At 72.8% G+C, this 55,857-nt stretch carries 52 protein-coding genes, 4 tRNA genes, 1 other RNA gene and 1 pseudogene (2 of these 58 only partly in view); 30 read left to right on the top strand and 28 right to left on the bottom strand.

The window, feature by feature from the left end; genetic code table 11:
- Positions 1-688 carry the 5' portion of an MFS transporter gene (locus ACZ7L0_RS14820; protein WP_471242837.1) on the bottom strand. 527 nt of this gene lie to the left of the window's left edge, so 688 of the gene's 1,215 nt are visible here — the first part of the coding sequence; the start codon lies at positions 686-688; the stop codon falls past the left edge of the window.
- Positions 689-827: 139 nt separating this feature from the next.
- Here ACZ7L0_RS14820 and ACZ7L0_RS14815 point away from each other — a divergent pair, with 139 nt between their 5' ends.
- Positions 828-1,406, top strand: coding sequence for a TetR/AcrR family transcriptional regulator (locus ACZ7L0_RS14815; RefSeq protein WP_471242836.1), 579 nt, complete (start codon positions 828-830; stop codon positions 1,404-1,406).
- A 33-nt stretch (positions 1,407-1,439) separates the two neighbouring features.
- On the opposite strand, the gene ACZ7L0_RS14810 is transcribed toward ACZ7L0_RS14815, so the two are convergent.
- The gene (locus tag ACZ7L0_RS14810; protein WP_471242835.1) at positions 1,440-5,813 is read right to left on the bottom strand and encodes a response regulator; all 4,374 of its coding nucleotides are present in this window, start codon (positions 5,811-5,813) and stop codon (positions 1,440-1,442) included.
- Between the two features lie 298 nt (positions 5,814-6,111).
- Complete coding sequence (locus tag ACZ7L0_RS14805; RefSeq protein ID WP_471242834.1) at positions 6,112-6,606, bottom strand: SSI family serine proteinase inhibitor; 495 nt, start codon at positions 6,604-6,606, stop codon at positions 6,112-6,114.
- A gap of 172 nt (positions 6,607-6,778) precedes the next feature.
- Between ACZ7L0_RS14805 and ACZ7L0_RS14800 the strand changes: the two genes are divergently transcribed.
- A tRNA-Ser gene (locus ACZ7L0_RS14800) sits at positions 6,779-6,869 on the top strand.
- 173 nt (positions 6,870-7,042) lie between these two features.
- A tRNA-Arg gene (locus ACZ7L0_RS14795) sits at positions 7,043-7,115 on the top strand.
- A 60-nt stretch (positions 7,116-7,175) separates the two neighbouring features.
- Here ACZ7L0_RS14795 and ACZ7L0_RS14790 read toward each other — a convergent pair.
- Positions 7,176-7,778, bottom strand: a complete 603-nt coding sequence (locus tag ACZ7L0_RS14790) for a hypothetical protein (RefSeq protein ID WP_471242833.1) — start codon at positions 7,776-7,778, stop codon at positions 7,176-7,178.
- A gap of 168 nt (positions 7,779-7,946) precedes the next feature.
- Between ACZ7L0_RS14790 and ACZ7L0_RS14785 the strand changes: the two genes are divergently transcribed.
- Positions 7,947-8,612, top strand: coding sequence for a signal protein (locus ACZ7L0_RS14785; protein WP_471242832.1), 666 nt, complete (start codon positions 7,947-7,949; stop codon positions 8,610-8,612).
- Between the two features lie 28 nt (positions 8,613-8,640).
- On the opposite strand, the gene ACZ7L0_RS14780 is transcribed toward ACZ7L0_RS14785, so the two are convergent.
- The gene (locus ACZ7L0_RS14780) at positions 8,641-9,135 is read right to left on the bottom strand and encodes a MarR family winged helix-turn-helix transcriptional regulator (RefSeq protein WP_471242831.1); all 495 of its coding nucleotides are present in this window, start codon (positions 9,133-9,135) and stop codon (positions 8,641-8,643) included.
- A gap of 132 nt (positions 9,136-9,267) precedes the next feature.
- On the opposite strand from ACZ7L0_RS14780, the gene ACZ7L0_RS14775 reads away from it, so the two are divergent.
- The 9 genes and pseudogenes from ACZ7L0_RS14775 (at position 9,268) to ACZ7L0_RS14735 (ending at position 19,687) form a co-directional block, all read left to right on the top strand.
- Positions 9,268-9,642, top strand: coding sequence for an HGxxPAAW family protein (locus ACZ7L0_RS14775; protein WP_471242830.1), 375 nt, complete (start codon positions 9,268-9,270; stop codon positions 9,640-9,642).
- Between the two features lie 93 nt (positions 9,643-9,735).
- Entirely contained in the window at positions 9,736-10,611 is an 876-nt protein-coding gene (locus ACZ7L0_RS14770; RefSeq protein ID WP_471242829.1) for a DUF2797 domain-containing protein, read from the top strand.
- Positions 10,612-10,693: 82 nt separating this feature from the next.
- Positions 10,694-11,068 (top strand): antibiotic biosynthesis monooxygenase family protein, encoded by a 375-nt coding sequence (locus tag ACZ7L0_RS14765; protein WP_471242828.1) that lies wholly within the window; start codon positions 10,694-10,696, stop codon positions 11,066-11,068.
- Positions 11,069-11,146: 78 nt separating this feature from the next.
- Positions 11,147-11,887, top strand: a complete 741-nt coding sequence (locus ACZ7L0_RS14760; RefSeq protein ID WP_471242827.1) for a response regulator transcription factor — start codon at positions 11,147-11,149, stop codon at positions 11,885-11,887.
- On the top strand, positions 11,884-13,551 hold the full coding sequence (locus ACZ7L0_RS14755; protein WP_471242826.1) for a sensor histidine kinase: 1,668 nt from the start codon (positions 11,884-11,886) through the stop codon (positions 13,549-13,551). The genes ACZ7L0_RS14760 and ACZ7L0_RS14755 overlap by 4 nt, the downstream gene beginning before the upstream one ends.
- Before the next feature lie 14 nt (positions 13,552-13,565).
- Complete coding sequence (locus ACZ7L0_RS14750) at positions 13,566-15,095, top strand: bifunctional glycosyltransferase family 2/GtrA family protein (RefSeq protein WP_471242825.1); 1,530 nt, start codon at positions 13,566-13,568, stop codon at positions 15,093-15,095.
- Complete coding sequence (locus tag ACZ7L0_RS14745; RefSeq protein ID WP_471242824.1) at positions 15,092-17,314, top strand: ArnT family glycosyltransferase; 2,223 nt, start codon at positions 15,092-15,094, stop codon at positions 17,312-17,314. The genes ACZ7L0_RS14750 and ACZ7L0_RS14745 overlap by 4 nt, the downstream gene beginning before the upstream one ends.
- 139 nt (positions 17,315-17,453) lie before the next feature.
- Positions 17,454-18,886: pseudogene (locus ACZ7L0_RS14740) on the top strand (MFS transporter).
- 42 nt (positions 18,887-18,928) lie between these two features.
- Positions 18,929-19,687, top strand: coding sequence for a TetR/AcrR family transcriptional regulator (locus ACZ7L0_RS14735; RefSeq protein ID WP_471242823.1), 759 nt, complete (start codon positions 18,929-18,931; stop codon positions 19,685-19,687).
- Positions 19,688-19,705: 18 nt separating this feature from the next.
- Here the strand turns inward: ACZ7L0_RS14735 and ACZ7L0_RS14730 are convergent, their stop codons facing one another.
- Together ACZ7L0_RS14730 and ACZ7L0_RS14725 are read right to left on the bottom strand one after the other, a co-directional pair.
- Entirely contained in the window at positions 19,706-20,176 is a 471-nt protein-coding gene (locus ACZ7L0_RS14730) for a PPOX class F420-dependent oxidoreductase (protein ID WP_471242822.1), read from the bottom strand.
- A 9-nt stretch (positions 20,177-20,185) separates the two neighbouring features.
- Positions 20,186-20,533, bottom strand: coding sequence for an STAS domain-containing protein (locus ACZ7L0_RS14725; protein ID WP_471242821.1), 348 nt, complete (start codon positions 20,531-20,533; stop codon positions 20,186-20,188).
- Between the two features lie 233 nt (positions 20,534-20,766).
- Between ACZ7L0_RS14725 and ACZ7L0_RS14720 the strand changes: the two genes are divergently transcribed.
- On the top strand, positions 20,767-21,486 hold the full coding sequence (locus ACZ7L0_RS14720; protein WP_471243215.1) for an ANTAR domain-containing protein: 720 nt from the start codon (positions 20,767-20,769) through the stop codon (positions 21,484-21,486).
- Positions 21,487-21,558: 72 nt separating this feature from the next.
- Positions 21,559-22,263 (top strand): GAF and ANTAR domain-containing protein, encoded by a 705-nt coding sequence (locus ACZ7L0_RS14715; protein WP_471242820.1) that lies wholly within the window; start codon positions 21,559-21,561, stop codon positions 22,261-22,263.
- Here ACZ7L0_RS14715 and ACZ7L0_RS14710 read toward each other — a convergent pair.
- The 3 genes from ACZ7L0_RS14710 to ACZ7L0_RS14700 form a co-directional block, all read right to left on the bottom strand.
- Entirely contained in the window at positions 22,249-23,070 is an 822-nt protein-coding gene (locus ACZ7L0_RS14710) for a YceI family protein (RefSeq protein ID WP_471242819.1), read from the bottom strand. The two genes, ACZ7L0_RS14715 and ACZ7L0_RS14710, sit on opposite strands and share 15 nt — an antisense overlap.
- A gap of 100 nt (positions 23,071-23,170) precedes the next feature.
- Positions 23,171-25,621 (bottom strand): MFS transporter, encoded by a 2,451-nt coding sequence (locus ACZ7L0_RS14705; protein ID WP_471243214.1) that lies wholly within the window; start codon positions 25,619-25,621, stop codon positions 23,171-23,173.
- Positions 25,622-25,706: 85 nt separating this feature from the next.
- The gene (locus ACZ7L0_RS14700) at positions 25,707-26,210 is read right to left on the bottom strand and encodes a MarR family winged helix-turn-helix transcriptional regulator (protein ID WP_471242818.1); all 504 of its coding nucleotides are present in this window, start codon (positions 26,208-26,210) and stop codon (positions 25,707-25,709) included.
- 193 nt (positions 26,211-26,403) lie between these two features.
- Here ACZ7L0_RS14700 and ACZ7L0_RS14695 point away from each other — a divergent pair, with 193 nt between their 5' ends.
- Positions 26,404-26,598, top strand: a complete 195-nt coding sequence (locus ACZ7L0_RS14695; protein ID WP_471242817.1) for a hypothetical protein — start codon at positions 26,404-26,406, stop codon at positions 26,596-26,598.
- 22 nt (positions 26,599-26,620) lie between these two features.
- Here ACZ7L0_RS14695 and ACZ7L0_RS14690 read toward each other — a convergent pair whose 3' ends face one another.
- The 9 genes from ACZ7L0_RS14690 to ACZ7L0_RS14650 all read right to left on the bottom strand — a co-directional run bounded on the left by ACZ7L0_RS14690 (position 26,621) and on the right by ACZ7L0_RS14650 (position 31,897).
- Positions 26,621-27,379: a hypothetical protein gene (locus ACZ7L0_RS14690; RefSeq protein ID WP_471242816.1), complete on the bottom strand. Its 759-nt coding sequence runs from the start codon at positions 27,377-27,379 to the stop codon at positions 26,621-26,623.
- Positions 27,380-27,449: 70 nt separating this feature from the next.
- Complete coding sequence (locus ACZ7L0_RS14685; RefSeq protein WP_471242815.1) at positions 27,450-28,352, bottom strand: RNA polymerase sigma factor SigF; 903 nt, start codon at positions 28,350-28,352, stop codon at positions 27,450-27,452.
- 338 nt (positions 28,353-28,690) lie between these two features.
- Positions 28,691-29,512 (bottom strand): RNA polymerase sigma factor SigF, encoded by an 822-nt coding sequence (locus tag ACZ7L0_RS14680; RefSeq protein ID WP_471243213.1) that lies wholly within the window; start codon positions 29,510-29,512, stop codon positions 28,691-28,693.
- Between the two features lie 184 nt (positions 29,513-29,696).
- Positions 29,697-29,990 (bottom strand): Dabb family protein, encoded by a 294-nt coding sequence (locus tag ACZ7L0_RS14675; RefSeq protein WP_471242814.1) that lies wholly within the window; start codon positions 29,988-29,990, stop codon positions 29,697-29,699.
- 5 nt (positions 29,991-29,995) lie between these two features.
- Positions 29,996-30,175, bottom strand: a complete 180-nt coding sequence (locus ACZ7L0_RS14670) for a hypothetical protein (protein WP_471242813.1) — start codon at positions 30,173-30,175, stop codon at positions 29,996-29,998.
- An 87-nt stretch (positions 30,176-30,262) separates the two neighbouring features.
- A tRNA-Ser gene (locus ACZ7L0_RS14665) sits at positions 30,263-30,347 on the bottom strand.
- Positions 30,348-30,392: 45 nt separating this feature from the next.
- Entirely contained in the window at positions 30,393-30,824 is a 432-nt protein-coding gene (tadA, locus tag ACZ7L0_RS14660) for a tRNA adenosine(34) deaminase TadA (protein ID WP_471243212.1), read from the bottom strand.
- Between the two features lie 38 nt (positions 30,825-30,862).
- Positions 30,863-31,390 (bottom strand): tRNA adenosine deaminase-associated protein, encoded by a 528-nt coding sequence (locus tag ACZ7L0_RS14655; RefSeq protein WP_471243211.1) that lies wholly within the window; start codon positions 31,388-31,390, stop codon positions 30,863-30,865.
- A 315-nt stretch (positions 31,391-31,705) separates the two neighbouring features.
- Positions 31,706-31,897 carry a hypothetical protein gene (locus ACZ7L0_RS14650; RefSeq protein WP_471243210.1) on the bottom strand — a complete coding sequence of 64 codons (192 nt, stop codon included), beginning with the start codon at positions 31,895-31,897 and terminating at the stop codon, positions 31,706-31,708.
- A 124-nt stretch (positions 31,898-32,021) separates the two neighbouring features.
- Between ACZ7L0_RS14650 and upp the strand changes: the two genes are divergently transcribed.
- On the top strand, positions 32,022-32,657 hold the full coding sequence (upp, locus tag ACZ7L0_RS14645) for a uracil phosphoribosyltransferase (RefSeq protein WP_471242812.1): 636 nt from the start codon (positions 32,022-32,024) through the stop codon (positions 32,655-32,657).
- Between the two features lie 60 nt (positions 32,658-32,717).
- On the opposite strand, the gene ACZ7L0_RS14640 is transcribed toward upp, so the two are convergent.
- The 6 genes from ACZ7L0_RS14640 to ACZ7L0_RS14615 all read right to left on the bottom strand — a co-directional run bounded on the left by ACZ7L0_RS14640 (position 32,718) and on the right by ACZ7L0_RS14615 (position 36,308).
- A complete protein-coding gene (locus tag ACZ7L0_RS14640) occupies positions 32,718-33,341 on the bottom strand; it encodes a LytR C-terminal domain-containing protein (protein WP_471243209.1) in 624 nt (207 codons plus the stop codon).
- A 121-nt stretch (positions 33,342-33,462) separates the two neighbouring features.
- Entirely contained in the window at positions 33,463-33,759 is a 297-nt protein-coding gene (locus ACZ7L0_RS14635) for a type II toxin-antitoxin system VapB family antitoxin (protein WP_003999914.1), read from the bottom strand.
- A 166-nt stretch (positions 33,760-33,925) separates the two neighbouring features.
- Positions 33,926-34,048 (bottom strand): hypothetical protein, encoded by a 123-nt coding sequence (locus ACZ7L0_RS14630; RefSeq protein WP_471242811.1) that lies wholly within the window; start codon positions 34,046-34,048, stop codon positions 33,926-33,928.
- A gap of 55 nt (positions 34,049-34,103) precedes the next feature.
- Complete coding sequence (locus tag ACZ7L0_RS14625; protein WP_471242810.1) at positions 34,104-34,421, bottom strand: hypothetical protein; 318 nt, start codon at positions 34,419-34,421, stop codon at positions 34,104-34,106.
- Positions 34,418-35,089 carry an HdeD family acid-resistance protein gene (locus tag ACZ7L0_RS14620; protein WP_471242809.1) on the bottom strand — a complete coding sequence of 224 codons (672 nt, stop codon included), beginning with the start codon at positions 35,087-35,089 and terminating at the stop codon, positions 34,418-34,420. The genes ACZ7L0_RS14625 and ACZ7L0_RS14620 overlap by 4 nt, the downstream gene beginning before the upstream one ends.
- Before the next feature lie 634 nt (positions 35,090-35,723).
- On the bottom strand, positions 35,724-36,308 hold the full coding sequence (locus ACZ7L0_RS14615; RefSeq protein WP_471242808.1) for an HhH-GPD-type base excision DNA repair protein: 585 nt from the start codon (positions 36,306-36,308) through the stop codon (positions 35,724-35,726).
- Positions 36,309-36,448: 140 nt separating this feature from the next.
- Between ACZ7L0_RS14615 and ACZ7L0_RS14610 the strand changes: the two genes are divergently transcribed.
- From ACZ7L0_RS14610 to ACZ7L0_RS14590, 5 genes are all read left to right on the top strand, one after another.
- Complete coding sequence (locus tag ACZ7L0_RS14610; protein ID WP_471242807.1) at positions 36,449-38,539, top strand: penicillin acylase family protein; 2,091 nt, start codon at positions 36,449-36,451, stop codon at positions 38,537-38,539.
- Entirely contained in the window at positions 38,532-39,152 is a 621-nt protein-coding gene (locus ACZ7L0_RS14605) for a GNAT family N-acetyltransferase (protein WP_471242806.1), read from the top strand. Before ACZ7L0_RS14610 ends, ACZ7L0_RS14605 begins: the two co-directional genes overlap by 8 nt.
- A 7-nt stretch (positions 39,153-39,159) precedes the next feature.
- Positions 39,160-39,633, top strand: coding sequence for a cupin domain-containing protein (locus ACZ7L0_RS14600; protein WP_471243208.1), 474 nt, complete (start codon positions 39,160-39,162; stop codon positions 39,631-39,633).
- Complete coding sequence (locus ACZ7L0_RS14595) at positions 39,630-40,391, top strand: SDR family NAD(P)-dependent oxidoreductase (RefSeq protein WP_471242805.1); 762 nt, start codon at positions 39,630-39,632, stop codon at positions 40,389-40,391. Before ACZ7L0_RS14600 ends, ACZ7L0_RS14595 begins: the two co-directional genes overlap by 4 nt.
- Positions 40,392-40,532: 141 nt before the next feature.
- Entirely contained in the window at positions 40,533-42,335 is a 1,803-nt protein-coding gene (locus tag ACZ7L0_RS14590; protein ID WP_471242804.1) for a copper resistance CopC/CopD family protein, read from the top strand.
- A 22-nt stretch (positions 42,336-42,357) separates the two neighbouring features.
- On the opposite strand, the gene ACZ7L0_RS14585 is transcribed toward ACZ7L0_RS14590, so the two are convergent.
- Positions 42,358-45,165: a SpoIIE family protein phosphatase gene (locus tag ACZ7L0_RS14585; RefSeq protein WP_471242803.1), complete on the bottom strand. Its 2,808-nt coding sequence runs from the start codon at positions 45,163-45,165 to the stop codon at positions 42,358-42,360.
- A gap of 161 nt (positions 45,166-45,326) precedes the next feature.
- On the opposite strand from ACZ7L0_RS14585, the gene ACZ7L0_RS14580 reads away from it, so the two are divergent.
- The gene (locus ACZ7L0_RS14580; protein WP_471242802.1) at positions 45,327-46,115 is read left to right on the top strand and encodes an Fpg/Nei family DNA glycosylase; all 789 of its coding nucleotides are present in this window, start codon (positions 45,327-45,329) and stop codon (positions 46,113-46,115) included.
- A 9-nt stretch (positions 46,116-46,124) separates the two neighbouring features.
- Here the strand turns inward: ACZ7L0_RS14580 and ACZ7L0_RS14575 are convergent, their stop codons facing one another.
- Entirely contained in the window at positions 46,125-46,982 is an 858-nt protein-coding gene (locus tag ACZ7L0_RS14575; protein ID WP_471242801.1) for an aldo/keto reductase, read from the bottom strand.
- 73 nt (positions 46,983-47,055) lie between these two features.
- On the opposite strand from ACZ7L0_RS14575, the gene ACZ7L0_RS14570 reads away from it, so the two are divergent.
- A complete protein-coding gene (locus ACZ7L0_RS14570) occupies positions 47,056-47,709 on the top strand; it encodes a DNA-binding response regulator (protein WP_471242800.1) in 654 nt (217 codons plus the stop codon).
- Positions 47,710-47,775: 66 nt separating this feature from the next.
- Here ACZ7L0_RS14570 and ACZ7L0_RS14565 read toward each other — a convergent pair.
- Positions 47,776-47,863: transfer RNA gene (locus tag ACZ7L0_RS14565), tRNA-Ser, on the bottom strand.
- 73 nt (positions 47,864-47,936) lie between these two features.
- Between ACZ7L0_RS14565 and ffs the strand changes: the two genes are divergently transcribed.
- The 6 genes from ffs to ACZ7L0_RS14535 all read left to right on the top strand — a co-directional run.
- Positions 47,937-48,031: signal recognition particle sRNA small type (gene ffs, locus ACZ7L0_RS14560), an RNA gene on the top strand.
- 66 nt (positions 48,032-48,097) lie between these two features.
- Positions 48,098-50,365, top strand: coding sequence for a DNA polymerase III subunit gamma and tau (locus ACZ7L0_RS14555; RefSeq protein WP_471242799.1), 2,268 nt, complete (start codon positions 48,098-48,100; stop codon positions 50,363-50,365).
- 100 nt (positions 50,366-50,465) lie between these two features.
- Complete coding sequence (gene purD, locus ACZ7L0_RS14550; RefSeq protein ID WP_471242798.1) at positions 50,466-51,746, top strand: phosphoribosylamine--glycine ligase; 1,281 nt, start codon at positions 50,466-50,468, stop codon at positions 51,744-51,746.
- A 275-nt stretch (positions 51,747-52,021) separates the two neighbouring features.
- Positions 52,022-53,860 (top strand): M48 family metalloprotease, encoded by a 1,839-nt coding sequence (locus ACZ7L0_RS14545; protein ID WP_471242797.1) that lies wholly within the window; start codon positions 52,022-52,024, stop codon positions 53,858-53,860.
- Positions 53,861-54,053: 193 nt separating this feature from the next.
- Positions 54,054-55,559 carry a N,N-dimethylformamidase beta subunit family domain-containing protein gene (locus ACZ7L0_RS14540; protein WP_471242796.1) on the top strand — a complete coding sequence of 502 codons (1,506 nt, stop codon included), beginning with the start codon at positions 54,054-54,056 and terminating at the stop codon, positions 55,557-55,559.
- A 68-nt stretch (positions 55,560-55,627) separates the two neighbouring features.
- Positions 55,628-55,857: the 5' portion of a phosphoribosylaminoimidazolesuccinocarboxamide synthase gene (locus ACZ7L0_RS14535; protein WP_471242795.1), read on the top strand. 670 nt of this gene lie beyond the right edge of the window; 230 of the gene's 900 nt are visible here — the first part of the coding sequence; the start codon lies at positions 55,628-55,630; its stop codon lies beyond the right edge, outside the window.

Genomic DNA, 55,857 nt, shown 5'->3' with positions numbered 1-55,857 from the left:
CGGGCGAGCGGCGGACCAGGCCGGGCAGGGCGGTCAGCCCGGCGAACAGCGGACCGGTGCGGCGGCGGTGCTCCCCGGGCAGGGCGAGGGCGGTGGCGAGGCCCAGCAGAAGGGTCAGCGCGCCCGCGCCGGCGAACACCCACCGCCAGCCGAAGGCCTGACCGGCCAGAGCGCCGAGGACCCGGGCCGCGACGATGCCTGTGAACAGGCCCGCGATGACGGCCGCGACATGGCGGGCGCGGTGGTGCGCGGGAGCGCGTTCGGCGACCAGGGGGACCAGCAGCTGCGGGACGACGGTCGCCGCGGACGCCATGAAGACGGCGGCGGCGAGGGCGGCGGTCCCGGACGCGGCGGCGGCGAGCGTCAGCGCGGCCGTCGTGGCCACCGACAGGAGGGCCACCAGCGGGCGCCGGTTGACGCGGTCGCCGAGCGGGGCGAAGAAGAGCAGCCCGGCCGCGTAGCCGAACTGGGCGACCGAGGCGATCCAGGCCACCGCCGACGGCGTCGACCCGAAGTCGCGGGCGATGAGGGGGAGCAGCGGTGCGGCGAGGTAGATGTTGGCGGCCGTGACGGCGGTGCAGACGGCGATGAGGACGAGGAGGAGCCGCCCGGAGGCGGTCCGTTCGCGGGCGGGGGCCGGGACCTCGCGCGTCCCGCGTGTCTCGTCGGTGATGGTCGCTGATCGCATGAGCGGAGGCACTCCTTGGAGTCGACCCGTGGAGACCGACTCTTACAACTAACTGGTTGGTTGGAAGCCTCAACAGCGTGCCCCGCCCCCGCATTCCCTGTCAACCAAACGGTTGGTTACCTGCCGCTACCCTGTGGGCATGGCAGTCAGAGACCCCGAGGCCACCAAGGCCCGGATCTTCCAGGCGGCGGTCGCCGAGTTCGCCCGGTACGGCATCGCGGGCGCCCGCATCGACCGCATCGCGAGCGAGGCCAAGGCCAACAAGCAGCTGATCTACGCCTACTTCGGCAACAAGGCGGAGCTGTTCACGCAGGTCCTCGGCATCTGCATGGTCGACCTCGCCGCCGCCGTCCCCGTCGACCCGGACGACGTCGAGGGCTGGATCGACCGCCTGCTCGACTACCACGCCGCCCATCCCGAGCTGCTGCGCCTGCTGTTCTGGGAGGGCATCGAGTACGGCACCGCCGAGCTGCCCGACGAGACCGCCCGCCAGGACCACTACGCCCGCAAGGTCGCCGCCCTCGCGGACGGCCAGGCCAGGGGCGTCATCACGGACGCCATCCCGGCCGGCGACCTGCTGGTCCTGCTGACCGCGCTGGCCAACTGGTTCGCGGTCGTACCGCAGATGAGCCGCATCCTCGCGGGCGGCGAGGACACCGACCGCGAGCGCCTGCGGGCCTCCATCAAGGAGGCGGCCCGCAGGCTGGTGGCCCGCTAGTCACAGGTACCGGGCGGCACGCGGACGCAGTGACTAGTTGGTGCCGATCCGGGCCAGCAGGTCCACGATCCGGGTCTGCACCTCGGCGCTGGTGGACCGCTCCGCCAGGAACAGCACCGTCTCGCCCGAGGCCAGCCGGGGCAGTTCGTCCTGGTCGACGGCGGCCGTGTAGACGACGAGCGGGGTGCGGGTGAGCTGTCCGTTCGCCCGCAGCCAGTCCACGATCCCGGCCCGGCGCCGGTGCACCTGCATCAGGTCCATCACCACCAGGTTCGGCCTGAGCTGCCCGGCCAGCGTCACCGCGTCCGCGTCACTCGCGGCCCGCGCCACCTGCATCCCGCGCCGCTCCAGCGTCGCCGTCAGCGCCAGCGCGATCTCCGCGTGCTCCTCGACCAGCAGCACCCGCGGCGGGTGCTGCTCGCTGTCGCGCGGGGCCAGCGCCTTCAGCAGGACGGCGGGATCGGCACCGTACGCCGCCTCGCGCGTCGCCTGCCCGAGCCCGGCCGTGACCAGCACCGGGACCTCGGCCGCGACCGCCGCCTGCCGCAGCGACTGGAGCGCGGTACGGGTGATCGGCCCGGTCAGCGGGTCCACGAACAGCGCGGCGGGGAAGGCCGCGATCTGCGCGTCGACCTCCTCGCGCGAGTGCACGATCACCGGCCGGTAGCCGCGGTCGCTGAGCGCCTGCTGGGTCGTCACGTCCGGCGCGGGCCACACCAGCAGCCGACGCGGGTTGTCCAGCGGCTCCGGCGGCAGCTCGTCGTCCATCCGCTGCGGGAGCGGCGGGTCCGCGACCTCGATCGCGCCGCCCGGACCGTCCAGCGGCTCGGGCCCCTCGGCGGCGTTCACGTCCGGGGCGCCTATGGCGTATGACCGTCCGGCCCCCTCGGTGGCTGGGGCGAGCCGCGACTGCCCGGCCAGCGACGGCTGCGCGACCGGCTGCACCGGCGCCTGTTCGGCGGCGGTCGGATGCGGGCGGGCCCCCTGCTCCGGACGCTGCTCCGGGCGCGCGGCCGGGTCGGGCGGCGTGCCCAGCTTGCGGCGCCGTCCGGAACCGCCCGGCTGGTTCGGGGGCGGCGTGGCCGTCGGCTGCTGTACCTGCGCGGCCTGCCTGCTGAACGGCACGCCCTGCCCCAGCGTCCGCACGCTGAAGGCCTGCCCCTGCGTCGAGTTCGGGTCGACCGGCACCCCACCCGCCTCGGCGGGCAACGGCTGGGCGGCCCGGGGCCGCGCGGCGGCGTGCTCCGGCGGGAGGGGGGTGGCGGGGGCCGGGGTCGCGGTGCCGTTCGGGGGTACGGCCACGCCCGCGCCGGAGGTGTCGTCGGCACCGGGCCAGGGCTGCGCGGCGGGGGTCCCCGCAGCGGGGGTGGGCGTCTCCGCGGGCAGCGGCTGGGCGGCGGCGGGCTGCCCGGCGTTCTGCGCCGGGACCGACGCGGCGGCGGGCCCGGCCTGCTGCGGCTGCGGCGGGACCGGCTGGGCCACCGGTGCCTGGGCGGCCTCCGGTGTCTGACCGGGCGTGACCTGCGGCGGGACCGTCTGGGCCAGGGCCGCCGGAACCGCGACCGGCTGACCGGGGGCGACCTGGACCGAGCTCCCCGGCGCGGGTGCGGCGACACCGGGCTGGGCCTGCTGACCGGGCACGGCCTGGGCCGGAACCTGCGCGGCCGTCCCGACCGCCTCCGCCGCCTGCCGCGGCTGCGGGGCCACGGCGCGCCGGCGGCGGCCCGTCGGCGCGCTGGTGGGGTGCGGCTGGGGCGGGGTGTGGTCCTCGGCCGGGTCGTGCGCGACGGCGTCGTGCCGACCGTCATCGACCGGCGCGGCGGCCGGAACGGGAGCCGTGGCGGGAGCCTGGGCAGCCACGCCGGGCGCCCGCATCTGCCCCGGCACCTGCACCTGATCCGCGACCTGCGCCTGGCCCGGGGCGGGGGCCTGCGCCTGGCCCGGAACCGGCATCTCTTCCGGCACCGGCCTCTGTCCCGGCACCGGCGTCTGTCCCGGCCCCTGTGCCTGCCCCACGGCCTGCGCCTGCCCCGGAACCGGCGCCAACCCCTGGCCCTCCGGCCCACCGGCCGGGCGGTCCGCCTCGGCGGGCGGCAGGGCGAAGACCGTACGGGCACCCGCCTCCTGCGCGGCGGCACGCTCCGCCGCGGCGGCCAGGGCACGCCGGCGGCGCCCGGTCGGCTGCGCGGCCTCGACCGCCGGGACGGACCCGGGGGCGGGCTGGGCACCGGCCGCGGGCAGGGCGGGCGGCAGGGCCTGCCGCTCCCCGTCGTCGAGCCGGGCGCGCCGTCCGCCGGACACGGGCACGCCCTGCGGCGGAACCGTCCCACCGAGGCCCGTGTTCGAGGCGGCGGCCCCCGCGGCATGCTCGGCCGCCGTCACGACGGCTCCCTCGGCCACGCCCTGGTCGCCACCACCGGCACCGGCGTCCTCGGCGGGCCGCCCACGGCGCCGCCCGGTGCCGCCGGAGCCCTCCGGGCCCTCGGTCACCGCCTGCGACTGCTCCTGCGCCGCCTCCTCGACCGCACGCCTGCGGCGCCGCCCGGTCGGCACGGAGGCCTCGGCCTCACCGCCCCCGGACTCGCCCGGTACGTCGCTCCCCAGGAAGGCGTCCGTGGAGCCCCGCCGGGCCCGCCGCCGGCCGCCCCCGGAGGTGTGCTCCGCGGCGGCCTCCTCGTCGGCGGCCGAAGAGCCCACCAGGGCCACCTCGGCACCCGGACCCGGAGGCTGAGCCGGAACGGCCCCGGCCCCGCCGCCGATCGGCACCTCCAGCACGTACGCGCTGCCGCTCATGCCCGGCACCTCGTGCGTCTGCAGCACACCACCGTGCGCCCGCACGATCCCGCGGACGATCGGCTCGTGCACCGGGTCGCCCCCGGCGTACGGCCCGCGCACCTCGATCCGTACGACCTCACCGCGCTGCGCGGCGGCCACGACGACGGTGTTGTCCATGTAACCGCCCGTCGAGACAGGCGTGTTGCCGGTCGCGTCGACGCCGGCGACGTCCGCGACGAGATGCGCGAGCGCGGTCGCGAGCCGCTGCGGGTCGACCTCGGCCTCGATCGGCGGCGCGTGCACGGCGAACTGCACCCGCCCCGGCCCGATCAGCTCGACGGCCCCGTCGACGCCGGCGGCGACGACCGAGTCGAGCATCACCTTCGTACGGGTCACGTCCTCCATGCCCGTGTCGAGCCGCTGGTAGCCGAGGACGTTGTCGATGAGCTGGGTGATGCGGGAGTAACCCGCCGACAGATGGTGGAGCACCTGGTTGGCCTCGGGCCACAGCTGCCCGGCGTCGTCCGCGGCGAGCGCGGCCAGTTCGCGGCGCAGCTCGTCCAGCGGCCCGCGCAGCGAGCGCCCGAGCAGGGTGAGCAGCTGCTCGTGCCGCCCGGCCAGGGCCTCGTAGCGGTCCTTCTCCCGCTCGGCGAGCGCGGCGTACCGGTCCTCGCCGGCCGCCAGCTCCTCCGCGTGCCGCTCGCTCAGCTCCTCGAGCTCGGTCACATGCTCCTGGCGCAGCGCGGTCAGGTCGGAGGCGTGCTCCTCGGAGAGCCGCTCCACCTCGTCCGCGTGCGTCTTCTCCAGGGCCGCCTTCTCCTCGGCGAGCGCGTCGTACGGACGCCGGTCGGCGAAGGTCATCACGGCGCCGACCAGCTGGTCGCCGTCGCGTACGGGCGCGGTGGTGAGGTCGACCGAGACCTTGTCCCCGCTCTTGGACCACAGCACCTGCCCGCGTACCCGGTGCTTGCGACCGGAGCGCAGGGTGTCGGCGAGCGGCGACTCGTCGTACGGGAAGGGCGAGCCGTCGGCGCGGGAGTGCACCACGAGGGTGTGCAGCTCCTTGCCGCCGAGCTCGCTCGCCCGGTAGCCCAGGATCTGGGCGGCGGCGGGGTTGACGAGCACGATCCGCCCGTCGGTGTCCGTCCCTACTACGCCCTCGGACGCGGCCCGCAGGATCATCTCGGTCTGCCGCTGCGAGCGGGCCAGCTCCGCCTCGGTGTCGACGGTGCCGGACAGATCGCGCACGACGAGCATCAGCAGTTCGTCGCCGGTGTATCCGTAACCGTCGTAGGCCTGCTGCCCGTTCTCCAGATTCGCGCTGGTGACCTCGACCGGGAACTCGTTCCCGTCCGTGCGCCGCGCGATCATCCGCGTCGGCTTGGTCCGCCCGCGCGGGTCCATGTGGTCGGGCCGCCGCATGGAGCCCGGAATGAGCCTGGAGTCGAACTCCGGCAGCAGATCCAGCAGCCCGCGCCCCACCAGCGCGGTCCCCGGGGCCTCGAAGGCCTCGAGCGCGATGGTGTTGGCGTTGACGACGGTCCCATTGGCGTTGACCAGCACCAACGCGTCGGGCAGCGCGTCCAGTATGGCTGCGAGGCGAGCAGCGCCTCGGGATGGCCTGCTGCTCACGAGACGCTTCCTCCCTGTTACCGCACCTTGCCGACCGCTCGGGCCATATTGCCAACCGGCCCGCGACGTGTCACGCGAGGGAGTCTAAGGGCAGCGGTTGCGCTCGCGACGCCGGATGAGAGGGAGGTCGCACGAGGAAGTGACGGGGAACATGTGACCGCCCGCTCCGACTCCGCTCCGCCTCGCGTCTGCCTCGCGCTTTCGTGAACGAGTCCGTGCGCGAGCCGTTGGCGAGACTTTCGCAGGACCTTTACGGGACCGGGGATTCCGCCATGAAACGCCTGTGGTCGGGGCGCCGCTAAGCGTTCCGGGGCCGCGCCCGCAGGTCGGGCAGCAACGGCACGAGCCGGTCCCACCGCTCGATCTCGCACCCGTTGCTCCGGTCGTACGCCGCGTCCACCGGCCGCCCGGCCCAGGTCCCCGTCACACGGGCGGTGGCCGGACCGCCGTACATCATCGTGCACACGCCGCGCGGCGCGACCGGCGCGAAGGTGTCCCGCCCCCACACCGTGTTGCGGTCCAGCACCCGGCAGGCACCGCCCACGTCCGGGTGGCTGCCGGCGCCCGGATGACAGGACAGCTCGTACGTCCCGTCCCCGCCGCGGCCCGCGTGGCGGACGGTGACGGTGAGGTGGTCGCTCAGCCCGCCGGCCCGGTCCTCGGCGCGTACGGGCGGGGGCGCGGCGGGGTGGGCGGGCCCGGCGGCGGCGGAGACGGCCGAGAGGGAGGCGACAGCGGCGGTGACGGCGGCGGCGACGCCCGCCGCACCCGCCCGCGAGATGACGATCGACATGCCCTACCAACGCCCCGCCCGCCAGGATGTTGCGCCCCCGGCCCGGACGGGCACTAAGGGCTTTGCCCTGCGGCCCGACTGCCTAGTACCGTAGAGGTCGATTGGTGACACCGCGCTCGACTGTGTCATCATCTGCACGCACCACTCACGCGCTCGCGAGAGAGGTTGTGCTGGAGGCGTCGCCTAGTCCGGTCTATGGCGCCGCACTGCTAATGCGGTTTGGGCCTTAAAGCCCATCGAGGGTTCAAATCCCTCCGCCTCCGCCCCTGATCACCGAAGCCCCGGTCCTCACAGACCGGGGCTTCGGTGTTTTCGCAGGTCACAAGGGGTGCGGGGAACGGATTTCACATGACGGCGGCAGTCATGTAATGTTCTTCCTGTCGCCGCGAGCGGGCCGGAAGGGCCGGGAGCGGGAGACAAGAAAACAAAAGAACAAGCACTCGTAGCTTAACGGATAGAGCATCTGACTACGGATCAGAAGGTTGCAGGTTCGAATCCTGCCGAGTGCACACAGGACAGAGGCCCCGGAGAGATCCGGGGCTTCTGTCGTTTTGGTCGAGTCGTCGGTGTCAGAGGGAACGGGAGGCGCTGCCGTCCGGCATGCGGATGCTGGTGAGCAGCTGCTGATGCTGTTTCTCCATGGACTTCCTGTCCTTCTTGTAGTCGATGGTCACCATCTGGATGATGTGGTCACCGTCGTCGATCATGCGGCAGGAACCGACGGTGCCGTCGCGCGCGGAGAGGCGCGCGTCGAAGGTGGTGCGGCCGTTCACCGTGGACTGGTGGCCGTCGCTCATGGCGAGCTTGCTGTTCGCGCTCGGGGTGACTTCGTTCCAGCCGACCACGAAGCTCTGCAGGGAGTCCTTGAGGAGCCCCGCGGGATGGGCGGAAGCGGGAACGTCGACGACCGCGAGGCCGGTGACCCCGGATTCGCTCTTCACGAAGTAGGTGCGGGCTTCGACACCGCGCTCGTTGATCTTCTGGACCTCTGGCTTGCCGGGAAGTTTGACCTTGATGCCGCTCGGTGCGTCGGTGGTCTCCACCCACCGCGCGGAGGGGGCGGCGGGGGCAGCCGGGGCGGCGTTCGCGCTCCCGGAGGCGAGCGTGGTTCCGGCGATCGCGGCGGCCGAGGCGGCGAGTACCAGGTGCTGGAATCGGAAATGGCGGATCATGGCAGTTCACATCCTGTGGAAGTGGGGGTCGTGGAGTACTTGCTTGCTTCCATTACGCCTGGTCACAGGCCTGCTGTCGTGTCCCTGGATCGCGTGACAGGGGAACTCGGGGCTTGACCGACGGCGATGCACCGTGCTCAGGATGCGGGCCGGCCGACAGGGGGATTCATGGGGAGCGGGAAGAGCAGATCCGGGCGAGGGGCGGCGGGTGCCGTGCTCGCGGTGGGGGTCCTGGTGGGATGCGGGAGCGGGACGGACGGGGGAGGAGACAGGGAGACGTCGCGCCCGCCCGCCGCGGCATCCGCGCCCGCCGCCTCCCGGGCGCCCGCCCGCCTCTCCCCCGCCGCGCTGCAGAGCCGCTGGTGGACCTGGGCCGCCTCGGAGCCCGACGCGACGAACCCCGTCGCCGACGAGGACGGCAGTGACTGCGCGCGCAACCAGCCGGCGGACGTCTGGTTCCTCGCGGGCACCTTCGGGACGACGGGGAGCAGGCGGACGTGCTCCGTACCGGCCGGTGTCCCGCTGGCCTTTCCGCTGGTCAACCTGTTCGGCACCCGGCAGGACTGCGCGGACTTCGTCGGCGCGGCCGGGGGTTCGGCGGTGCTGGACGGCAAGAAGGTCGCGGCGGACACCCGCCGGGGGGACGCGATCACGGTCACCGCGGCGGAGGGCAACCCCGTGACCGGGTCGGGCGGGACCTTCCCGGCCACCGGATGCGGACTGTGGGTCCAGGTGGCGGCGCCGAAGCCCGGCCGGCACACACTGGCGATCCGGGGGCGGTCGGGGGACTTCGCGGTCGGCGTGGACTACGTCCTCACCGTGCGCGCCTCCTGAGCGCCGCTCCCGGCCTCGCTTCCCGGGCTCAGCACTCGCCGTCGCCCGGCTCCCCCTTGTTCAGCTTTTCGAGGTACTCGTGGGCGAGTGCCGTCGCGCGCGTGAACCAGTCGGTGACGACAGCGAGTTCGTCGGACGAGTAGTCGGCGAACAGGGCGTTGAGCCGGGCGTAGTGGCCCGCGTAGACGGCAGTGACGCGCTCGACGGCCTCCGGCCGGGCGGCCACCCGGACACGGCGGCGGTCCGCGGGGTCGGGCCGGCGCGTGACGTAACCGGCGCGCTCCAGGCGATTGAGGATCCCGGTGACCGCGCCGGTGGTGACATGGGCCCGGGCCGCCAGGTCGCCGGCCGTGAGGAGGTCGTCGCCGGCCTCCAGGACGAAGCCGAAACAGGTCAGGTCGGTGACGTTCAGGCCCAGCCGCCGGGCCAGTTCCTGCTGGCCGATCAGGTGGGCCGCGATGAGGTGGTCCATCGCGGACAGCGCCTGGGCCGGGGTGGCGGGCGGGCGCGGCGTGCCGTGCATCCTTCGATTTCCCTTAGCTCGTAAGAGGTTTAGGTGCTAAATTTCTTATGCGGTGAGGGGTCTCCAGTGTCCCCCATGGGCGGGGCGATGTCCGCTGCCCACGCATGGCCCCGGGGAGAGGGAGATGGGTACGTGAGCGCACATCTGTACGACGAGGGTCACACGATCGCCGGCTGGACCGGCTTCGGCATCGCCACCGTCGGAAGCGGTCTGGTGGGGCTGGGGGTGTGCACGGGCTCGGTCGCGGCCGTGGGCGGCGGGCTCGCGGTCGTCGCCGTCAGCGCCCTCGTCACCTGGGCCCTCCACCTCTCCGGCTGGGGCAAGCCGCCCGGGGTACGGCCCCGGGAGCAGTGGGGGATGCGGGTGCGGGATCCGGGGGCACGGGAGGGGCACGCCGGGTGCGTGGGCTGCCGGCTGGCGGGGCGGGGGGTCGCCGGAGCGGGGCGGGAGGCCGAGGCGGCGGGCGGCAGGTTGGCGGAAACGGCACCTCTGTCGCCTTTCGAGTGAACGTGCGGCATCCGAAGGGGAGTTGGCCGCAGGGCTCCGGGCTCCCGGCTTCCGATATGAGGTTGTCAGTGGTGCCTCCTACTCTCGTGAGTGATGGCACAGACGTGGAAGTGCTCGGGGCTGCGGTGGTCGGCGGACGGTCCCGTGCTGGTGTGGGGCGGCGGCCGGAGCAGCGCGCTGCCGTGGGGGAAGCGGGTGGCCTTCGGCGTCGCTGAAGGGGGAGTGCGGGGATGTGTGGGAGCGCGGGGGCATCCCTGTCCGGTGCGGGCGGTGGTGCCGGGGCGGAGTACGGGCGCGCGGTGCGAGGAGTGCGCCCGGCTGGACCGCGCGCACTCCGTGGCCGCGGACACGATCGCGGACGATCCTCGGCCCTACCACGTATATCTGGCGTGGTTCGGGCCCGGCATGGTCAAGGTCGGGATCACCGCCGTGGAGCGCGGGCCGGCGCGGCTGCTGGAGCAGGGGGCCGTCTGTTTCAGCTGGCTGGGTGCCGGTCCGCTGATGGCGGCGCGCCGCACCGAGGAGTTGCTGCGCGCCGCGCTCGGGGTGCCGGACCGGATCCCGTACGCCGAGAAACGGGCGGTGCGCTCCGCGCTGCCCGCGTCGGTTCAGCAGCGGACGGCCGAGATCGAGACGCTGCACGCCAGGGCCGTGGCGCTGGCCGGCTGGCCCGAGTCGCTCACCCGTGCGCCGTACCAACCGGTCGACCATGTCAGCGCGTTCGGGCTGGAGGGGCTTCCGCCCGCCCTCGGGGCGGTGGCCGAGCTCGTCGCGGGCGGGTCGCTCGGCGGTGAGCTGGTGGCGGCGGCCGGACCCGATCTGCATCTGGCGACCGGACGCGGAGTCGTCGTCCTCGACACCCGGTTGATGGCGGGCTGGGAGCTGGTTCCCGCCGGGAGTGCGGACGGACTCGCCCTGCCGGTACGGGAGTTCAAGGAGAAGAGGGGGACGCAGGAGGGTCTGTTCTGAAGGTCAAGACTTGGATCCCTTACGGATCCCTTTGGGCAAGGTCCGTGGACACCGGCGGGTGCGGCGGCCGATCGTTGATGACATGAGCGATCAACGCATTGCACCTGTCGCCGCCCATGAACCCCCCTACTTCGCCGTCGTCTTCACCTCCGTGCGCACGGACGAGGACCCCGACGGATACGGCCGGACCGCCGAGCGGCTCGGCGAGTCGGTGAAGGACATCCCCGGCTACCTCGGCGAGGACTCGGCCCGCACGCCCGGCGGACTCGCGATCTCCGTGGCCTACTTCCGGGACCTGGCCGGTATCGAGGAGTGGCGGCGGCACCCCGAGCATCAGGCGGCCAAGCGGCACGGCCGGGAACACTGGTACGAGCGGTACTCGATCCACATCGCCCGGGTCGACCACAGCCACGAGTTCACCGGGCGGCCAGGTAAGGGGTTCCCAGGCGTTTCCTGAGAGGCGCCTGTGTGTTTCTCAGGAAAATCACAGGGTTTAGAAAGCGTGTTCTCAGAGGGTCCGGTCAAGGTGTCCACCATGACCACGACCTCGCCCCAGGGGCGCACCGAACTGCTGAGGCCGGACGGGAGCCCCGTCCGAGTGCTTGTGGTGGACGACGAACTGTCGATCACCGAACTGCTGAGCATGGCTCTTCGTTACGAAGGCTGGCAGATCAGGAGCGCGGGTGACGGGCAGGGGGCCATCCAGACGGCCCGTGAGTTCCGGCCCGACGCCGTCGTCCTGGACATGATGCTGCCGGACATGGACGGGCTGACCGTCCTGGGCCGGCTGCGGCGGGAACTGCCCGATGTGCCGGTGCTGTTCCTGACGGCCAAGGACGCGGTGGAGGACCGGATCGCCGGGCTCACCGCCGGGGGCGACGACTACGTCACCAAGCCGTTCAGCCTGGAGGAGGTCGTGGCCCGGCTGCGCGGGCTCATCCGGCGCTCCGGTGCCGCCGACCGGCGGTCCGACTCCGTGCTGGTGGTCGGGGACCTGACCCTCGACGAGGACAGCCACGAGGTGTCGCGGGCCGGGGAGAACATCCACCTGACCGCCACCGAGTTCGAGCTGCTGCGGTTCCTGATGCGCAATCCGCGCCGTGTGCTGAGCAAGGCGCAGATCCTGGACCGCGTGTGGTCGTACGACTTCGGCGGGCAGGCCAACGTGGTCGAGCTCTACATCTCGTACCTGCGCCGGAAGATAGACGCCGGACGCGAACCCATGATCCACACACGGCGTGGGGCCGGCTACCTGATCAAGCCCGCCGCGTCATGAGCGGGCGACGACGGCCACGTGCGCAGAAGCGAGCAGGTAAGCCGCGTACCCTGCGTACGCGGCTCGTCGTCTCGACGGTGACGCTGATCGCCGTGGTGTGCGCCGTGATCGGTACGGTGACGACCCTCGCGCTGAAGCAGCACCTTTACGATCAGCTGAACGGCAAGGTGCACGAGACCGCCATGCGTGCCGGGGGCGGCCACATGCTGCCCAAGAACCCGGGCGCGCAGAACCCGAACGCGCAGAACCCCGCCGACCCAGGCGACCCGGGCGCCGTGCAGAACGCCGACATCTCGGCCAGCGCCAAGGTGCAGAACCTCGTCAAGAACGGTCCCACGCAGGAAAAGACCATCGCCGCCTATGTGAAGAACGGTAAGGTCACCAGCGCGGCGATCGCCAAGCGGAAGAACGACAGCGACGGCTTCTTCCAGCAGATGAACGCCGGCTCCCTCAACGCGGCGCAGATGGCGGCCCTCAACTCGGTGCCGAAGGACGGCAAGGCGCACTCCGTGGAGATCCCCGGTCTGGAGGAGTACCGCGTCGAATACGTCGCGAGCCGCGAGAGTGGTGACGCCTACTACGTCGCCCTGCCGACGGCCGACGTCGAGGGCACCATCAACACCCTGATCCTCGTCGAGATCAGCGTCACCGCCGCCGGCCTCGCCGCCGCCGTGATCGCCGGTTACGTGCTCGTCGGCGTGGCCACCCGACCCCTCCGCAAGGTCGCCGCCACCGCCACCCGGGTCTCCGAACTCCCGCTGCACACCGGCGAGGTGAACCTCAGCGAGCGCGTGCCCGAGTCCGAGACCGATCCGCACACCGAGGTCGGCCAGGTCGGTGCGGCCCTCAACCGGATGCTCAACCATGTGCACGGCGCGCTGCACGCCCGTCAGCAGAGCGAGATGCGGGTACGGCAGTTCGTGGCGGACGCCAGTCATGAGCTCAGGACGCCCCTCGCCTCCATCCGCGGATACGCCGAGCTCACGAGACGCGGACGGGAGCAGGTCGGGCCCGACACCCGGCACGCCCTCGGCCGTATCGAGTCCGAGGCCGGGCGGATGACCCTCCTCGTGGAGGACCTGCTCCTGCTCGCCCGTCTCGACGCCGGACGTCCGCTCCAGTTCGAGCAGACCGACCTGATCCCGCTGGTCGTCGACACGATCAGCGACTCCCGCGCGGCGGGCATGGACCACAACTGGCGGCTCGACCTGCCCGACGAACCGGCCCTGGTGTCGGCGGACGCGGCACGGATCCAGCAGGTGCTGGTCAACCTGCTGGGCAACGCCCGCAAGCACACCCCGGCCGGTACGACCATCACCGCACGCGTGCAGCGGCGCGGCCCGTGGATGTGCGTGGACGTGGAGGACAACGGCCAGGGCATCCAGCCCGACCTGCTGCCGCACGTCTTCGAGCGGTTCGCGCGGGGCGACTCGGCGCGGTCCAGGGCGACCGGGTCGACCGGCCTCGGGCTCGCCATCGTGCAGGCGGTCGCGACCGCGCACGGCGGTGCCGTGACCGTGGACAGTGTGCCGGGGCGGACCGTGTTCACCGTGCACCTGCCCGCACTGGGCCCGGCGGTGCCGCGTCCGGCGCCCGAAACGAACTGGCAATCGCACTCACAGGCACAGCACAGTGCCACCACATGGGTGCAACAGGGCGCTTGACCAGAGTCGTTGCCATGCGAACCGACTCTTCTCCCGGCACCCTGCCGGCGCGGGAGCACCTCCCGGCCGGAAACGCCGGTACGCCTGTCCTGGACGTAGTGATCCCCGTCTACAACGAGGAGAAGGACCTCCAGCCATGCGTGCTCAGACTGCACGAGCACCTCACGCGGACCTTCCCGTACGCGTTCCGCATCACGATCGCGGACAACGCGTCCACGGACACCACCCCCCAGATGGCGGCGCGGCTGGAGGCGGAGATCCCGGAGGTCACCAACTTCCGCCTGGAGCAGAAGGGCCGGGGCCGTGCCCTGCGGACCGTGTGGTCCGCGTCTCAGGCCCCGATCCTCGCCTATATGGACGTCGACCTGTCCACCGACCTCAACGCGCTGCTGCCGCTGGTGGCGCCGCTGATCTCGGGCCACTCCGACCTGGCGATCGGCTCCCGGCTGGCCCGCTCCTCGCGTGTGGTGCGCGGTCCGAAGCGGGAGTTCATCAGCCGGGCCTACAACCTGATCCTGCGCGGCTCTCTCCAGGCGCGCTTCTCGGACGCGCAGTGCGGGTTCAAGGCGATCCGGCGTGACGTCGCCCAGGTGCTGCTGCCGCTGGTGGAGGACACCGGCTGGTTCTTCGACACCGAGATGCTGGTCCTCGCCGAGCGCGCGGGGCTCAGGATCCACGAGGTGCCGGTCGACTGGGTCGACGACCCGGACTCGACCGTGCACATCGTGAAGACGGCGACCGAGGACCTCAAGGGGGTGTGGCGGGTGGGCAGGGCCCTGGCCACCGGTTCGCTGTCGCTGGACCGGCTGGCCCGGCCGTTCGGTGACGACCCGCGCGACCGCGAGATCCAGGACGTACCGACGGGGCTGGCTCGCCAGCTCGTCGGGTTCTGCGTGGTCGGCGGTCTGTCGACCCTCTTCTACCTGGCCCTGTACAGCCTCTTCCGGCAGTTCTCCGGCTCGCAGATCGCCAACGCGCTGGCCCTGCTGGTCTCGGCCGTGGCCAACACGGCGGCCAACCGGCGGCTCACCTTCGGGGTGCGCGGCCGGGGCGGGGCCGTCCGGCACCAGGCGCAGGGCCTGGTCGTCTTCGGTATCGGTCTCGCACTGACCAGCGGCTCGCTCGCCGCCCTGAACGCGGCCACCTCCGAGCCCGCGCACTCCACCGAACTGGCGGTGCTGATCGCCGCCAACCTCGCGGCGACGGTGCTGCGCTTCCTGCTCTTCCGCGCGTGGGTGTTCCCGGACCGCGGCGACCCGGCCCAGGAGCCGGCGGCCGAGGCCGAGCACCGTACGTCCTCGCCGGCCTACGGCACGACGATCCCGCGGCAGCCCAGCGGTCCGTACGCCCCGCTGCCCCAGCGCCCGGCGGACCACCAGCACGACCCCGCGCACGAGACCACGTACGACACGAGGTTCGGCGCGACGTACGACTCGACGACCCAGTTCCGCGCCGGTGAAGCCGCGGACGGCACCTGGCGGGACGCGACGATGCAGCTGATGCCCGTCCGTCCCCACGACACCGACCCGAGGGACGCCCGATGACCACCCACACCGATCAGACGACGCATCCGGGGGGTACGGGTCCCTCCGGCTGGGGCCCGCCCCAGGCCGCCGCTCCCCCGGCCGCCCCCCAGGAGCGGGAGCCGTCCGCGGCCCCGGCGCCCGGAGCGGATGAGCCGCAGCAGCCCTTCCCGCGGAGACTGTGGCGCGGCCGGCCCGAGGACCCCCGCTGGGTGCGCCCGGCCTTCCTCGGCCTGCTGGCCGCGACCTTCCTGCTCTACCTGTACAACCTGAGCGCCTCCGGCTACGCCAACTCCTTCTACTCGGCGGCCGTGCAGGCGGGCAGCGAGTCCTGGAAGGCGATGTTCTTCGGCTCGCTGGACGCGGGCAACGCCATCACCGTGGACAAGCCCCCGGCCTCGCTGTGGCCGATGGCGCTGTCGGTCAGGATCTTCGGGCTCAACTCCTGGGCGATCCTCGTCCCCGAGGTCATCATGGGCGTCCTCACGGTCGCCGTGGTGTACGCGGGCGTGCGTCGCCGGTTCAGCCCTGTGGCCGGTCTGGTCGCGGGCGCGGTGCTCGCGCTCACCCCCGTCGCGGCGCTGATGTTCCGGTTCAACAACCCGGACGCGATGCTGGCGCTGCTGATGGCGGCGGCCTGCTACCTGGTGGTGCGGGCCCTGGAGGACGGCCGTACCAAGTGGCTGGTCTGGGCGGGCGTGGCGATCGGCTTCGCGTTCCTCGCCAAGACCCTGCAGGCCTTCCTGATCCTGCCGCCGCTGGCGATCGTCTACGCGGTGTGCGCGCCGGTGTCGCTGAAGAAGCGGTTCGGGCAGCTGGCCGCGGCGGCGGCCGCGCTGGTCGTCTCCGGCGGCTGGTGGGTCGCGATCGTCGAGCTGTGGCCGGCCTCGTCCCGCCCGTACATCGGCGGTTCGCAGAACAACTCCTTCCTGGAGCTGACGTTCGGCTACAACGGCCTCGGCCGGCTCAACGGCGACGAGACCGGCAGTGTCGGCGGCGGTGGCGGGGGCGGCGGCAACAGCGGCCAGTGGGGCGAGACCGGCTGGGACCGGATGTTCAACTCCGAGATCGGCGGCCAGATCTCCTGGCTGCTGCCCGCCGCGCTGATCCTGCTCGTCGCGGGCCTGGTGGCCACCCGCAAGCTCAGGCGGACGTCGGTCACCCGCGGCTCGTTCCTGGTCTGGGGCGGCTCGCTGCTGATCACCATGGTCGTCTTCAGCTACATGGCGGGCATCTTCCACCAGTACTACACGGTGGCCCTCGCCCCCTACATCGCGGCCGTCGTCGGCATGGGCGCCGGACTGCTGTGGGAGAAGCGGCAGGAGCTCTGGGCGTCCATCACCCTCGCCGCGTCCGTGGTGGCGGCCGTGGCCTGGGGGTACGTGCTGCTCAACCGGACCCCCGACTACCTGCCCTGGCTGAAGTGGCTGGTTCTGGTCGGCGGCCTGGTCGCCGCGCTCGGCCTGGTCTTCGCGGGCCGGATGACCCGTCAGCTGGCCCTCGGAGCGGCGGCGGTGGGCCTGGTGACCGCGCTGGCCGGTCCGACCGCGTACACCCTCAGCACCCTCCAGGAGGGCCACACCGGTTCCATCGTCACGGCGGGTCCGGCCGGCGCGAGCATGATGGGCGGCGGCCGTGGCGGTCCCGGCGGCGGTGGCGGTATGCGCGGCGGCTTCGGCGGCGGCATGCCCGGCCAGAACCAGCAGGGCCAGCAGGGCCGGCAGAACGGCAACGGGAATACCCAGGGCCAGGGCCAGGGCCAGCCGGGCAACGGCACCGGTGGCTTCCCCGGCGGCGTGCCGGGCCAGAACCAGCAGGGCGGCATGCCCGGCGGGCAGACGGGTGACGGCGGCGGCATGGGCGGTGGCGGCGTCGGTGGCCTCCTCAACGGCGCCAGTGTCACCTCCGAGGCCAAGAAGCTGCTGGAGGCCGACGCGGGCAAGTACACCTGGGCCGCCGCGTCCATCGGCTCCCAGAACGCGGCGAGCTACCAACTGGCCACCGGCGAACCGGTGATGGCGATCGGCGGCTTCAACGGCACCGACCCGTCCCCGACTCTCGCCCAGTTCAAGAAGTACGTGGAGGACGGAAAGATCCACTACTTCATCGCGGGCGGCGGCATGGGCGGCGGCAACAGCGGTACGGCGTCGCAGATCAGCTCGTGGGTCCAGAGCAACTTCAAGAAGGTCACGGTCGGTTCGGCCACCTTCTACGACCTGACGCAGAAGACGAGCGGCTGACGGTTCACGCGCAGAGAGCGCGCAGAGAGCGCACCGAGAGGGGCGGTGGCTGGAAGCCACCGCCCCTCTCGGTGCGTCCGCGCCCCACCGCAGATATCTCCGTTGTACGGCGTAAGGGAGCGCCTATACGGTGTAGAACATATCGACGACGACCCCTCAGGGGCACCCCCGGCGCCGGCTGATCCTCGGCGTCATCTGTCTGGCCCACCTCACCGTGCTGCTCGACAACACCGTGCTGAACGTGGCCATCCCCTCCCTCACCCGGGACCTGCACGCGACCACGTCCGACATCCAGTGGATGATCAACGCCTACTCGCTGGTGCAGTCCGGCCTGCTGCTCACCGCGGGCAGCGCGGCCGACCTCCCCCACGCCTGAAGGGCGCGGGGGGACCCCCATCGGCCGCAAGAAGATGCTGGTCGCGGGACTGGCCCTGTTCGGCGTCGGGTCACTGGTCGCCGGACTGGCGGACTCCACGGCCCAACTGATCGCCGCCCGGGCGGGCATGGGCGTCGGTGGCGCGCTGCTGCTGACCACCACCCTCGCCGTGGTCATGCAGATCTTCACCCCCGACGAGCACCCCAGGGCCATCGGCATCTGGAGCGCGGTCGCCGCCCTGGGCTTCGCGGTCGGCCCGCTGATCGGCGGCCTGCTGCTGAACCACTTCTGGTGGGGCGCGATCTTCCTGGTCAACCTCCCCGTCGCGGCACTCGGCCTGGTGGCGGCCGTGGCCCTCGTACCGGAGTCCAAGAACCCGCGCGGCGACCGGCCCGACCTGCTCGGCGCGCTGCTGTCCACCATCGGCATGGCCGCGCTGGTGTACGCGATCATCTCCGGCCCCGGCCACGGCCGGACCTCGGCGCGGGTACTGGCCACGGCGGCCGTCGCGGTCACGGTGCTGGCGCTGTTCGCGTACTGGGAGAGCCGCATCCCCGACCCCATGCTCGACCCGCACTTCTTCCGCGACCGCCGGTTCACCGGCGCGGTGGCCGGAGCGGTGCTGATCACCTTCGGGATGGGCGGGGCGCTGTTCCTGCTCACCCAGCATCTGCAGTTCGTGCTCGGGTACGGGCCCCTGGAGGCCGGGCTGCGCACCGCGCCGCTCGCCCTGTCGGTCGTGGCGCTGAACTTCTCCGGGCTGTCCGCCAAGTGGTCGGCGAAGCTGGGCATCGTGGTGTCGATCGCGCTCGGCATGGTGCTGATGTCCCTGGGGCTGGTCTCGATCGCGGTGCTGGACGCCCACGGCTACGGCGGCACCCTGCTGGGGCTGCGGCTCATCGGCGCGGGGTGCGCCGTCGCCAACCCGGCCATGGCGCACGCCATCATGAGCGCGATCCCTCCGGAGAAGGCGGGGGTGGGCGCGGGGATCAACGGGACGCCGGCGGAGTTCGGCAACGGGCTGGGGGGCCGTGCTCAGTTCCTCCGGCAGCCTGGCCCGGGGGCTGGAGGCGGGGCAGCTGGTGGGGGCGGCGGCCGTACTGCTCGGCGGGTTCGTGGCGGCGGGGCCTGCGCAGGGCGGGGGCCGGGATCGCCTGAGAGGCCGGGGGCGCCCCCGCGGCACGCGGCGGCTCTAGCATCTTGAGGAGTGGCCCAATGGTTCTCTGGAAGGTGCGCCGATGGTGAAGGCAGCCGAGCGGTCGGCACGGTCCAGTGTCTGGCTGGAGGGGAAGGCCCGCCGGGGTGGGCGCGGGGGCGGGCAGCCGTCCGGGCTGGACCGGGAGCGGATCACCGAGGTGACCGTGCGGCTGCTGGACGCGGAGGGGCTGGCCAGGTTCTCCATGCGGCGGCTGGCCGGCGAGCTGAACGTCACCGCGATGTCCGTCTACTGGTACGTCGACACCAAGGACGAGCTGCTCGAACTCGCCCTGGACGCGGCCTTCGGCGAGCTGCGGCTGCCCGACCCGGACAGCGGCGCCGACTGGCGGGAGCAGCTGCGGGCGCTGGCCACCGAGTACCGGGGGCTGCTGGTGCGCCATCCCTGGCTGTCGCCGCTGGCCGGCCAGTACCTCAACATCGGCCCCCACGCGCTCGCCTTCGCCCGCAGCGTGCAGCGGGCCATCCGCCGCACCGGGCTGCCGGCGCAGCGCATGACCAGCGCCATCTCGGCCGTCTTCCAGTTCGTGTACGGGTACGGCACGATCGAGGCCCAGTTCCTGACCCGGATCGCGGGCTCGGGCCTGACCCCGGACGACTACTACCGGCAGGTCATGAGCGAGACCCAGCGGCACCCGGAGGCGGCGGACTTCATCCAGGAGTCCAAGGAGATCATGGACGCCCGGGGTGGCGACACGGTCCAGGAGATGCTGGACCGGGACTTCACCTTCGCGCTGGACCTGCTGGTCGCCGGGATCGAGGCGATGGTCGACCGGGGCTGACCGGTCGGACCGGACTGACTACTGGTCGGACGCCAGCCGCGCCGGGAAGCCGCCGGTGGCGACCGGGCCCCAGCGCTCCGGGGTGATCCGGATGATCGACTTGCCCTGCTTGAGCATGGCCGCCCGGTACTCGTCCCAGTCCGGGTGCTCGCCGGCGATGTTGCGGTAGTACTCCACCAGCGGCTCCACGGAGTCGGGCGTGTCGATGACCTCGGCGGTCCCGTCGATCTGCACCCACGGCCCGTTCCAGTCGTCGCTGAGCACGATGAGGCTGACCCGCTCGTCCCGCTTGGCGTTGCGGGTCTTGGCGCGCTCGGGGTAGGTGGAGACCACGATCCGGCCCGAGTCGTCCACCCCACAGGTCAGCGGCGACCCCTGGGGCCCACCGTCGGCCCGCCGGGTCAGCAGGATGGCGTGGTGGCGGGGACGTACGAAGTCCAGCAACTCGTCGAGGGACACGGCGGTGTTGGTCGCGATGTTCGGTGCCATGCGTCCAGCCTAGGCCGTGAGCGCCTCGGTCAGGTCGTCGTACACCGGGACGTCGCGGCGCAGGCCGGTCAGTTCCAGGACGCGGCTCGGGAGCTCGTGGGGGCGGGCCGCCACGCGTACCTCGGTGTGCGGGGGCAGATGCCGGCGTATGTCGTGGATGAGGCGGACGCCCTGGGAGTCGAGGAAGCCCGTGTCCGTGAGGTCCAGGACGAGCACGCGCAGCCGGCGGGCGCGGGTGACGGACAGGACGTGAGTGAGCAGGGCATCGGCGTTGCTGAGGTCGATTTCCGGGGGGAGCGTGAGCAGGGTGCGGCCGGGCAGGCCGCGCTGATCGCGGGGGCGCGGAAAGGGGGTCACGGCACTCACCTGACGCAGACGGGTCGTCCGGATTCCTGAGGGGGGAGAAGGGGGCCGCTTCCTGACCTGTCGCCCATTGCATCATGCCCCGCGCGGGCAGGGAAGCGTGCCGCCGCCGGGTCGTCGGGCGAAGGTCACCTTGACGCAACGGAGCAGCTAGAGTGCTGTCCGTCCTGTGCTCGCAGTCGGGAATGTGCTGCGGAGCTCTCCTGCGCATGGCCACGTGGCCGTGCATGCCGAAGAGGTTCGTGGTGGCTGCGTCCGACTTTCCCGATGTGCCCGGTTTTCCGGTTGGCTTCGAGCTGGCCGAGGCGCTCACGGTGGCGGCTCAGCAACTGCATGAGACCACCACCCCGCACAGCACCCTGCGCACCGCGGTCAAGCTGGCCGTGCACCTGCTGCCCGGCGCCGAGCACGCCGGGATCTCCGAGATCGAGCGCGGCGACCTGCGCCGCACCATCGCCTGGACCGACGAGGTGGTGCGCACCGCGGAGGCCCCCGACGGCGACGAAGGCGCCCCGCACTGGGACCGGCTGTGGACCGCGCCGGTGGCGCGGATAGAGGACAGCGGCACCGACGGCGGCCTGGGTGCGCTCTCCGACCTGGGCCTGCGCTCGGTGCTCTCCCTGCGGCTGCGCGCCGACCGCCGCCGGCTCACCGTGCTCACCGCCTACTCCCGCAAGCCGCGCGCCTTCGACGAGACCACCACCCGGGTCGGCCGGCTGTTCACCGCGCATGTCAGCCTGGCCCTGCAGTCGGTGACGGTCCGCGAGCAGCTCACCGAGGCCATGCGCACCCGGGACCTGATCGGCCAGGCCACAGGCATCCTGATGGAGCGCCTGGACATCGACGCGGCGGACGCCTTCGACAGTCTGGTGCGCACCTCGCAGCGCGAGAACGTCAAGCTCCGCGACCTGGCCCGCCGCATCGTGGGCACCAAGGAAGGCGGGTAACGGCGCGCCGACAGCGGGTGACCGAGGCCACACCCCTGCTTCAGCGGCCCATCACGGGATATCCGATAAGCCATGACAGCTGAGATCCCCGACACGCTGGACCGGGCCATGGCGCGCAGCGGTGGTCTCGACACCCTGCTGCGCGATCTGGCGGACCGGGCGGTGCAGGCGGTGCCCGGCGCGGTGGCGTGCAGTGTGACCGTGCGCCGCGCCGACCGGCTGCTCACCCTGGCGGGCAGCAGCGGGATCCCCAGTGGGCTCGACCAGCGGCAGTACGAGAACGGCTCCGGCCCCTGTGTCGACGCGGCGGCGACCGGGCAGGAGCAGTACGCGCCCGATCTGGCCCGGGAGACGCGCTGGCCCGCGTACCGGGCGTACGCGCTCTCCGCGGGCGTCCGCTGTGTGCTGGCGCTGCCGCTCGCCGTCGAGGGCGAGACGGGCGCCGCCCTCAACCTCTACGGCGGCGAGCCCGGCTCGCTGGGCCCCGGCCGGGAGACGGCCCGGGACTTCGCGGCGCGGGCGGCGGACGCGGTCAACGTCGCCCTGCACATCGAGCGCGAGCAGGAGTCCGCCGCCGACGTACGCGCCGCCCTGCTCTCCCGCAGCGTCATCGACCAGGCCATCGGCATCCTGATGGCCCGTGAGCGCATCGACGCCCGGATCGCCATGGAGCGGCTGCGCCGCGTCTCGCAGGACCGCAACGTCAAACTCCGTGACCTGTGCACCGACCTGGTGACCCGGGTGGGCGGCACCCGGCCGCCCTCAGCCGAGCGGTAGCGACTCGCCCTGCACGGCCTGGATGTCCAGCTCCACCTTCAGCGTCGTGCCGATGGCCGCGATGCCCGCCTGGAGGACCTGGTTGTAGTTCATGGCGAAGTCCTCGCGGTGCAGCTGGGCCGTCGCCCGGAAGGCCGCGCGGGTGCCGCCCCACGGGTCGGCGCCGGTGCCGAGGTACACGAGGTCGAGGTCGACCGGGCGGACGACGCCGTGCATCGCCAGCTCGCCGTGCACCGTCCAGCGGTCGGAACCGGCCGCCCTCAGAGCGTTGGACTTGTAGGTGATCTCGGGGTGCCGTTCGACGTCCAGGAAGTCGGCCGAGCGCAGGTGGGTGTCGCGGGTGCCGTTGCCGGTGTCGACGGAGGCGGCCCGGATGACCGCCTCGACGCGGGACTTGGTGACGTCGTCGGGCGCGATCTCGATCGAGCCCGCGAAGTCCGTGAACCGGCCGTGCACGCTGGAGATCCCCAGGTGCTGGGCGACGGCGGACACCGAGGAGTGCGCCGGGTCGATGGTCCACGGGCCGGGCGGGGGCAGTTCGGTGCCGCCCTGCCGGGCCAGCGTCACCGTGCCGACCTCGGCCCGCCCACTGGCGGTGACGAGCGCGCTGGCGGCGGCGGGCGCGTACCCGACGGCCGTGACGATCACCGTGTACGCCCCGGGCGCCAGCTCGCCGGAGTCCCGTACCGCTCCCTCGGCGTCGGCCTCGGCGCGCAGCACCTGGGTGCCCCGCGTGTCGGTCAGTGTGACGACCGCGTGCGACACGGCCCATCCGTCCCGGGTGCGGATCCTCGCGGTCAGTCCCATCCCGTTCTCTCCCTGGAAAGCCTGGTGAATTGCGCGTGATGAAACCGGCCCGTGGCGAGCGCGTCCTGGTGGGCGCGCCTGCCACGGGCCGGGGGGTGAACTACTCGCCGGGGTGGGCGAGTGCGATGTCGTGGCCGTCGACTCCGGAGCCGGCGACCGTGAGGGCCGTCGCCACCGGCGGGTAGCCCGTCGCGATGACGGTGTACTCGCCGCCGTCCAGGTCGGCGAAGGCGTACGCCCCGTCCGTCCCGGTGGTGGCCGTGCCGACCACGTTGCCCGCCGCGTCCACCAGCGTCACGCGGGCGTCGGCCAGCGGGCCGTGCGGGGCCCGTACGACGCCCTGGAGCTGGGCTCCGGCGTCGAGGTCGACCTCGATCCGGGTGACGCCGGTGGCGCCGACCTCGACGGGCAGGGCGCGCGGCCGGAACCCGGTCGCGTTGACGGCGACGGTCACCACGCCCGGCACCAGCTCGGTGAACGCGAACTCGCCCTGCTCACCGGTGTTCCCGGTGGCCAGCAGATCGCCGCGCACATCGGTGACGATCACCATCGCGTCCTTGACCGGCAGCGCGTTCCCGGCCGCCCGGACCACACCGCTCAGTCCGCTGGTGCCGCTGAGCAGGATGTCGTACGCCACCGGGTCCTCGCCCACCACGACGGTGGACGCCTGCGGCTGGTAGCCGTCGGCGGAGGCGATCAGGACGTACGAACCCGTGCCCGGCGCTTCCAGCGCGTAGGAACCGTCGGTCTGCGCGACCGACCGGCCCAGCTGGCGGCCGGAGAGGGAGATCAGGGTGACCGCGGCCTGCGGGACCGGGGCGCTCTCGGCGCCGCGGACGAAGCCGTGCACGGGGGTGCCGCCGCTTCCCGCGGGGTCGGGCCCGGCCACCGTGGCGACGGCGGTGAACTGCGGTGCGGCCTCGGTGGCGGTCTCCGTGTCGGAGGTGGCGGTGGCCCAGCTGGGCACCCGCTCCTCGGCGGTCTCGGAGACCTCGGCGACGTGGGCCTGGGCCTCGGCCGGGGCCTCGCCCGCGGCGGCCTGCGCCAGCGCGCCCTTCGTCTTCAGCGGGACCTCCTTGATGAACAGCGTGATCAGGAAGGCGACGGCCGCCAGGCAGCCGGCGATGAAGAAGACGTCGGCGATGCCGTGGCCGTAGGCGCTCTCCAGGAGCGTGCGCAGCGGCGCGGGCAGCTTGTCCAGGTCCGGGATGCTGTCCGTGGAGCCCGATCCGGCCAGGGCGGCGCGGTACTTGGGGCTCAGGGCGGAGGCGCCGTCCGTGACGTAGTGCGTGATCCGGTGCGACATCACCGCGCCGAGGGCGGAGACGCCGACCGCACCACCGAGGGAGCGGAAGAAGGTGACCGTGGAGCTGGCGGAGCCGAGGTCGGAGGGAGCCACCTGGTTCTGCGTGGCGAGCACCAGGTTCTGCATCATCATGCCGATGCCGAGACCCAGCAGCGCCATGAAGACGGCCATCTTCCAGTACTCGGTGTCGTACCGGATGCCGCCCAGCAGGCACAGGCCGGCCGTCACCAGGACGCCACCGCTGACCAGCCAGGCCTTCCAGCGGCCGGTGCGGGTGATGAACTGACCCGAGACGGTGGAGGAGACGAACAGGCCGCCGATCATCGGGATGGTCATGACGCCGGACATCGTCGGGGACTTGTCGCGGGCCAGCTGGAAGTACTGGCTGAAGAACACCGTGCCGGTGAACATCGCGATGCCGACGAAGAGCGAGGCGAGGGACGCCAGGGTGATGGTGCGGTTGCGGAACAGGCGCAGCGGGATGATCGGCTCGCTCGCCTTGGACTCCACCAGCACGAACAGCGCGCCCAGGGCGATCGAACCGCCGACCATCGCGTACGTCTGCCAGGACACCCAGTCGTACTTGTCACCGGCGAAGGTGACCCAGACCAGCAGCAGCGAGACGGCGGCGGAGATGAAGAAGGCGCCGCCCCAGTCGACCTTGACCTCCCGCTTGACCACGGGCAGGTGCAGGGTCTTCTGCAGCACGATCAGCGCGATGATCGCGAAGGGGACACCGACGTAGAAGCACCAGCGCCAGCCCAGCCAGGAAGTGTCGGTGATGACACCGCCGAGCAGCGGGCCTCCGACGGTGGCGACGGCGAAGGTGGCGCCGAGGTAGCCGGAGTACCGGCCGCGCTCGCGCGGGGAGATCATCGCCGCCATCACGATCTGCGCCAGGGCGGACAGACCGCCGACGCCGATGCCCTGGACGACACGGCAGGCGATCAGCATGCCGGCGTTCTGCGACAGGCCGGCGGCGGCCGAGCCCAGGACGTAGATGACGAGGGCTATCTGGACGAGCGCCTTCTTGCTGTACAGGTCGGCGAGCTTGCCCCACAGGGGAGTGGCCGCGGTCATCGACAGCAGGGCGGCGGTGACCACCCAGGTGTAGGCGGACTGGCCGCCGCCGAGGTCGCCGATGATCTCCGGCAGCGCGTTGGAGACGATCGTGGACGACAGGATCGCCACGAACATGCCGAGCAGCAGCCCGGAGAGCGCCTCCATGATCTGCCGGTGCGTCATCGGGGCGTGGGCGCCGGAGCCTCCCCCGTGCTTGGCGTGAGCCCGCACACCGGCTGGTGTGGTCGTTGCCATGGGCTTCCTTTTCTTACGTGGTCGCGGGTGTACGGGTGGTCTTTTCGGCTTCGGGTGGCGGGAGCCGGTGCGGCAGCGAACGGCAGTCGTCGAAGCTGGCCCGCAGCCGCGTCATGAGCCGGGTGAGCTGGCCGACCTCGTCCTCGCTCCAGTCGCCGAGCCGCTCGGCGAGCAGGTGCGTGGTCCGCCGGGACAGCTCGGCCAGCAGCTCACGGCCCTCGGGTGTGAGGCGCAGGATGCGCGAGCGCTTGTCGCCGGGGTCGGGGGAGCGTTCGATCCAGCCCCGCTCGGCGAGGTGCGCGACATGACGGCTGGTCACCGACATGTCCACGGCGAGCAGCTCGGAGAGCTTGCTCATGCGCATGCCGCCGTGGCGACCCAGCAACGTGATGACGGCGGCGGAGCCGCTCGGGCAGTCCGACGGCAGGATGCGGCCGAGCTCGCGCTTGACGACGCCGAAGGCGCTGAACTGGCGGATCAGCTCCTCGTACTGCTCGTACTGCGCCGGCACGGTCATCACACCTCCCGAATTTGTTGCTTAGGGCAACCATAGAACCGTTGGTTGCTGCAGGCAAATAAGTGGCCGGGGTCTGGCGCAAAAAGTTGGCAAAGGCATGTATTGCGGACGTAAATGTGCAGGTGGGGTGCGGCACCGGTGCGGTCAACCCCCCACTTGGGCCCCACTGCCGGATTCGCTAGTGTCTCGGGCCATGGCTAACACCCAGGGCCCCCAGGGCAACCACGACCCCGCAGGCAGCACCCAGATGTTCCGCGCGTTCGTCGACGAGGCCCCTCAGGGCCGGCAGCAGGCGGCCGCCCCGGCGGGCCCCCGCATCGGCCTGATCATCGGCATCGTCGCCGCGATCGCGGTCGTGGCGGCGGTCGCCTGGCTCGCGCTCAAGTAACCGCTCCGCCGACGCTCAAACGCTACTTCCACTCCACGTCCACGTCCCGCGTCTCGACGTGCATGCCCAGCGGCACGCGCCATGCGTCGACGCACACCGTCCAGGTGGGTTCCTTCCGCGCGCCCGCGGCGATCGGTGCCGGAAGGTCCTCGGTCGACTCGATCGTCGCCCAGTCGATGCCGAGCGCGTCGACGATGTGCGTGCCGAGGGTCACCGTGCCCGAACGCACCGCCGTCCCGCCCTCGTTGCGGAAGGCGACGCTCACCTTCTCGCACCAGCGCCGGTCCGTGGCCTCGCGGCCGGGCTCGCCCCAGGCGAGGGCGGCGGGGGCGGGGGACGCCGGTCGGCTCGGTTCCGGGGTGGGAGCGGGGTCGGGAGAAGAGGACGGCTTCGAGGGTGGCTTCGGGGCCGTGGAGCCCGGCTCGGGCCGCTCGCTCGTGACCGGCGCGGTGGAGGCGGCTCCGGGCTGCCCGCGCCCTGACGGCCCAGGGGCCGACGGAATGCGCCCCGCGGGAGAGTCGGCACCCGGCTCGGCGGTGGTGCCGTTCGCGGTGGCGGGACCGTCGAGCGGTACCAGCGTCACCGACCCGGCGGGGGCCGGTGCCGTCGGGCCCGGCGAGCCGCCCACCGGACCGACGGCCGCATAACCCCCGCCGTCGCCGCCTCCGCACGCGGCCAGTGCCGCGCCCAGGCAGACGACGGCCGCCGACGCGGCCGTGAGTACGGCGCCCCGGCGGCCATGAGTCGATCCGGACCCTGCCGCTCCCGTCGCTCGAAGCATCGCGCCATAGTGGCTGACGCCCCGTCAAATAGGAAGCCCCGGTCGGAGACGGCCTCGTTCGCAGACGGCCTCAGTCGGAGATGAGCCCGTCCCGCAGCTGCGCCAGCGTCCGGGTGAGCAGCCGGGAGACGTGCATCTGGGAGATGCCGACCTCCTCGCCGATCTGGGACTGGGTCATGTTGGCGAAGAAGCGGAGCATGATGATCCGGCGCTCCCGGGGTGGGAGCTTGGCCAGTAGCGGCTTCAGGGACTCCCGGTACTCCACGCCCTCCAGCGCGCTGTCCTCGTAGCCGAGCCGGTCGGCCAGGGAGCCCTCGCCGCCGTCGTCCTCGGGGGCGGGGGAGTCGAGCGAGGACGCCGTGTAGGCGTTGCCGACCGCCAGGCCGTCGACCACGTCCTCCTCGGACACGCCGAGCACGGCGGCGAGTTCGGCGACCGTGGGGGAGCGGTCGAGCTTCTGGGACAGCTCGTCGCTGGCCTTCGTCAGCGCCAGACGCAGCTCCTGCAGCCGCCTCGGCACGCGGACCGACCACGACGTGTCGCGGAAGAACCGCTTGATCTCGCCCACCACCGTGGGCATCGCGAAGGTCGGGAACTCCACCCCCCGCTCGCAGTCGAAGCGGTCGATCGCCTTGATCAGGCCGATGGTGCCGACCTGGACGATGTCCTCCATCGGTTCGTTGCGGCTGCGGAAGCGGGCCGCCGCGTACCGGACGAGGGGGAGGTTGAGCTCGATCAGTGTGTCCCGGACGTAGGCGCGCTCGGGGCTGTTCTCGTCGAGTGCGGCGAGCCGCAGGAACAGGGAGCGGGACAGGGTGCGGGTGTCGATGGCCCCCGGGGCCGGGATGGCCGGGGCCGGCGCGGACTCGAGGGGCGTGACGTCGTCGAGGACGTCGAGCGCATCGAGCTCCTTGGGCGCTGCCTCGCTCTGCGTGGGCGTAAGCACCTTCGAGCTGCCCTGTTCTGCGGACATGCCACCCCCTTTGGGTCGCGGGACGGTCGCGGCGGCGTTCCCACGAAGGAACGCAGCCCTCACCTGAATACCGGAGCCGGAGCCACGGCAAACGCGCTTCCCGCAGAATGTCACATGTCGGCAACACGCTGTAGTGACTTGTCGACACACCGGAAGCGAATCAGCCCTGGAAAGAAGGGGTCTGACGGTCTTTCGGAGCACAACTGTCGGGAAGTGCCCCGGTGAGCGATTCGCCCGCGCCGGTTATGCCTCGATAGTGCTTGCGATCCTTTGTTGTGATCCCTTGTGTGATCCCCTGCGCTACTCCGGTGCGCCCCCGCGCCCCTTTGTGCCTCGGCCTATGCCTCGATTCGGTTGGCGGAACGCAGCCGCTGGAAGCTGCGCGCGAGGAGCCGGGAGACATGCATCTGGGAGACGCCGAGTTCCGCGCTGATCTGAGACTGGGTGAGATTGCTGTAGTAGCGCAGGAGCAGAATTCGCTGTTCCCTCTCGGGGAGCTGGACCAGCAGATGGCGTACGAGGTCGCGGTGCTCGACCCCGTCCAGGGCCGGGTCCTCGTAGCCGATCCGGTCGAGCAGGCCCGGCAGTCCGTCGCCCTCCTGCGCGGCCTCCAGCGAGGTCGCGTGGTAGGAGCGTCCGGCCTCGATGCAGGACAGCACCTCCTCCTCGCTGATGCGCAGCCGCTCGGCGATCTCGGCGGTGGTGGGGGTGCGCCCGTAGGCAGTCGTCAGGTCCTCGGTCGCGCTGTTGACCTGTACCCACAGCTCGTGCAGCCGGCGCGGTACGTGGACGGTGCGGACGTTGTCCCGGAAGTACCGCTTGATCTCGCCGACCACCGTGGGCATCGCGAAGGTCGGGAACTGCACGCCCCGGTCGGGGTCGAAGCGGTCGATGGCGTTGATCAGGCCGATGGTGCCGACCTGGACCACGTCCTCCATGGGCTCGTTGCGGGAGCGGAAGCGGGCGGCCGCGTACCGGACGAGGGGGAGGTTCGCCTCGATCAGCGCGCCGCGCACCCGGTTATGCTCCGGGGTGCCCGGCTGGAGCTCCTTGAGCTGGGCGAAGAGCACCTGGGTGAGGGCGCGGGTGTCGGCGCCGCGGCGCTTCTCGGGGGCGGGGGCCTCCTCCTGGGGCGGCGCAGTACTGGCCGACACGGTCAACGCCACCTCTTCATAGGTCAATCATCCGTCAAAAGCGGTCATAGCATCACAAGACATGTGCACTGTGTGCAAGCACCGCATAACGCCGTGTTGAGGGCAAGTTGGGGCAAAAACCACCCTCACGGCGCACGAAAGCCCCCCGCCTTTCCGGCGGAGGGCTCACAGGGCCGCGGCGGGCCGCCGCTCAGAACTCGTAGTCGGCGATCACCCACGTGGCGAACTCCCGCCACAGGCCGACACCCGCCTGGTGCTCCGGGTGCTCCACGTAGCGGCGCAGCGCGTCCGCGTCGTCGAAGGCGGAGTTGATGGCGAAGTCGTACGCGATGGGCCGGTCGCTGGTGTTCCAGCCCAGCTCCCAGTGGCGGATCTCGGCGATGGTGCCGTCGAGGCCGCGGAAGGCCGCCTCCCCCGCCACGACCCGGGGGTCGTCGCGCCCGACGCCCTCGTTGAGCTTGAACAGGACCAGGTGGCGGATCATGGGCTCTAGCTCTCTCCTCCGTTGGCGATCCACGTCATGAAGTCGCCGATGGCCTTGGCGGCGTCCGATATGCCCTCGAACCCTATCTGGACGTAGTCGGCGGCCTTGGCCGGGTCCGTGATGATCACGTACAGCGCGAAGACCACGAGCACGTACACGGCGATCTTCTTGGCGTTCACCGCCACCGCGGCCTCCCCCTGTCGCTGACTGGCCCGAGCGGTGTTGATAATCGCACAAAGGGCCCCGTCCGTCGGACGGGGCCCTTTTCAGAGCGGTAGCGGAGGGATTTGAACCCTCGGTGACTTGCGCCACACTCGCTTTCGAGGCGAGCTCCTTCGGCCGCTCGGACACGCTACCGAGGGAGACCTTACAGCAAGGTGTGCCGTGGTTTGAAATCGGTATTCAGCGGTCCCGGAAGAACTCGGTGAGCAGGCGCGCGCAGTCCTCGGCCAGTACGCCCTCGACGACCTCGGGCCGGTGGTTGAGCCGTCGGTCGCGGACCACGTCCCACAGGGAACCGGCCGCGCCCGCCTTGTCGTCGCGGGCGCCGTAGACCACCCGCTCCACACGGGACTGCACCAGCGCGCCCGCGCACATCGTGCACGGCTCCAGCGTGACCACGAGCGTGCACCCGGCCAGCCGCCACTCGCCCAGCTTGGCGGCGGCCCGCCGCAGGGCGAGCACCTCGGCGTGGGCCGTGGGATCGCCGGTGGCCTCGCGCTCGTTGTGCCCGGCCGCGAGCACCGTCGTACCGTCCGTGGACAGCACGACGGCGCCGACGGGCACGTCCCCGCCCCGGACGGCCGTTCGGGCCTCGTCCAGGGCGAGCCGCATCGCGTCCCGCCAGCGGTCGCGCACCGGGTCCGGGGCGCTCAGCGGACGGTCTCCAGCACCTCCGAGGCGCCCAGGGCCTCGGCGATCGTGCCCAGCGCGTCCTCCGCGTCCAGGGCGCGCAGCTCCTTCTCGCCGATGCCCAGGTCGTCGAGGATCTCGCTGTCCCCGACGGGGCTGTGCGGTACCGCGTCGGCGGAGGTGCCGTCCTCGTCGTCGTCGTCGGACTCGCCGTCCTCGGTCCCGTCGAGGTCGAGCGCGTCCAGGTCGGGGCCGTCGGAGCCGGGCTCCCGGCCCAGCAGCTCGTCGGTGAGCAGCAGTTCGCCGTACGCACTGCGGGCAGCGGCGGCGGCGTCGGAGACGTAGATGCGAGGGTCGTCCTCGCCGTCCACGCGGACGACACCGAACCAGGCGTCCTCCTGCTCGATCAGAACGAGCACCGTGTCGTCGTCGGGATTGGCTTCCCGGGCCAGGTCGGCCAGATCCGACAGGGTTTCCACATCGTCGAGCTCTGTGTCGCTCGCTTCCCACCCGTCTTCGGTGCGCGCGAGCAGTGCGGCGAAGTACACCGTGACTCTCCCACTGGTCATAGGCGTGCCGGTTGGGGGTCCCCCCGGCGGAGGTTCTTGGGCGGAGAGAGCTCAGGCTCCGAGCCCCACCCACTCGGAATCGTGGCAGAAACAAGGCGTTCAGGGGACGTCTTCGGCTCCCTGTGTCTGGCTGTTTCGATCGCATGGATCCGCTGTACGGACGCGCGGGGTCGGCCACGCGACCGCGACGCGGTCACCAGCGCACTCGTTGCCGCCACCTGCGGATCGTACGCGGCTTTTCCCGCGCTCCACGCACAGCCTTGCGGGGAACTCCCGGTAACCGGGGGAACTTGGCTACCAGCGGAAGGTCCGCATGCGCATCTGGCGCCGCAGCCGGGCCACCTTGGCACGGCGCGGCTGGACGCGGTCCCGCAGCGCCCGGGCCTCGGCCAGCTCGCGCAGGAACTGGGCCCGGCGGCGCCTGCGCGCGGCGTCCGTCTCCGGCGGCGACACGCGTGCGTCGGTTCCGGCGGCGTCCTCGGGTATGTCGGATTCGCTCTTCGGCAGGTCAGGCACAGTCACACCACCCCAGTCCGTCCCTCCACTTTCCCTCGGACGGGCGGTTTGATGCCAGCGCCAGGGGCGGGGCGGCGCGGTTACTGTTATGGGCATGCGTCTCCACGTCGTCGACCACCCCCTGGTCGCCCACAAGCTCACCACGCTGCGCGACCAGCGCACCGACTCCGCGACCTTCCGTCGGCTCGCCGACGAGCTCGTCACCCTGCTCGCCTACGAGGCGACGCGTGACGTGCGCACCGAGCAGGTCGACATCGAGACGCCGGTGGCCGCGACCACCGGCGTCAAGCTCGCCCGCCCGCGCCCGCTGGTCGTGCCGATCCTGCGCGCCGGCCTGGGCATGCTGGACGGTATGACGCGGCTGCTGCCGACCGCCGAGGTGGGCTTCCTGGGCATGATCCGCAACGAGGAGACGCTGCAGGCCTCCACGTACGCCTCGCGCATGCCGGAGGACCTCTCCGGCCGCCAGGTGTACGTCCTGGACCCGATGCTGGCCACCGGCGGCACGCTGGTCGCGGCGATCCAGGAGCTGATCAAGCGCGGCGCCGACGATGTGACGGCCGTGGTGCTGCTGGCCGCGCCGGAGGGCGTCGAGGTCATGGAGCGCGAACTGGCGGGCACCCCGGTGACGGTCGTGACGGCCGCGGTCGACGACCACCTCAACGAGCACGGCTACATCGTCCCCGGCCTGGGCGACGCGGGCGACCGGCTGTACGGCGCCGCGGAGTAGGCGTTCCGGGTCGCGGGGCCCCGCCCGGGGCCCCGCTCCTGCCTCAGCAGCTCTTCTGCCTCAGCAGCTCTTCTTCTTCGTCGCGGCGGACGTCGGCGCGGGCGCGGTCAGCTTGGCCACGGCCTTGTCGGCGTCAGCCCGTTCGGTGAGCTTGCCGAACCGGTCGCCCAGGATCAGGTCGACGGCTTCGCCCTTTCGGGCGGCGTCCGTCCGCTGTTCGGCCCCGGCGAGCTGGGCGGCGACGACCGGCAGCGAGGTGTTCAGGGCGGAGGCGGGGCCGAGGAGCATCCCGGCGCCCTTGACCTTCTTGTCGTACTGCTTCGTCGCGTTGCCCACCTCGCCGATGCGGAAGCCGCGCTTCTTCAGCTCGTCCGCGGTGGCCTTGGCCAGGCCGGTACGGGCCGTGGCGTTGTAGACGTTGACGGTGATCCCGCCGGGCTTCGGCAGGGCCTTGGTGCCCGCGACGGGGCTCGCCTTGGTCGTGGTCGTGCACCGGTCCCCGGAGCCGGCCGCGTCGGCCTTCTTGTCGCCGCCGGTGAACACGTCGATGAGCTGCAGGGTGCCCCAGCCGGTGACACCGAGTACGGCGGCGCAGGCGACGGCCAGGAACACGAGCCTGCCGCGCCTGCGGGGAGGGCGCATCCGCGGGTACTTGCCCCCCGTGATCCGGTATTGGCCACCCATGCCGGGGGGAGTCAGCATGCTCATGGGCGCAGCGTAGTGCGCCCGGGCGGCGATTCCTACTAGATGATCATTCGATGCCGACCGGCGGAACCCGAAAGGGCGACGGTCTTACGCCGGGTGATCAGTCGAGTTCGAGCACGCGTGCGTGCAGGACCTGGCGCTGCTGGAGTGCCGCGCGGACCGCGCGGTGCAGGCCGTCCTCCAGGTACAGGTCGCCCTGCCACTTCACGACGTGCGCGAAGAGGTCGCCGTAGAAGGTCGAGTCCTCGGCGAGGAGGGTCTCCAGGTCGAGCTGCCCCTTGGTCGTCACCAGCTGATCGAGGCGGACCGGGCGCGGCGCGACATCCGCCCACTGCCGGGTGCTTTCCCGGCCGTGGTCGGGGTACGGCCGGCCGTTTCCGATGCGCTTGAAGATCACACGGAAAGCCTACCGGTCAAGACGTTCCGGGCGCAGCCTCAGCGGGGTAGTGCCGCGCTGGAAATGACGCCGTATATCGGTCATACCGGGCGGTGCTGTCGCTGTGCCGGGGTTACGCACAGGCTGTGGACGGCGGCGGAGGCGATGGGCCGCCTCCGCCGGCGTGTCAGCTGTCGCGTTTCTTCGGAGGCTGCTGCGGCTGCGGTTTCCGCGCTTCTCGTTCGGGCGCGTTGCGGACGGCCTCCGCGCGCAGCAGGGCGCGCAGGACCGCGTACGGGTCTGTGGACATGGCTGTCTTCCTTGCGTGCGTCGTACCGACTTGGCCTTCCGGGGAACGGGGCCGGTCAGCAGCGCAGGACCACCGAGCGCAGGGCGTGCAGGGCGTACGGGGGCCGCGGTGGCGCGGGGCGGACCTGGGCGGCGGCGGGCGCGGCGGGCGCCGGGTCCGGGAAGGGCGCGGGGCGCGCGGGTACGGCGGGGCGGTGGGCGGAGCAGGCCGGTGGCCGCAGCGCCGAGTCGAGTGCGTCGTACTCGGCGGTCGCCATGGACGTGGCGGGCGCCGCGTACACCTCGGTGTGGGCGCCCGGCAGCATCAGGGCGAACAGCAGGACGAGCACCCGCGGCCAGGCGCGGCCACGAGGGCGGCGGCGGGGCGGGATCACACCGAGCGGGGGACCTGCTGGGCGCGGCCCCGGATCCCGATCGCGGTGACGATCTCCACCACGCCGACCACCACCAGCCAACAGCCGCCGACGAGGGTGAGCACGGCGACCGACTCGAAGGGCGAGACGATCAGCACGATCCCGGCGACGAAGGTGACGATCCCGAGGAAGATCTGCCAGCCCCGGGCGGGCACGGTGCTGTCGTGGGCGGCGGCCAGGGTCTGGGTGATCCCGCGGATCAGCCAGCCGATGCCGATCCACAGGGCGAGCAGCAGGATCGACTGCATCGGGCCGCGGAAGCAGAACAGTCCCAGCAGGATCGACAGGGCGCCGCTGATGAACCCCAGCACGCGCAGCGAGGTCGCCTTGTGCGTGCCGAAGGCGGAGATCAGCTGGAACACGCCGCTGATCAGGAGGTACAGCCCGAAGAGCACCCCGGCCGCGAGCAGGGAGGCGCCCGGCCAGACCAGCACCAGGACACCCAGGATCAGCGACGCGACGCCGGTCAGCAGCACCACCTGCCAGGCTGCCCGGGACAGCGCGTGCAGCGGCCCTTCGAACGGCGGCTCCGGCTCATGGCCCCCGGCGGCGCGGCCGGGCGTGTGATGGACGGTCCGGTCGTCGAACTCCCGCCCCCAGGTCGGATCACTGCTCGGAGACTCGGTCATGCTCCATGCTTGGCCCGCCCCGCCCCACCCCGCCACCCGAACGGGTCCGCCCGACTGACGACGACACCCCGGCGGGGCGGGGGTTCTCCGGGTGCCTTGCGGTGGTGGGGCGTGCGGGTCTTTCGGGGCGTTCGCTGCCGGACCGGGGCAGCCTGACGGGGGCGGCTGCCCCGGCGTCTCCTCCGGCGTCGGGCGGGGGCCTCCTTCCGGAACGGGTTGCCGCCGGGCGCGGATCGCCGGGTCGAGGAGTGTTCTTGGTTGCCGCGGTACCCGGAGGGCGCCGGGCCGAGCGCGGCTTCACGCGTGCGTGGGGCCGCTTTTTCGTACGGCGTGGGTCACGGCGCTGATCGTCGCTGCCGCCGGAACCGGGCGCGGCAGCCGTTGCCCGCACCCGCCGCCTGGCCGACCCGTCACCTCTTCCCCGTAGCGGCGGCCCGAAAGGGCGGAGGGCTGTGCCGCCCGAGGCGTCCGGTGACGTTGCCGCTGCCCGGCCGTTCGGCGTGGGCCGGCCGCCTGACAGGGGTTTCGTGGCCGTTCGGTCATCCGGCGCGCGGTCACCCGAGACGCCCCCGGCCCGACCGCCCCCCAGGAGCGCCTCGCCCTGCAAACGCGCCCAAGGGCACCCCGTCCGCACCTACTTGCCGGAGGCCTTCGCCGCTGCCTTCAGTTCCTGTTTGTGGGCGCGTACCTTGGCCAGGGACTCCGGGCCGGTGATGTCGGCGACGGATCGGAAGGACCTGGGTTCGCCGTAGGCGCCCGCGGCCTCGCGCCAGCCCTCGGGGTGGACGCCTAGCTGTTTGCCGAGCAGGGCCAGGAAGATCTGGGCCTTCTGCTTGCCGAAGCCGGGGAGTTCCTGCAGCCGGCGGAGCAGTTCGCGGCCGTCGTCGACGCCCTTCCAGACGAGCTCGGCGTTTCCGTCGTAGTGCTCGACGAGGTACCGGCACAACTGCTGGATCCGCTTGGCCATCGACCCGGGGTAGCGGTGCACGGCCGGCTTCTCGGAGAGCAGCGCCGCGAAGGCCTCCGGGTCCTGGGCCGCGATGTCGTGCGCGTCGAGGTCGTCGGCGCCCATCCGCCGGGCGATGGTGGACGGCCCCTTGAACGCCCACTCCATCGGAACCTGCTGGTCCAGCAGCATCCCGGTCAGCGCGGCGAGCGGGGACCGCCCGAGGAGCTCATCGGCCTCGGGGTCCTGGGCGAGGTGCAGGGTGGCGTCCATGCCTAGATGATCGCGCGGTCCAGGTCAGGACGCGCGCCAGTACCCGAGGGCGGGCACCGGGTGGTCGCCTTTCGCGTACGATCTCGCCAGCAGTGTCAAACTTAGGCAAGGCTAACCTAAAGGAAAGTGGGGGCACAGGGGTGATCACCGGGATCTACCGCGACGCCTGGGGAATTCCGCACCTGCGCGCGAACAGCGCCGGTGAACTCGCCCGAGCCCAGGGCCGCGTCACCGCCCGCGACCGGGCCTGGCAGCTGGAGGTCGAGCGCCACCGCGCCCAGGGCACCTCGGCATCCTTCCTCGGCGCCGAGGCCCTCGCCTGGGACATCTTCGCCAGACGGGCCCGCCTCGCCGACACCGCCGGACGCTGCTTCGCGGCCCTGGAGGCCCGGGACCCGGAGACGGCGGACTGGGTGCGGGCGTACGCCGACGGCGTCAACGAGGGCCTGGCCGGCGCCACCGCCCCGGAGTTCGCCCGCACCGGCCTCACCCCCGGCCGCTGGGAGCCCTGGACCCCGCTCGGCGTCTGGCTGGCCACCCACATCCTCTTCGCGGGCTTCCCGGCCAAGCTCTGGCGCGATCAGGCCGTACGGCACCTGGGCCCCGGCGCCGTGGGCCTGTTCGCCACCGACGGCCCCGGCACCTCCGGCAGCAACGGCTGGCTGATCGCCGGCGAGCGCAGCACGACCGGCCAGGCCCTCATCGCCGGCGACCCGCACCGCTTCATCGAGAACCCCGGCGTCTACCAGCAGATCCACCTCTCCTGCCCGGAGTTCGACGTCGTCGGCCTCGCCGTCCCCGGCATCCCCGGCATCGCCCACTTCGGCCACACCGGCACGGTCGCCTGGGCCATCACCAACGCGATGGCCGACTACCAGGACCTCTACCGGGAGCGGCTCAGGCGCACCGGCGCGGGCATCGAGGCCCTCGGCCCCGACGGCACCTGGCAGCGCGCCGACCGGCACACGGAGACCGTGGCGGTCGCGGGCGAGGAGCCGGTCGAGGTGGAGGTGATCGAGACCGGGCGGGGCCCGGTGATCGCAGGAGGTCCGGAGGGCCTCGACGGACACGACCCCGGACCGGAGAGCACCGGAACGCCCACCGCCCTCGCCCTCCGCTACCCGCCCCGGGTCACCGAGGACCTCGGCTTCAGCGCCCTGCTGCCCCTCCTGCGGGCCCGCCGGGTCGCCGACGTGGACCGCGCGCTGGACGCCTGGGCCGAGCCGGTCAACGTCGTCCAGGCCGCCGACACCGAGGGCGGGCTGCTGCACCGGGTCGCGGGCCGGGTGCCGGTGCGGGCCGAGGCCAACCGGGTGCGGCTGGTGCCCGCCTGGGAGCCGGGCCACGAGTGGCGGGGCTGGCACGACACCCCCCGCGGCGGCCTGACCGACGGCGTCGCGGTGATGGCCAACCAGCGCGGCCCCGCCACCCCGCTCGGCGTCGAGTTCGCCCCGCCGCACCGCGCCGACCGCATCACCGCCCTGCTGCGCGAGAAGGACCAGTGGTCGCCGGGCGACCTGCCGGCCGTCCACATGGACACCCATCTCGCCTCCGCCGCCCCGCTGCTGGACCACCTCGCCGCCCTGGACGGACTGTCCCCCGAGGCCGCCGGACTGCGCGACCGGCTCCTCGCCTGGGACCGCCGTATGGACGCGACCAGCACGGACGCGGCCCTCTACGCGGCGGTGCGCGGCGCGGTCGTACGCCGGCTCGCCGCGCACCCGGCGTTCGCCGCCCTCGCCGAACCGCCCGCCTACCCGGAGGTCCTCCTCCCCTGGCTCGCCCTGCTCCCGCGCATCGGCTTCGCCCTGGAACACCTGCTGGCCGCCGAGGACCTGTACGGCGTCGACCGCCCCGCCGCCGTCCGCGCGGCCGTCGAGGAGGTCGCCGCCGCCGCGCCCGCGGGCACCTGGGGCGACACCCACCGGCTCGCCCCCTGGCGGGCGCTGCCCATGAGCCCGTACGACGGGCCGGGTCTGTCGGGCGACCACGACTGCGTGCTGTGCACCTCCGCCGTGCCCGGCCTCACCGACCTGAGCGCCCGTGGCCCGGCCGCCCGGTACGTGTGGGACCTGGCCCGGCGCGAGGACAGCCGGTGGGTGGTCCCGTTCGGCGCCTCGGGCGTGCCCGGCTCGCCCCACCACGACGACCAGCTCCCGCTGTGGCTCGCCGGGGACCTCGTCCCCGTCGTGACCGACTTCGACCTACTGGAGAAGGAGACCGATGTCTGACCCGTACGCCGCCCGTCCGGCCGTCCACCAGAAGGTGATCGACGGCTTCGGCACCGTCCGCGTCCTGCTCCTCGACCCGCACGCCGACGCCGGGGTGATCCATGCCTGGGTGAGCGAGGAGCGGGCCTCCTTCTGGGGCATGAACGGCCTGACGCGGGACCAGGTCGCCGAGATATACGCCCACATGGACACGCTCGACACCCACCACGCCTTCCTGGTGGTCAGGGACGGCGCACCGGCCGGGCTCCTGCAGACGTACGAGCCGGAGGCCGACCGGGTCGGTGAGTGCTACGAGGTCCGGCCCGGCGACATCGGCATCCACCTGCTGCTCGCGCCGGCCGGCGCGGGGGGCGAGCGGTCGGGCTGGTCGTCGGCGCTGCTGACCGCGATCGCCTCGTACGTGCTGCTGGGCCTGGACCGGCACCGGGTGGTGGTCGACCCCGACGTGCGCAACGAGAAGGCCGTCGCCCGCTTCCTCAAGGAGGGGTTCGAGGCGGGAGAGGCGGTCGTGCTGCCGGAGATCGACATCCCGGACGTGTACCTGCCCGAGAAGCACGCCCAACTGGCGTTCCTCACCCGGCAGGTAGCCTTCCCGGATGACGGTGACTCCTGACGGACCACTGACGCCGGACGCCCTGGTCGCCCACTACGGACTGGAGCCGATCCCGCGCGAGGGCGGCCTCTTCCGGCGCACCTGGGCGGGGCCGGAGCGGGCCGACGGCCGCCCCGAGGGCTCGGCGATCGTCGCCCTGCTCACCGCGGACGACTACTCGGCCCTGCACCGCCTCCCCACCGACGAGGTCTGGCACTTCTACCTCGGCGACCCCCTCCGCCTCCTGCTCCTCGCCCCCGACGGGACGTCGTCGAGCCCCGTGCTGGGTCCGGACGTCCTCGCCGGGCAGCACCCGCAACTCGTCGTGGCCGCGGGCACCTGGATGGGCGCGCGGGTGGCGGCGGACGGCGCCTGGGCCTTCTTCGGCTGCACGATGGCGCCCGGATTCACCTATGCGGGGTACGAACACGGCAACGCGGCGGACCTCACGGCGCGTTATCCGTCCGAGGCCGCCCGGATCGCGGAACTGTGCCGACCGTGACGCTGCTTCAGGGACAGGTCGCGCTGGTCACGGGCGCCGGCGGCGGCATCGGCCGGGGGATCGCGCTGCGGTTCGCCGAGGAGGGGGCGGCGGTCGCCGTCCACTGCCGTACGGCGCTGGAGGCGGCGCGTGAACTGGCCGCGCGCATCGAGGACTCCGGCGCCCGCTCCGTCGTGCTCCAGGCCGACCTCACCGACGAGGACGCCTGCCGGCGCCTGGTCCACGAGGCCGCCGAGTGGGGCGGCGGGCGGCTGACCGCGCTGGTCAACAACGCGGGCGTGCAGCCGGTCCGGCCACTGCCCGGGATGACGGCCGCCGAGTGGCGGGCGGTCGTGGACACCAACCTGACCGGCGTCTTCGCCTGCACCCAGGCCGCCGCCGAGGTCATGCGCGAGTGCGGCGGCGGCAGCGTCACCCACATCGCCTCCATCGAGGCCGCCCACCCCGCCCCCGGCCACGCCCACTACAGCGCCGCCAAGGCGGCCGTGGTGATGCACGCCCGCGCGGCGGCCCTGGAGTACGGCCCCCACGGCATCCGCGTCAACACCGTCTCGCCCGGCCTGATCGACCGGGCGGGCCTGGCCGAGGCCTGGCCCGAGGGCGTGCGGCGCTGGCGGGAGGCGGCCCCCACCGGACGGCTGGGCCGCCCCGAGGACGTCGGTGACGCCTGCGTCTTCCTCGCCTCCCCGCTGGCCTCCTGGATCACCGGCCACGACCTCGTGGTGGACGGCGGAGTGTCGGCGCGGCCCACGTGGTGAGCGCGACCGGGGTTTCCCGCGTACCTACGGGGAAGTACGCGAGTCCGAAGACGGAGCGGTGACGTGGGCGGAGTACTGGGACGATACGGCCGAGGGCGAGGCGGTGGAGCGCATGGCGGAACCCGGCGAATTCCAGGGCTGGTGCTGCTGGGCACCATGCTGGTCCTGCTCGTCCTCGGCGGAGCCGGACCCGCGTCGGCCCACGCCGCCCTCCGCTCCACCGACCCCGGCGACGGAAGCGTCGTCAAGTCCGCCCCCCGGTACCTCACCCTGACCTTCACCGAGTCCGTCGGCCTGCTCGACGACTCCTTCCGGGTGTACGACCCCACCAACCACCGGATCTCCACGGGCGAGCCCGGACACGCGCCGGGCCGTTCCGACACCGCCCGGATCAGCCTGCCCGGGAAGCTCGGCACCGGCACCTTCACCGTCGCCTGGCGGGTGGTGTCGGCCGACAGCCACCCGGTGTCCGGCGCCTTCACCTTCTCGATCGGCAAGCCCTCCGCGACCACCGCCCCCGTGGACACGGGACCGACGGAGGACCCCGCCACCGGCAGCCTCCACAACATGGCGCGCTACCTCGCGTACCTGGCCATGGCGCTGCTGATCGGCTCGCTGACCTTCGCCGCGGTCTGCCGCCCGCCCGACACCACCCCCCTGCGCAAGCCGGTCCGGATCGGCTGGTGGACGCTGGCCGCGACCACCGTGGTGCTGTTCCTGCTGCGCGCCCCGTACGAGGCGGGCACCTCACCGGCGACCGCCTTCGACCCGTCCGCGCTGGCCCGCACGGCCACGGGCCGCCCGGGCCTGCTCCTGCTGGCCCGCCTCGCCCTGCTGCTCGTCGTGGGCGCCCTCCTGCTGTGGGGGCGGCGACGCGCCACCTGGACCCGCCCCGCCCTCGCGGCCGGCGCCGTCCTCGCCGTCGCCCTCGCCGTGACCTGGGCCGCCGCCGAACACGCCTCGGCCGGGATCCAGGTGCCGGTGGCGATCACCTCGTCCCTGCTGCACCTGCTGGCGATGGCGGTATGGCTCGGCGGCCTGAGCGCGCTGCTCCTCACCCTGTACCGGACCCGTCCGCCCGCCACCGTCCCGGCGGCCACGGTGACCCGCTTCTCCCGCCTCGCCTTCGCCTCGGTGAGCGTCCTGGTCGTCACCGGCGTCTACCAGTCCTGGCGGGGCCTGGGCTCCTGGCAGGCGCTCGCCGACACCACGTACGGCCGGCTCCTCGCCGTCAAGCTCGTCGCGGTGGCGCTGCTGCTGGCGCTGGCGGGCGGCTCGCGCCGGTGGACGGCACGGCTGGCGGCGGTGGAGGTGCCCGGGGCGGTACGGGAACGGGTCCCGGAGCCGGTCGGAGCACGCGAGACGCTCCCGGACCCCGGCCCGGAGGCCGGTCCGGGGCCCGAGGACGGCGGGTCCGCGCCGCCCTCCTCGCCGCCCGTCCCCCACGACACGCACCGCGGCCTGCGCCGCTCGGTGCTGGCCGAAGTGGCGGTCGGCGTCTGCGTACTGGTCGTCACCACGGTGCTGACCGGGACCCTGCCCGGCCGGGCGGCGGCCGAGGCGGCGGCGGACGGCCCGGCACCGTCGTCGAACGGCCTCCCGGTCGCGTCCGTCACGATGATCCCCTTCGACGTGGGCACCTCGGGCGGCCGTGGCACGGTGCAGCTCACCCTGGACCCCGGCCGGGTCGGCCGCAACGCCGTCCAGGCGGTGATCTACGGCTCCGACGGCGGCCTCTCCACCGTCCCCGAACTCCGCCTCTCCTTCACCCTCCCCGCCCAGAAGATCGGCCCGATCGACGCCAAGGTCACCGACCAGGGCGGCTACTGGGCCACCGACGCCCTCAACCTCCCCATCCCCGGCACCTGGACGGTGAAGGCGACGGTGCGGGTGTCGGACGTGGACCAGGTGAGCGCGTCGAAGACGGTGCGGATCGCCCGGTAGCGGGGGAGTGCGCGCCGGTGCGTCAGCCTCCCAGGGCGGGGTCACCGAACTGTTCGAGGAGAAGGTCGACCGGTGTGTAGGCGGGGGCGGTGGACGCGCCGTCGTGCAGGGTCTGTTCCGCCCAGATGACCTTGCCGCGGCCCGTGTAGCGCGTTCCCCACCGCTGGGCGAACTGCGCCACCAGGAACAGGCCCCGGCCGCCCTCGTCCGTGATCGCCGCCCGCCGCGGGCGCGGTGAGGTGCTGCTGGCGTCCGAGACCTCGCAGATCAGACAGCGCCCGTACAGCAGCCGCACCCTGACCGGCGGCGATCCGTACCGCACCGCGTTGGTGACCAGCTCGCTGACGATCAGTTCCGTACTGAACCCGATCTCCTCCAGCTCCCACTCCCGCAGCTTCTCCCGGCAGCGCGCCCGCACCGAGGGCACCACCTCCGGGTCCGACGGAACGTCCCACTCGGCCACGCACGAGGGCGGGAACAGCCGGGTACGGGCCGCGAGGAGCGCGATGTCGTCGGTGGGGTTGTCCGGCTTCACCGCGTCGATCACCGCGTGACACGTCTCCTCCGGAGTGCGCTCCCCGGCCCCGTCCAGCGCCCGGCGCAGCCGCTCCAGGCCGACGTCGATGCCGTGGGCGCGGTCCTCCACCAGGCCGTCGGTGTACAGCACCAGCTGTGAACCCTCCGGCAGGTGCAGCTCGGCGGTCTCGAAGGGGGAGCCGCCCAGTCCGAGCGGGGCCGAGGCCGGTACTTCGGGACAGGTGACCGTCCCGTCCGGGCGCACCACCACCGGGTCGGGGTGCCCCGCGCGGCCCACCGTGCAGTTCCCGGCCACCGGGTCGTAGATCGCGTACAGACACGTCGCCCCGGTCACCCCCTCGCCCTCGTGCTCCTGAGCGGCGTCGCCGGCGCTCTCCTCGTTGTCCATGCGGACCACCAGGTCGTCGAGGTTGCCGAGCACCTCGTCCACGGGGAGGTCCAGCGTCGAGAAGTTGTGCACGGCGGTGCGCAGCCGCCCCATCGTGGCCGCCGCGTGCAGCCCGTGCCCGACCACGTCGCCCATCACCAGGGCCACCCGCGCGCCCGGCAGCGGGATGACGTCGAACCAGTCCCCGGCCACCCCCGCCTCCGCCGGCAGATACCGCCAGGCCACCTCCAGCGCGTCCTGCTCCGGCTGCCCCCGCGGCAGCAGACTGCGCTGCAGCGCCACCGCCATCGCGTGCTCCCGGGTGAACCTGCGGGCGTTGTCGATCGCCACCGCCGCCCGCGCGGCCAGCTCCTCCGCGAAGGTCAGGTCCTCCGGCTCGAACGCCGGGCAGTCCCCCGTCCGGTAGAAGTTCACCACGCCCAGCGACACGCTCCGCGCCCGCAGCGGCACGGTCACCAGCGAGTGCATCCCGCGTTCCAGGGCCTTGCGGGCGCGCTCCGGATCCTGCTCCTGCCAGCCGCGCGCCTGCCAGAGGTCCGCCTCCAGCACACCCTGGCCCCGCTGCATCGCCAGCATCTGCGGGGTGCCCGGCGAGAACGTGATCACCTCGTCCACCGGATACACCGGCATCACCTGCTGATCGCCGCTGATCGCCGCCCGGCGCAGCCGTCGCCAGCCCTCCGCCGTCGGCTCCCACCCGCGCAGCACCGCGTCCAGCAGATCCACCGCGACCAGGCCGGCGAACTGCGGCACGGCCACCTCGGCCAGCTCCTGGGCCGTACGCCGCACGTCCAGCGTCGTCCCGATCGTCACGCCGGCCTCGTACAGCAGCTTCAGCCGCTCCCGCGCGAACTCGGCCCGCCCCGAGACCGCCGCCAGCTCGGTGGTGTCCCGCAGGGTGACCACGCTGCCGCCCTGGCCCGTGTGCGGGAACGTGGGCCGCTTGTTCACCGCCAGCAGCCGGTCCCGTACGAGACACACCTCGTCGGTGGCCTCCTGCCCCGACGTCACCAGGCGGGTGAGCTGCTCCGACAGGCCCAGCTCGCGCACATCGGAGCCCTGCGCGTCCTCCGGCAGGTCCAGCAGCCGCTGCGCCTCGTCGTTGGCCAGCGCCAGCCGCCCGTCGGCGTCGGTGATCAGCACGCCTTCCCGCACCGCGTGGAGGACCGCGTCGTGATGCTCGTACATCCGCGCGAGCTCGGCCGGGGCCAGGCCGTGCGTCTGCCGCAGCAGCCGCCGGGACACCAGCGTCGTCCCGGCCCCGGCCAGCGCCATTGCGACCGCGCCGGCGCCGAGGGCGATCGGCACCTGCGGTATCCACAGCCCCGCCACGTTCCGGACCGTGATCCCGGCGGACACCATGCCGACGACCGTGCCCCGCGAGTCGGTCACCGGGACCACCGCCTGAACGGCCGTTCCCTTGCCCGCCGGCAGGGGCGGCCCGCCCGCCTGTTCGATGACGGTATGGCCCCGCAGCACCGGTTCCGTGTTGCCGACGAACTTCTTCCCGATCTCCCGCGGGTAGGGGTACGTGTAGCGGATGCCCCGCGTGTCCGTGACGACCACGAAGTCCACGCCCGCTCGCTTGCGTGCCTCCTCGGCCCGGGGCTGCAGCACCGCGGTCGGGTCCGGGCTGCGCAGTGCCTGGACCACGCCGGGCGCGCTCGCGAACGACTGGGCCGCGACGACCGACGCCCGCCGCCCCTCCTGCACGGCGTCACGCGCCGCCTGGAGCACCAGGGCCACCACCGCGGCCAGCACCAGCAGCACCACGATCCCGACCTGCAGCAGGAACACCTGCCCGGCCGCGCTGTGCGGGTCGAACAGGGAAAGCCGACGAGCACGCGAACGTCCGGCGTGCGCATGCCGCGTCAGATCCCGAGGGCGCCCGAAAAATACCCTCATGTAACCTTCATAACACCGCTGCGCGAGCCCGACCCGCTCGGTGCCGGGTGGAATCCGGCAAGCTCGCCACCCGGGCCGCCGAGGGGTGGTGAACGCCGCTGGGCGAGCGAGAATGGGTCGAGAACGGAGACCGGATCGTCGGGTTCCGCAAGGAGGCCCTCATGCCTGAGCTGCCGGACGTGGAGGGATTCCGGAAAGTCCTCGCCTCCTGCGCGAAGGGCAGGGTCATCCAGCACGTGGACGTGCGCGACACGGGCGTACTGCACGGCGTGAGCACGCGGCGGTTGCGCGAGGCGCTGGAAGGCCAGCGTTTCACCGAACCGGAGCGGCACGGGAAGTGGCTGCTCGCCCACACCGGCGGCCCCACCCTCATGCTGCACTTCGGCATGACCGGTCAACTGCTCTGCGGCCGTCCCGACGACGCGGTCGAAGCCCACGACCGCGTCCTGTTCACCGTGAGCGGCGACCGGCAGCTGCGCTACCGCGACCAGCGCAAGCTCCAGGGCCTCTGGCTGTGCGACGACGACTTCGCGGTCGCACGGCTGCTGGACCGCCAGGGCCCCGACGCGATGGCGGTGGACCGCGAGGAGTTCGAGGCCGTGCTCCGCGCACACCGCGGCAGCGTCAAGAGCGTCCTCACCGACCAGAGCGTCCTGGCCGGACTCGGCAATCTGCTGGCCGACGAGGTGCTGTGGCGGGCGGGGGTGCGCCCCGCCCGCCGGGCGAGCGATCTCACCGAGTCCGACCGCCGCCGCCTGTACACCACCATGCGCCGCACCCTGCGCTCCGCCGTCACCGCCGGCTGCGTCCCACCGCGGGACTCCTGGCTCACCGGCCACCGCGACGACCCCGTCCCGGCCTGCCCGCGCTGCGGCGATCCCCTGCGCCGCTCCCGTATGGCGGGCCGCGGCACGGTGTGGTGCCCGCACTGCCAGCCGGACGGGTCCTGAGCCCCTAGGTCAGGTGAGGTCGGACAGATCCTCTTCGGTGAGGACGATCGACCCGGCGGCGGTGTTCTCCTCCAGGTGGGCGAGGGAGCCGGTGCCGGGGATGGCCAGAGTGACCGGGGAAGAGGCGAGCAGCCAGGCCAGGGCGATCTGAGGGACCGTGGCGCCGTGCCGGTCCGCGACCTTGGCGATGCGGTCGTCGGTGACATCGCCCAGGCCGCCGCCCAGGGGGAAGAACGGCACGTAGGCGATGCCGGCGTCCTCGCAGACGGCCAGGACCTCGGTGTCGTCGCGCTTGGCGGCGTGGAAGTGGTTCTGGACGGCTGCGACGGGTGCGATCGCACGGGCTTCGGCGAGGTGGCCGGCGTCGACGTTGCTCAGGCCGAGATGGCGGATCAGGCCCTCCTCGCGCAGCTCGGCCAGCGCCTCGAAGCGTTCGGCGACGGATTCGCCGTGCGGCGGCGGCAGGATGCCCCCGATGCGCAGGTAGACCAGGTCGAGGCGGTCCACACCGAGGGTTTCGAGGTTCTCCTCGACCATCGGCCGCAGGGCCGCGGGATCGGAGGTCGCGGCCAGGCCGCCGTCGGGCGTACGGGCCGGGCCGACCTTGGTGGCGATGACCAGGCCGGCCGGGTAGGGGTGAAGGGCTTCCCGGATCAGGGCGTTGGCGCGAAGGGTGCCGTCGCCACTGGTGTAGAAGGCGGCGGTGTCGATGTGGTCGACGCCCAGCTCCACGGCACGGCGCAAAACGGCGCGACCGGTTCCGGGATCGCGCGCCGGACCATGGAAGCTGTTCGTGGGCAGGCGCATGGCCCCGAAGCCGAGCCGGTTGATCAGCAGGTCGCCACCGAGGCGGAAGTCGTTGCTCATGAACTCAGCCTGGACGCGAGGCGTTCGAGCCGCGAACCCGTGGCAGTTTGCTGCCACCGGGCAGAATGGCGGAGTGGCAGACATCGTGACGATCCGCGGTGACCGGGAACTCCTCGCCCGCACCGAGCGGCTCTTCTCCGCTGTCCACGAGGAGTTCGTCTGCGCCGCCCGCGACCTCGACACCTGGTCCCGCCCCGAAGCCCGGCACGCCGTCGGCGACCGGCTCCGCAACGGGGACACTCAGCAGATCCGCAAGCTGTTCAGCCCGGCCTCGCTCGCCGACGAGCGCAGCCGCGAGCACCTCGGCATGCTGGTCGACCAGGGCGCCCGGGTGCGGATCGCCGCCACCGCCCTCCCCCACGAGACGATCATCATCGACCGCCGGTTCGCGATCCTCGCCGGTTCGAACACCCTCGGCGACCGCGAATACACCCTGACCACCGCACCCACCCTGGTCGGCAGCGTGTACGCGCTGTTCGAAGCCGCCTGGGAGACCGCCACCGACCTCCAGGCGTTCCTGCGCGGCGAGCACCCCCGGCTCGATGCCGACAGCCGAAAGATCCTGCGCGCCCTGGGCTCGGGCGCCACCGACGAGGCGGCAGCGCGACAGCTCGGCATGTCCCTGCGCACCTACCGCCGCCGCGTAGCGGGCCTGCTCGACGCCCTCGACGCGGGCTCACGGTTCCAGGCCGGGGTGCGGGCGGGCGAGATGGGGCTGGGCGGCTGAGGGGACAACGCCGAAGGGCCCCACCGCAAGCGGTGGGGCCCTTCGACATCGTGCCCGGTGAGGCACTGGCGGAGGATACGAGATTCGAACTCGTGAGGGGTTGCCCCCAACACGCTTTCCAAGCGTGCGCCCTAGGCCTCTAGGCGAATCCTCCGCCGGAAACATTACATGACCGAGGGGAGTGCTCGCGAACTCGTTCCCGCAGGCCGGGATCGGGTACTCTGTGCGGAGCCCCTCACGCGGCGCTATCTGACTGAACTCCCCCAGGGCCGGAAGGCAGCAAGGGTAGGTCGGCTCTGGCGGGTGCGTGGGGGGCGCCTTGCGTTGTGGGGCGGGGTGCCGCCGAGGGCGGGGCCGGTTGTCGGTGGTCGCCTATAACCTCGTAAGCGTGTCGTCTCTCGCGCTGTACCGCCGCTATCGCCCGGAGTCCTTTGCCGAGGTCATCGGGCAGGAGCATGTCACGGACCCGCTGCAGCAGGCGCTGCGGAACAACCGGGTCAATCACGCGTACCTGTTCAGCGGGCCGCGCGGCTGTGGCAAGACGACCAGTGCGCGGATCCTGGCCAGGTGCCTGAACTGTGAGCAGGGCCCCACACCGACGCCGTGCGGGGAGTGCCAGTCGTGCCAGGACCTGGCCAGGAACGGGCCGGGGTCGATCGACGTCATCGAGATCGACGCGGCTTCGCACGGTGGTGTGGACGATGCCCGTGAGCTGCGGGAGAAGGCCTTCTTCGGGCCCGCGAGCAGCCGGTACAAGATCTACATCATCGACGAGGCCCACATGGTCACGTCGGCCGGTTTCAACGCTCTGCTGAAGGTCGTCGAGGAGCCTCCGGAGCATCTGAAGTTCATCTTCGCCACCACCGAGCCCGAGAAGGTCATCGGGACCATCCGGTCGCGGACCCACCACTACCCGTTCCGCCTGGTGCCGCCGGGGACGCTCCGGGACTACCTCGCCGAGGTGTGCCAGAAGGAGGACATCCCCGTCGACGAGGGGGTGCTCCCGCTCGTCGTGCGCGCCGGCGCCGGGTCCGTGCGTGACTCCATGTCCGTCATGGACCAGCTGCTCGCCGGTGCGGGGGCGGACGGTGTGACATACGCCATGGCGACCTCGCTCCTCGGGTACACCGACGGGTCGCTGCTCGACTCCGTCGTCGAGGCCTTCGCCACCGGGGACGGGGCCGCCGCCTTCGAGGTGGTCGACCGGGTCATCGAGGGCGGCAACGATCCCCGGCGGTTCGTCGCCGACCTGCTGGAGCGGCTGCGGGACCTGGTGATCCTCGCCGCCGTTCCGGACGCGCTGGAGAAGGGGCTCATCGACGCCCCCGCCGACGTCCTGGAGCGTATGCAGGCCCAGGCAGGCACCTTCGGCGCCGCCGAGCTCAGCCGCGCCGCCGACCTCGTCAACCAAGGCCTGACCGAGATGCGCGGGGCGAACTCGCCGCGCCTTCAGCTCGAACTGATCTGCGCGCGCGTTCTGCTGCCCGCCGCGTACGGCGACGAGCGCGCCGTCATGGCCCGGCTGGACCGGCTCGAACGGGGGGTCAACTTCTCGGCCGGGCCCGCGAGCGCACCGGCCATGGGGTACGTCCCCGGCCCCGACGCCCACGGCCAGGCGGGCGGCGCCGGTGCGCAGATGCCGTCCGGCGGCGGGGCCGCGGCGGCCCGGGCGGCCGTGCGGACCTCCGCTCCCTCGTCCCCCTCGTCTCCCCCGCCCCAGGGCGGCGCTCCGGCCGCTCCGGCGGTCCCGGCCGCGGCGGGCCCCGGTGACGGCGAGCCCACCCGGCCGCCAGCCCCGGCACCGGTGGCCCCACAGCCCCCCGCCCGCACCCCGGCTCCGGCGAGTCCTCCGGCGAGCACCCCGGCCAACGCCCCGGCCCCCGGCGCCTGGCCCACCGCCGCCCCCGTCGGCGCGGGCCGGCGGCCCGGCGGCTGGCCCACGGCGGCCCAGTCGGGCGGCGGCCGGCCCCAGGCGCCCACGGCACCGGCACCCGCCCCGGCCCAGGCGCCCGCGGCCACGGCGGCGCCCGCTCCGGCCGCCCCCGCGCAGCCTGCCCCCGACGCCCCAGGCGGGCTCGACCCGCGCATGCTCTGGCCGAACATCCTGGAGGCGGTCAAGAACCGCCGCCGCTTCACCTGGATCCTGCTCAGTCAGAACGCCCAGGTCGTCGGCTTCGACGGCACCACCCTGCAGCTCGGCTTCGTCAACGCCGGTGCCCGCGACAACTTCGCGAGCAGCGGCAGCGAGGACGTGCTGCGGCAGGCGCTGGCCGAACAGTTCAACGTGCAGTGGAAGATCGAGGCCGTCGTCGACCCCTCCGGCGGATCCGCCCCCCCGCCCGCCGGCGGCTCCGGAGGTTCCGCGGGCTTCGGCGGCTCCGGCTCCTCCGGGTACGGCGGCCCCGGCACCGCGACTCCGCAGCGCCAGGCCGCTCCCCAGCCCGCCCCGGCCGCCCCTCAGGCCAAGCCCCAGGCGGCCTCCGCCCCGGCGCAGGCGCCCCGGTCGGCCGCCGCCCCCGAGCCGACCCCGGTCGCCCCTGAGGACGACATCCCCGAGGACGACGACCCCGATCTCGACGAGTCGGCCCTCTCCGGCCATGAACTCATCGTGCGGGAGCTGGGCGCGACGGTGGTGGAGGAGTTCTCCAACGAGTAGCCCGCGGGCGAGGCCGGACCCCCGCCCGCGACCGTTCGTAGGAACGCACAACATCACCGCCCCCCGACTCTCATGAGGAACGCCAGCTAGGCTGACCCCCGTGAAGGTCCTCGTCATCGGCAGCGGCGCCCGCGAACATGCCCTGTGCCGTTCCCTGTCCCTCGATCCCGACGTCACCGCGCTGCACTGCGCCCCCGGCAACGCCGGTATCGCGGAGGTCGCCGAGCTGCACCAGGTCGACGCGCTCGACGGTGAGGCCGTCTCCGCGCTGGCCACCGGCCTGGGCGCCGACCTCGTCGTGGTCGGCCCGGAGGCTCCACTGGTCGCCGGGGTCGCCGACGCCGTGCGCGAGGCGGGCATCCCGGTGTTCGGCCCCTCCGGGGAGGCGGCGCGGATCGAGGGGTCCAAGGCCTTCGCCAAGGACGTGATGGCGGCGGCCGGTGTACCGACCGCCCGCTCGTACGTGTGCACGAACGCCGACGAGGTCGCCGAGGCCCTCGACGCCTTCGGCGCCCCGTACGTCGTCAAGGACGACGGGCTGGCCGCCGGCAAGGGGGTCGTGGTCACCTCCGACCTCGCCGCCGCCCAGGCCCACGCGGCCGGCTGCGAGCGCGTCGTCATCGAGGAGTTCCTCGACGGCCCGGAGGTCTCGCTCTTCGCCATCACCGACGGCCAGACGGTCGTCCCGCTCCAGCCCGCCCAGGACTTCAAGCGGGCTCTGGACGGGGACGAGGGCCCGAACACCGGCGGCATGGGCGCGTACTCCCCGCTGCCCTGGGCCGACCCGAAGCTGGTGGACGAGGTCCTGCAGACCGTCCTCCAGCCGACCGTCGACGAGATGCGCCGCCGGGGTACGCCGTTCTCCGGACTTCTCTACGCCGGGCTGGCGATCACCAGCCGGGGTGTCCGGGTGATCGAGTTCAACGCCCGCTTCGGCGACCCCGAGACCCAGGTCGTGCTGGCCCGCCTGAAGACGCCGCTGGCCGGTGTCCTGCTCGCCGCCGCCAACGGCACCCTCGACGTCCTGGAGCCGCTGCGCTGGAGCGAGGACGCGGCGGTCACCGTCGTCGTCGCCTCCCACAACTACCCCGGCACCCCGCGCACCGGCGACCCCATCACCGGCCTAGACGAGGTGGCCGCCGAGGACGCCCCGCACGCCTACGTCCTGCACGCCGGGACCGGGCGGAACGGCGACGCCGTGGTCAGCGCGGGCGGCCGGGTGCTGTCCGTCACAGCTACCGGCGAGGACCTGACCCAGGCCCGCGACCGGGCGTACCGCGCGGTGGCCCGCATCCGGCTCGACGGCTCCCAGCACCGTACGGACATCGCGGCGAAGGCGGCGGCGGATGCGGCGGGAGCGGCGGGAGCTGCGGGAGCGTAAAACCGCCGGTCGTACCCCCCCGCAGGCACTCAGGCCCCGGATGCGAATCCGGGGCCTGACCGTTGCTCTGGGTCATCCACCTCTGACCAAAGCCATTCCATCGAGTGACCGATGCCCTATCCGGCTGACGGGGGCCGAGGCCCCAACTAGGGTGCGGCGCAAGCGTTCCGGCACTTGGCCCACCGGCATTGCGATGTCAGTGACGGGTGCCACAGTGGGGGAGTGAGCAACGCCAGGACAGCGCGAGGACAGCAGCGAGGGGGTGAGGTCCGGTCGTGACCGGAATGGGTGTGGAGGCGGGCGCGCAGGCCGCGCGTTCCCGGGCCGTGGCCGTGCTGCGCATCCGCGGCCGGGCGCTGGCCGTGGCCGTGCTGCCCGCGGCGGCCGCGGTGATCCTGCTGGCGGGCGGCTCCAGCGGCCACCTCGCCGGCCGGGGCTGGGACCTCGCCCGCTGGGTCGTGGGTGTGCTCGCGCTGGTGGTGCTGCTGGCCGCCGGGGGCATCGCCCTGGTCGTCGCCCGCGCCCGCCCCGCGACGACTCCCACGGTGCCGATCCCCGAGGACTCCGCCCCGGACCTGTACCGCATGGTGCGCGACCTCGCCGACCGCCTCGACGTGCCGGTGCCGTCCGCGATAGCGCTCACGCCGGACTGCGACAGCTGGCTGGAGGACCGTACCCACCCGGCCCACGGCCCGCCGCCGCGGGAGACCCGCGACGAGATAGCGGGCCCGGGGCGGCGTCACCAGCGCCGTACGGCCGCCGCGCCCGTCCTCGTCATCGGCTCCCCGTTCCTGTGGTGGATGCGGGTCGGCGAGCTGCGCGCGGTCCTCGCCCCGGTCGTCGCCGGTACGGGACCCTCGGCGCACCCCGACATAGCGGCCGCCCGCCGCTTCGTACGAGGACTCGACGCGGCGGTGGCCGTGGCCTCGGCACCCGGCCGCTGCCCCTTGACCCGGGGTGTGTGCGCGAGCCTCGGCTGGGTGGCCCGGCTGCTGCTGCGCGGCTGCCGGGAGCACGCGGCCCAGATGGAACGCGGAGTCGCCGCCGCTGCCGCCGAGCGTGCACAGGCTGTGGACTACGGCCTGCGGATCGTCGCCCAGGAGCAGGTGGGGCTGGCGTACGCGGGCTGGGACCGGCTGCTGACCCGGGTCGCGCTGCCCGCCTGGCGGATGGGCCGCTGGCCCTCCCGGCTGGACGCGGGCGTCGTCGCGGCGCTCACCGAGCTGTCCCGGCGCGACCGGCTCGCCGAGGGCTTCGCCTCCCGACTGGGCGAGCGCCCGGCCTGCGACCTGCTGGAGGAGCCCGGGGTGGTCGACGAGGCCGCCTCCCTGCTCGCCGCCCGGCTCTTCCACGGCGGCCCCGCCGAGCCCGGCCCCGACTGGTCCCCGGTGGGCTGGCAGGAGTACCCGGAGGAGGTCGTCGACCGCACCTGGCGCACCGAAGCGGCCCGCCTGCACCGGGTCCTGGACTGCCTGGGCATCCGCCCCGCCCCCACGCCCCCCGCCCCCGACGGCCCCACCCTCTCCCGGGTGCTGGACCACCTGTCGACCGCACCGGCCACCGGCGCGGCCGATTCGCAGCCCGGCCCGGACGGATACGCGGCGGACGACGCGGACCTCCACGCCTTCGCGGACGGCGGCCCCATGACCGACGTGACCGACGTGACCGACGTGACCGATGTGAACGACATGAGCGACATGAACGAGCGGAGCGCCACGCTCGCCGCCAGGCTCAGCGCGGAGGTGGCCCGCGAGGAGGCCGCCGGTGCGGCCCCGGCCCCCTCGGCCGGTCCGGGTGCCGCCGGGCAGGGCCCCGACACCGTCCTCTGGGACGACGGCGCGCTCCCCCTGTTCCCGCTCCAGCCCCCGCGCACCGCCCGGGAGCTGCTCGCCGACCACGTCACCGCGATGGTGTGCTGCGCTGCGATGGACACGGCGGGCGCGAGCCCGGGGCTGGACTGGCTCGACGGCCCCTCGCTGGTGGTCAACGGCGAGAGAGCGGCCGACCTCTCCTCCCGGGTGCTCAGCCTGATCGAGGAGGGCGATCCGGCCCCGCTGCGGGCCTGGCTCGTGGAGTCGGGCATACGTCCGGAGAAGCCGGTACGACTGGTCTGACCGGCCGGGCGATCGGGTCGTCGTAGCGGAAAGAGCTCTTCCACTTCAGGTCAATTCGCAACGAATAGTGACCGTACACGTGCGGAATGTGATGTGCTGGGGACCGGCCTCGCACATGGCAAGGGCATACGACACACGGCAGACACGGCGCCACACAGACGAGACAACGGGGGCACGAGGGAGGGGAGCGGCCATGGCCTCGGACCAGATCCGCCGCTGGGAGTCGGGAGCACTCGCGCACGCCGTCACGGATCCCTTCGGCCAGGGCCCGGTGCCCTGGCTGCGCGGCAGCGAGACGTACTTCGACGACACCGGCCACGTCGTCCCCTGGTACGTGGACACCACCCAGCAGCACGCGCGGACGGCCGGCGAGGGCGCCCCGCGCGTCCCGGCCCCGCGCGCCTCCGGCGGTGAGCCGCGCTCCGCCGACGACGTGCACCGCCAGATCAAGGGCTTCACCTCCACCGGCGCGGTCGCGCCCGGCGAGGCCGTCGACTTCCACATCACCGTCGACCCGCCCCAGCAGTTCGGCGTCGACATCTACCGCATCGGCCACTACGGCGGCGACGGCGCCGCCAAGATCACCACCAGCCCCCGCCTCTCCGGGATAGTCCAGCCCGCGCCGCTGACCGCCGACCGCACGGTCTCCTGCCACCACTGGTGGCTGTCCTGGCGGCTGCAGATCCCGTCGTACTGGAACATCGGCGCGTATGTCGCGGTGCTCACCACGGCCGACGGCTACCGCTCCCACGTGCCGTTCACCGTCCGGGACAACCACCCGGCGGACCTGCTCCTGCTGCTGCCCGACATCACCTGGCAGGCCTACAACCTCTACCCGGAGGACGGCCACACCGGCGCCAGCCTCTACCACGCCTGGGACGACAAGGGCCGGCTGCTCGGCGAGGCCGACGCCGCCACCACCGTCTCCTTCGACCGCCCGTACGCGGGCGCGGGACTGCCGCTGCACGTCGGCCACGCCTACGACTTCATCCGCTGGGCCGAACGCTACGGCTACGACATCGCCTACGCCGACGCCCGCGACCTGCACGCGGGCCGCGTCGACCCCACCCGCTACCGGGGCCTGGTCTTCCCCGGGCACGACGAGTACTGGTCGACCCAGATGCGCCGCACCGTGGAGCTGGCCCGGGAGAACGGCACCTCGCTGGTCTTCCTCTCCGCCAACACCATGTACTGGCAGGTCGAACTGGGCCCGTCCCCCTCCGGTGTCCCCGACCGCCTGCTGACCTGCCGCAAACGCAGGGGCCCGGGCCGGCCGGTGCTCTGGCGGGAGATCGACCGCCCCGAGCAGCAACTGGTCGGCATCCAGTACGCGGGCCGTGTCCCCGAACCGCACCCGCTGATCGTGCGCAACGCCGACCACTGGCTGTGGGAGGCGACCGGCACCCACGAGGGCGACGAGATCGAGGGCCTGGTCGCGGGGGAGGCCGACCGCTACTTCCCGCGCACCCCGCTCCCCGAGCACGAGGAGCGCATCCTGCTCGCCCACTCCCCCTACGCCGACGGCGAAGGCGTCCAGCGCCACCAGGAGACCTCGCTCTACCGCGCCCCCTCCGGCGCCCTGGTCTTCGCGGCGGGCACTTTCGCCTGGTCACCGGCGCTGGACCGCCCCGGCCACGTGGAGCCCCGTATCCAGCGGGCCACCGCCAATCTGCTGGACCGTATCTGCAAGCGCGACTGACCCGCCGTCCTCGGCCCCTCCCTCATACGGGACAATCGAGCCATTGGACAGAACCACGGGGAGGAACCGTGTCCGGATTCGTAGAAAAGCCCGAGCCGATCCAGGTTCCGGGCCTGGTGCACCTGCACACCGGCAAGGTGCGCGAGCTGTACCGGAACGAGGCGGGCGACCTCGTGATGGTCGCCAGCGACCGCATCTCCGCCTTCGACTGGGTGCTGCCGACCGAGATCCCCGACAAGGGCCGCATCCTCACCCAGCTCTCCCTGTGGTGGTTCGACCAGCTCGCCGACCTCGCCCC

This window comes from Streptomyces sp. NPDC039424 (assembly GCF_055639495.1).
The sequence above is the reverse complement of the archived record's forward strand: the minus strand, read 5'-3'. Positions and strand labels throughout refer to the sequence as shown.

What these genes read in the sequence shown, in the direction of transcription:
- ACZ7L0_RS14615 (WP_471242808.1), bottom strand. Translation starts at nt 36,308, where the DNA reads ATGGACGCCACCCTGCACCTCGCCCAGGACCCCGAGGCCGATGAGCTC.
- ACZ7L0_RS14710 (WP_471242819.1), bottom strand. Translation starts at nt 23,070, where the DNA reads ATGGGACTGACCGCGAGGATCCGCACCCGGGACGGATGGGCCGTGTCG.
- ACZ7L0_RS14745 (WP_471242824.1), top strand. Translation starts at nt 15,092, where the DNA reads ATGACCACCCACACCGATCAGACGACGCATCCGGGGGGTACGGGTCCC.
- ACZ7L0_RS14685 (WP_471242815.1), bottom strand. Translation starts at nt 28,352, where the DNA reads ATGTCCGCAGAACAGGGCAGCTCGAAGGTGCTTACGCCCACGCAGAGC.
- ACZ7L0_RS14780 (WP_471242831.1), bottom strand. Translation starts at nt 9,135, where the DNA reads ATGCACGGCACGCCGCGCCCGCCCGCCACCCCGGCCCAGGCGCTGTCC.
- ACZ7L0_RS14640 (WP_471243209.1), bottom strand. Translation starts at nt 33,341, where the DNA reads ATGGGTGGCCAATACCGGATCACGGGGGGCAAGTACCCGCGGATGCGC.
- ACZ7L0_RS14785 (WP_471242832.1), top strand. Translation starts at nt 7,947, where the DNA reads ATGGGGAGCGGGAAGAGCAGATCCGGGCGAGGGGCGGCGGGTGCCGTG.
- ACZ7L0_RS14805 (WP_471242834.1), bottom strand. Translation starts at nt 6,606, where the DNA reads ATGTCGATCGTCATCTCGCGGGCGGGTGCGGCGGGCGTCGCCGCCGCC.
- ACZ7L0_RS14720 (WP_471243215.1), top strand. Translation starts at nt 20,767, where the DNA reads ATGCCGAAGAGGTTCGTGGTGGCTGCGTCCGACTTTCCCGATGTGCCC.
- ACZ7L0_RS14695 (WP_471242817.1), top strand. Translation starts at nt 26,404, where the DNA reads ATGGCTAACACCCAGGGCCCCCAGGGCAACCACGACCCCGCAGGCAGC.
- ACZ7L0_RS14705 (WP_471243214.1), bottom strand. Translation starts at nt 25,621, where the DNA reads ATGACGCACCGGCAGATCATGGAGGCGCTCTCCGGGCTGCTGCTCGGC.
- ACZ7L0_RS14675 (WP_471242814.1), bottom strand. Translation starts at nt 29,990, where the DNA reads ATGATCCGCCACCTGGTCCTGTTCAAGCTCAACGAGGGCGTCGGGCGC.
- ACZ7L0_RS14630 (WP_471242811.1), bottom strand. Translation starts at nt 34,048, where the DNA reads ATGTCCACAGACCCGTACGCGGTCCTGCGCGCCCTGCTGCGCGCGGAG.
- tadA (WP_471243212.1), bottom strand. Translation starts at nt 30,824, where the DNA reads ATGCGGCTCGCCCTGGACGAGGCCCGAACGGCCGTCCGGGGCGGGGAC.
- ACZ7L0_RS14735 (WP_471242823.1), top strand. Translation starts at nt 18,929, where the DNA reads ATGGTGAAGGCAGCCGAGCGGTCGGCACGGTCCAGTGTCTGGCTGGAG.
- ACZ7L0_RS14605 (WP_471242806.1), top strand. Translation starts at nt 38,532, where the DNA reads ATGTCTGACCCGTACGCCGCCCGTCCGGCCGTCCACCAGAAGGTGATC.
- ACZ7L0_RS14790 (WP_471242833.1), bottom strand. Translation starts at nt 7,778, where the DNA reads ATGATCCGCCATTTCCGATTCCAGCACCTGGTACTCGCCGCCTCGGCC.
- ACZ7L0_RS14690 (WP_471242816.1), bottom strand. Translation starts at nt 27,379, where the DNA reads ATGCTTCGAGCGACGGGAGCGGCAGGGTCCGGATCGACTCATGGCCGC.
- ACZ7L0_RS14540 (WP_471242796.1), top strand. Translation starts at nt 54,054, where the DNA reads ATGGCCTCGGACCAGATCCGCCGCTGGGAGTCGGGAGCACTCGCGCAC.
- ACZ7L0_RS14700 (WP_471242818.1), bottom strand. Translation starts at nt 26,210, where the DNA reads ATGACCGTGCCGGCGCAGTACGAGCAGTACGAGGAGCTGATCCGCCAG.
- ACZ7L0_RS14750 (WP_471242825.1), top strand. Translation starts at nt 13,566, where the DNA reads ATGCGAACCGACTCTTCTCCCGGCACCCTGCCGGCGCGGGAGCACCTC.
- ACZ7L0_RS14575 (WP_471242801.1), bottom strand. Translation starts at nt 46,982, where the DNA reads ATGAGCAACGACTTCCGCCTCGGTGGCGACCTGCTGATCAACCGGCTC.
- ACZ7L0_RS14815 (WP_471242836.1), top strand. Translation starts at nt 828, where the DNA reads ATGGCAGTCAGAGACCCCGAGGCCACCAAGGCCCGGATCTTCCAGGCG.
- ACZ7L0_RS14585 (WP_471242803.1), bottom strand. Translation starts at nt 45,165, where the DNA reads ATGAGGGTATTTTTCGGGCGCCCTCGGGATCTGACGCGGCATGCGCAC.
- ACZ7L0_RS14620 (WP_471242809.1), bottom strand. Translation starts at nt 35,089, where the DNA reads ATGACCGAGTCTCCGAGCAGTGATCCGACCTGGGGGCGGGAGTTCGAC.
- ACZ7L0_RS14765 (WP_471242828.1), top strand. Translation starts at nt 10,694, where the DNA reads ATGAGCGATCAACGCATTGCACCTGTCGCCGCCCATGAACCCCCCTAC.
- upp (WP_471242812.1), top strand. Translation starts at nt 32,022, where the DNA reads ATGCGTCTCCACGTCGTCGACCACCCCCTGGTCGCCCACAAGCTCACC.
- ACZ7L0_RS14755 (WP_471242826.1), top strand. Translation starts at nt 11,884, where the DNA reads ATGAGCGGGCGACGACGGCCACGTGCGCAGAAGCGAGCAGGTAAGCCG.
- ACZ7L0_RS14580 (WP_471242802.1), top strand. Translation starts at nt 45,327, where the DNA reads ATGCCTGAGCTGCCGGACGTGGAGGGATTCCGGAAAGTCCTCGCCTCC.
- ACZ7L0_RS14770 (WP_471242829.1), top strand. Translation starts at nt 9,736, where the DNA reads ATGGCACAGACGTGGAAGTGCTCGGGGCTGCGGTGGTCGGCGGACGGT.
- ACZ7L0_RS14715 (WP_471242820.1), top strand. Translation starts at nt 21,559, where the DNA reads ATGACAGCTGAGATCCCCGACACGCTGGACCGGGCCATGGCGCGCAGC.
- ACZ7L0_RS14730 (WP_471242822.1), bottom strand. Translation starts at nt 20,176, where the DNA reads ATGGCACCGAACATCGCGACCAACACCGCCGTGTCCCTCGACGAGTTG.
- ACZ7L0_RS14760 (WP_471242827.1), top strand. Translation starts at nt 11,147, where the DNA reads ATGACCACGACCTCGCCCCAGGGGCGCACCGAACTGCTGAGGCCGGAC.